This window comes from Streptomyces sp. NPDC059009, from assembly GCF_042740175.1.
Taxonomy (GTDB): Bacteria; Actinomycetota; Actinomycetes; order Streptomycetales; family Streptomycetaceae; genus Streptomyces.
In genome coordinates, this window is sequence record NZ_JBHYJB010000049.1 from 1 (window position 1) to 54,718 (window position 54,718).

A 54,718-nucleotide genomic window follows, 5' to 3' on the forward strand; every position below is an offset into this window, starting at 1 on the left:
GTCCACTGCTGAGCAGTGGACCGGGCCTCGTCATGCCTGCACCGGGCCTCATCTCGCTTGCGCGGCTCCGGGCCGTGCTGCCTGCACGGCCCGGAGCGGGCGCCTAGCGCGGCAGCTGCGGGCCGTCCGGACGGGGCATCGGCGGCTCGTCGTCCCGGATGACCTCGCCCTGGACCACCTTGCCGTCCGGGCGGTGCATACGGGCCTGCTGGAAGGCGTCCCCCAGGCCGCCCGGGGTGGCCTCGCGGACCTTGCGCTCGAAGGTGCGCTCGGCATAGCGGCCGAGGGCCTTCTGGAGCGGCGGGAGCAGCAGCAGGAGCCCCAGGGCGTCGGAGATCAGCCCCGGGAGGATGAGCAGCAGCCCGCCCAGCATCGTGAGCGCGCCGCCGCCCTTGTCGCTCTCGGCGCTCGGCGTGACACCGCTCTGCTGCTGTTGCACCGCCTCGCTGAGCTTGCGGAAGGCACGGCGCCCGGCGCGCTTGATGACGGCCGAGCCGAGCACGAGCCCGGCCACGAGCAGCAGGAAGACCGTCAACCCGCTCGTGGCGCTCGCCACGACCGTGAGCAGCCAGATCTCGAGGACCAGCCACGCGGCGATGCCGAGCGGGAGGTACCTCAGCGGCCCCGAGCGCCGGGGTCGTGCGGTGCGGAGAGGAGGCGGTGCGCCAGTCGTCATGCTCCCAGTGTGCCTGGGCCCGCCTCAGACCGGGATAAGGAGATGATCAAGAAGGGCTGTGAACCGGGCCGTCCCGGCTTCAGGAGGAGGGCTTGCGGCCGAGGGCCTTGCCGACCTTGCCGACGCGCTCCCCCACGCCCCACGCCGTGACCCGCCACAGGGCCTCGACGACGATGTTCTGGCTCATCTTGCTGTCGCCGAGCTCGCGCTCCACGAACGTGATGGGCACCTCGACGACGTGGTAGCCGGCCTTCACCGCGCGACGGGCGAGGTCGACCTGGAAGCAGTAGCCCTGGGACGCGACCTCGTCCAGGCCGAGCCCTTCGAGGGTCTCGCGGCGGAAGGCGCGGAAGCCGCCCGTGACGTCGCGGATCGGCACGTCGAGCAGGAGGCGCGAGTACGTGCTGCCGCCGCGGGAGATGAACTCGCGGTGCTTGGGCCAGTTGACGACCCGTCCGCCCGGCACCCAGCGCGAGCCGAGCACGAGGTCGGCGCCCTTGAGGGCGGTGAGCAGGCGGGGCAGCTCCTCGGGCTGGTGCGAGCCGTCGGCGTCCATCTCGACGAGGACCCCGTAGCCCTTCTCCAGACCCCAGCGGAAGCCCGCCAGGTAGGCGGCGCCGAGCCCTTCCTTGCCCTTGCGGTGCAGTACGTGGATCTGGTCGTCCTCGACGGCCAGTTCGTCGGCGATCTTGCCGGTGCCGTCCGGGCTGTTGTCGTCGGCGACGAGGACGTACGCCTCGGGCACCGCGGCGCGCACGCGGCCGACAATGGACTGGATGTTCTCCGCCTCGTTGTAGGTCGGAATGATCACCAAGACCTTGCCGAGGGAGTCGAACTGTCTCCCCTGGTCCCCTGTTTCCAAGAGCCCGCCGCCGTCGTTCACTACTGCCCCTTCGTTCGTACGCAGGGGACCACCATAGTGGCCGCTTCCTGCAGGGCTGCGGCGGCACGGGGGTTGGGGGTGTCCGACTGTGCTGCGGGTTGGGCCCGGCGCCCTTCGGGCCGACCTGGGACCCGCTGGCTGCGGATCGACCTAGTGCCGTTGTCTACTGAGCGTCCGGGCCCCACCCGGGTCCCACCTTCCCCCGAGCTCCCGAGGAGCAGGGGGGACTCCGATCCCGCTGATACGTTCCCTCGCCTCCGCGGCGCGGGCGCTGGACCTGGCTCCCAGTGGCGGTGCGCCGGTGCGGCACTCCGCCCATGGCCCAGTTGCGTTCGACGTCTGCGTGGAGGTTCACCGGTCGGACGTCCTGTGGTGGACCCGGCCGAACCTACCCGCCGACGGCGGCGGTCTGTCAATAGCCGTTTGACCTGGGCGGTTCTGACGGACCGCCAGGTCAGCGCGGAGGATACGCAGGTCGCGTGCGGCGGCGGCGGGCCCCGATCGGTGCCGCGCCGCCCCGGTACATCACTCGTCCGGCCCCACGAAGACCGTCCGGCCGGCGACCACGGTGCGCAGACAGACGGGCAGTTCGCCGCCGGGCGTCAGGTCGGGCAGGCCGGGGGTGCCGGAGCGCGGGTCGGTGGACCAGCGGGCCACACGGTCGTCGGGGGCCTGGACCACCAGGTCGGAGGTGCGCCACACGGCGTAGTCGGCGGGTGCGCCGGGCACCAGGACGCCCGCGTCGTCCCGGCCGATGGCCCGCCAGCCGCCCCGGGTGTGGGCGGTGAAGGCGGCGCGCACCGAGACCCGGTGCTCGGGCGTCCGGTGGAAGGCGGCCGCGCGGACGGTGCCCCAGGGGTCGAGCGGGGTGACCGGGCTGTCGGAGCCGAAGGCCAGCGGGACGCCGGTGCGCAGCAGGGCCGCGTACGGGTTGAGGGTGCGGGCGCGCTCGGCGCCGAGGCGGTCGGCGTACATGCCGTCCTCGCCGCCCCACAGCGCGTCGAAGGCGGGCTGGACGGAGGCGGTGAGGCCGAGTTCGGCGAAGGCGGCGACCGTCTCGGGGGTGAGCATCTCGGCGTGCTCGACACGGTGCCGGGCGGCGCGGACCCTGGCGAGGCCGACCTGTTCCGCGGCGGCGCGCACGCCCTCCACGACGGCGCTCACGGCCGCGTCCCCGATGGCGTGGAAGCCCGCCTGGAGGCCCGCCTCCGTGCAGGCGGCGACGTGGGAGGCGACGGCCGCCGCGTCCAGGTAGGCGAGGCCGGTGTGCGGCTCGGCCGAATCGGCCGAGTCGGCGTAGGGCTCGTGCAGGCACGCGGTGTGCGAGCCGAGGGCGCCGTCGACGAAGAGGTCCCCGGCGGCGCCGAGCGCGCCCAGCGCACGAATCTTCTCCGCTTCCTTTGCATTCGCGATCTGTTCGCCCCAGTAGCCGACGACGCGCGGGCCGGGCCCGGCGGCGGCGAGGGCGAGCAGGCCGGTGAAGTCGTCCTCGGAGGAGATCTCCGGGCCCGCGCACTCGTGCACCGAGCCGATGCCGAGCGAGGCGGCGTGGCGCAGGGCGGCGCGCTGCGCCTCGGTGCGCTGCCGGGGCGTGACGGCCGCGTGCGCGGCGGCGCGCACCGCGTGGTGGGCGTCGGCGGTCAGCGGGGCGTCGGCGTGGAAGCCGGGGCGGCCCGTGACGCCTGGGACCAGGTCGAGCAGGGCCGTGGTGACGACGGCTGAGTGGACGTCGATGCGGGTGAGGTAGAGCGGGCGGCCGCCGGTGGCCTCGTCGAGCTCCGCGCGCGTGGGCGGTCGGCCGCCGGGCCAGCGGGCGGCGTCCCAGCCGTGCCCGAGCAGGACCCGGTCGTCCGGGCGGGCGGCCGCGAACTCCCGTACGCGCGCGAGCGCTTCGTCGAGGGAGCGGGCCGAGGAGAGGTCGAGGCCGGTCAGGGCGAGACCCGTGGCCGTCGTGTGCACATGTGCGTCCGTGAACGCCGGGGTGACGAGGGCGCCTTCGAGGTCGACGATCTCGTCCGCACCGGCGGCGAAGGCGTCGGCCGCGCCCTCGGAGCCGACCCAGGCGACATGGCCGCGTTCGACGACCATCGCCGTGGCGAAGGGGTCGGCGGGGCTGTGGATGTCGCCGCCGCGCAGCAGCACGGTGCGGTGGTCTTGCCGGTCTTCCCGGGAGGCGGTGGTCTCGCTCATGGGGACCAGTCTCGCCCCTCGGGACGGCGCCCCCGCGCGCGGGGCACCCCGCAGAGCGGGCGGGGCGTCAGATCTGCGGGGGGCGGGCCTCGTACGGCGTGGAGAGCACGACCGTCGTTCGGGTGGAGACGCCGGCGAGGGCGCGCAGCCGGCTGAGCAGGTGCTCCAGCTCCAAGGGCGTGGCGACGCGCACCTTGAGGATGTAGTTCTCGTCGCCCGCGACGCTGTGGCACGCCTCGATCTCGGGGACCCCGGAGAGGCGCTCGGCGATGTCGTCGGGGGCGCTGGGGTCGAACGGCTTCACCGAGATGAAGGCCGTGAGCGGCAGCCCGACCGCCTCGGGGTCGACGACGGCCGCATAGCCGCGGATCACTCCGCGCTGCTCCAGCCGGCGCACCCGCTGGTGCACGGCCGACGTGGACAGGCCCGTGGCCTTGCCCAGGTCGGTGTAGCTCATCCGCCCGTCCTTGACGAGCAGCTGCACGATCTGTCGGTCCAGCTCCTCCATGTGGCGAAACCTACAGGGCCCTTGATCCCCGGGGATACCGGAGTGCCCATCCCGGGCGACCGGATGGGGCCGGATGCGGCTGGATGTGGGCGAACGTCCCGCGCGCGGGGTGCGTCGGTCCCGGCCGGTCGTGACCTCCGACGGCGGGTGCGGGGCGGTGCGCGGGCGGAGCATGAAGGGCGGTGCGGTCCGCCATGGGGGCGGGCGCGCGGATGGGAAGTGACGGTTCATGAGTCGCCTGGTGACGGTCGCCATCGGATCCCTGTTCGTGGGGTGCGTGGGGTTCATCGCGTTCTGCGCGGAGCAGTACGCGGTGACCATGGGAGGTCTGTGAGGCGGGCGGGGGCCGCGGGGCCGCAGCGGCAGGCCGGTCCGCGAGCTCCTGTGCAGGCACCTTCGCTTGGCATGTGACGAACGCCACACGCATCAGGCCGTGTCCGCGGGGAAGCCGCGATTACCTCCGCGACGGGACGGGAAGTGCTTGCTGTGGTCGAGGCCGCAGTGCCTTGTCGGCCCACCCGAGGGGGAGAATCCCATGCAGAACTTGAAGCGCCCCGGTCGGTCTGCCCGCACCAGGCAGCAGTCGCCCGAGACACCCGCACCCGCATCGGAGGGCGTCGATACGGCTCTCGCCGAGCCGGACGCCGACGACACCTTCGAGATGTACCGGGTCATCTGCCCGGACTGCTCCCAGCCCATCGCGCTCCTCGCCGACGAGGACGTCCTGCCGGAGCACGCCCTGTGCCCGACTCCGTGGAACCCGTTCGGGCTCACGGTCTGCACGGGCACCGGCCGCGCGGCCGCCGACGCGCGCCCCGCGGACGACACCCTGGACGTCCAGGAGCAGGACGCCGCCCTCCTGTTGACGCTCCCTCAGGGCCTCGACTGGCGGACCCAGCCGTTCTCGCACGTGGGCGGCCCCGGCTCGGTCCCGATCCAGGTGCCCCGGCAGTCCCGCCGCGCCGCCGCCTGAGCGACCCGGCGGGCCCGCGCGGGCGAACTCACCAGTAGCTGCCCTGCACCATCGCCTCGAGGCTGGCGTGGTGCAGGATCAGCGTGTCCGGGTCCTCGGGCACCGCGGCCTCGCCGAAGTGCACCTGCCGGTAGGCGACCCGCAGCATCACGACGCCGTGCCGCAGCGCCGCGTACAGCGTGTAGAAGTCCATGTGCTGCGGCGTGTGCCCGGTGAGGGACGCATAGCGCTCCTCGATGCGGTCGCGGCGCAGGAAGCCGGGCAGCCCCGGCTGGCCGAAGCTCACGGTCAAGTCCTGGAAGAAGCGGTGCAGATACACGGTCCAGCCGAGGTCGACCTCGCGCGGGGCCAGGGCCGCCATCTCCCAGTCGAGCACGGCGGCGGGGTCGAAGCCGTCGTAGATGACGTTGCCGATGCGGGCGTCGCCCCAGTTGAGCACCGCCGCACCCTCGTCCTCGGGCCACAGCTCCTCGAGGCGCGCGAAGGCGCGCTCGATGAGGGGCGAGCGGGGCAGCTTGTCCACCACCCAGGCGTAGTAGGCGCGTTGGGCCTCGACGTGACGGCGCAGCGGACTGCCGTCGCTCTCAAGAGACAGGAACTCCGCTTCCGCGGGCGGCACTTGGTCGTGCAGGTGCGCGATCAGGCGGACCGAGGCCGCTTCGAGGTGTTCGCGCTCGGCGTCGCTCGCCTCGTACAGCCAATTCCCCTCGTACGTATAGGGCATGACGTCCGGCGGCACGCGGCCCTCGACCCGCTCCATGACGAAGAAGGGCGCCCCGAGCGGCCCGGGGTCCTCCTCCAGCCACAGCACCCTGGGGACCGGCAGGTCGGTGCGGTCGGCGACGAGGCGCATCGTGCGGTACTGCCGCGGCAGGTCGTAGACCGGGAAGATCGTGTACGCGGCCGGGTCGGCGGCGAGCCGCAACGCGCAGGCCCGCACGGGCGGTTCGGGGTGCTCGATGTCGAAGAGCAGCGTCTCGCTGGACATGCCGTTGGACTCGGGCACGGAGACGTTCACCGCCTTCGCGCCCGGCAGGCGGGCGGCGAGCCAGGCGGTCAGGCGCCGGGCCAGCTCCTCGGGGTCGCGGGTGCTGGTGCGCGGGCGGGGTGCTGTGGCCATCGGTGGACTCCTTCCGTACGAACGTCGGGCGAACGTCAGGGCGCGACCGAGTCGAAGCCGGTGAAGCCGCTGGGGTCGTGGCGGCCGAAGCTGCCGTGTTCGAAGATCCCGTATCCCGTCTGCCCGTTGAGAGTGAAGCGGGAGGCGTGGTCGATGACTCCGTAGGCGGCCAGCGGGTGGGCCGAGGGGTCCGAGAGGTCGTAGGTGCGGCGGTCGGTCCAGTCGCGGCCGCGCCAGGTGCCGTGCTGCCAGTCGTCGGCGGGCGGGTATCCGGCGCCCACGGCGAGCGGCAGGGAGGCGAGGACCTCGACGCCGAGCTCCAGGGGCTTGCGGTCCTCGGGGTCGGTGAGGTGGATGACGGCGCGCTCGGGGTGGCGGGTGCCGGAGCGGTAGCCGATGTCGGCCTGGGGCCAGCCGAGTTGGCGGTCGGGGTGGCCGGGGCGCACCAGGGTCGCGTCGTTGAGGGTGCGGTAGCCGTCGGCGTCCTCCTGGGCGATGACCATGAGGAAGCGGTCCTCGAAGCGGACCGGGCACCAGATCCAGTGGAAGCCCTCGGTGGCGAACTCCTCCTCCAGACGCCCGCGTTCCTCGCCCGGGATGGGCCGCACGCCCCAGCTCCGGTCGCGGGTGCCGGTCCACTCCCCCGCGCGCACCGGTATCTCCTCGCCCCCGGCGCGGATCACCCCGGAGCAGCCGCCCGCCTGGACGAAGCGGCGCCCTTCGAGGCTGAGCCGGTCGCCGCGGCGCTGGATGTGGTGGGGCTCCCAGAGGGCCGGGAAGTCGGCGGTCCACGTGACGTCGTACGAGAAGGAGGCGGCGTCCTCGGGGTCGGCGGCGCAGGTGAGGCGGATGCGGCGCAGGGGCTCCTCGACGGTGATGGCCAGGGGGCCCACGGAGAGGTGCATGCGGTCGTCGCCGAGGGCGTCGGAGGCCCGTACGGCGTGGAGCGTGTCGCCGATGCGCAGGGTGGCGTAGGCGTCGATCACCCCGGCGTTGGGGTAAACGCCGAGGCCGAGGATGAGCAGGGCCCGGCCCTCGTGGTCGAAGAGGTGGAAGATGCACCGGTCGTAGGCGTTGCGGTCGCCGGTCGCGACGTGCTTCATGGAGAGCGGCACCTGGTGCACGGGGTACTCGTCGAGCGGGACGGGGCGGTCCTGAGCCACGGCAAACCTCCCTGGCAGTAAGGCAGTTGGGGGCGGCACGGTGGGCCGCCCCCGGCGAGAAGTTGACGGTACGTCAGCTCTCGGCAGGGGGCCATACACGTGTCACGCCGCATTGGCAGGGGCGGGCCTTCGGGCCGGGCCCCGGGCCGTGGCGGCCTCGGACGAGCATGCCGTGAACTGACGCTCGAATCCGGTCGGCGGTGACTTGGGCACCGGGCCGCGCGTTGGCTCGGCATGACCCAGACGCATATCCCCACCGGCCGTCGGCGCCGCGCCCTCCTCACGACGACGGCGGTGGCTCCGAGCTCCGCAGAATCGGTTCCGCAGCCGCCTCCCGCCGCGCACCCCCGCACACATCCGCAGGACCGCACACATCCGCAGGACCGTGCCCACCCACAGGACCGTGCCCACCCGCAGGACCCGCCGATCTACCGCGCCCTGCTCCGCCACTGGGCCGACCGCGGCCGGACCCTGCCCGGGCGCCACGACCCGGAATGGGTCCGGCTCGCGGCGCCGACGGTCAGGGTCGGGCAGTTCAGCGCGATTCCGGACCGGCGAGGTGACGGGCGATGACCATGCGCTGGATCTGATTGGTGCCCTCGACGATCTGGAGCACCTTGGCCTCGCGCATGTACCGCTCGACGGGGAAGTCGACGGTGTAGCCGTAGCCGCCGAGCACCTGCACGGCGTCCGTGGTGACCTTCATGGCGAGGTCCGTGCAGAACAGCTTGGCCATGGCCGCCTGCCGGGAGAAGGGGCGGCCGTTGTCGCGCAGCCGGGCGGCGGCCAGGTAGAGCGCGCGGCCCGCCTCGATCTGGGTCGCCATGTCGGCGAGCATGAAGCGCAGCCCCTGGAAGTCGGCGATCGGGCGCCCGAACTGCTCGCGCCCGGTGGCATAGGAGAGCGCCTCGTCGAGCGCCGCCTGGGCGATGCCGATGGCGCAGGCCGCGATGCCCAGCCGGCCGGAGTCGAGCGCGGACAGGGCGATGGCGAAGCCCTGGCCCTCGTCGCCGATGCGGCGGGCGTCGGGGACGCGGACGCCGTCGAAGTGGAGCTGGGCGGTGGGCGAGCCCTTCATGCCCATCTTCTTCTCGGGCGCCGCCGGGGTCAGGCCCGCCGCGTCGCCGGGCACGAGGAACGCGGTGACACCGTGGGCACCCTCGCCGCCGGTGCGGGCGAGGACGGTGTAGAAGTCGGCGACGCCGCCGTGGGTGATCCACGCCTTCGTCCCCGTGATGACCCAGTCCTCGCCGTCGCGCACGGCCTTGGTGCGCAGCGAGGCGGCGTCGGAGCCGGCGGCGGGTTCGGAGAGGCAGTAGGCGCCGAGGAGTCCGCCGCCGAGCATGGCGGGGAGGTGTTCGGCCCGCTGCTCCTTGGTGCCGTAGTTGGCGAGCGCGTGGCAGGCGAGGGAGTGGACGCTGACGCCGAGGCCGACGGTCAGCCGCGCCGCGGCGAGCTCCTCCAGGACCTGGAGGTAGACCTCGTACGGCTGGTCGCCGCCGCCGAACGCGGAGTCGTAGGGCAGTCCGAGCAGTCCGGTCTCGGAGAGCATGGTGAAGACCTCGCGCGGGAAGCGGCCTTCGTACTCCTCGTCGGACGCCTGGGGAGCGATCTCCCGCTGGACGAGTTCACGGACGAGCGCGAACAGGTCCCGGGCCTCGTCCGTGGGCAGTTGACGGTCCACTGGGGTGCGCTCGCTCATCTCGGCGCTCTCCTCCCTGTCAGGCTCTGCGGTCGCGCTCGGGGTGGGGCGCCGCCGCCGGGTCTCACTGCTCAGCCGATGCTGCCCTCCCGGGTCACGGAAGCGGCTGACCAGCGGCTGTGGCGCGTCGAGTATCTCCGATCCGGGGCCTCGCGTCACTAGTTAACGACCGCTTACTCAAACATTCACACGCGCCTGTTTCGACGCCGGGATTCCGGGTCGGGAATTGGTACGAACCATTGACGCACTGGTCTAGTCCTCCTACAGTCCAGCGCAGCGCCTTTTCGCGTTCATGCCAAGGCGTGCTCCAGGTCAACAGCAGCACTTCCCCCCCCTCGCTCGCCTCCCCCCACGAGGAGACACGATGCTCAGACCGCACCTCCCCCGCACCGCCCGTTCCCGGGCGCTCGTGGCCACCACCTGTTGCGCCGTACTCGGCGCCGGGCTGCTCGCCGGGGCGGGCACCGCGTCCGCCGGACAGAGCTCCGCCCAGGGCAAGGACGCCAAGGCCGCCGCCGGTTCGAAGGTGGTCGGCTACTTCACCGAATGGGGCGTCTACGACCGGAACTACCACGTCAAGAACGTCGAGACGTCCGGCTCCGCCGACAAGCTCACGCACATCAACTACGCCTTCGGCAACGTCCAGGGCGGCAAGTGCACGATGGGCGACTCCTACGCGGCGACCGACAAGGCGTACACCGCCGACCAGTCCGTGGACGGCGTCGCCGACACCTGGGACCAGGAGCTGCGCGGCAACTTCAACCAGCTGCGCAAGCTGAAGAAGAAGCACCCGAACCTCAAGGTGCTCTGGTCGTTCGGCGGCTGGACCTGGTCCGGCGGCTTCACCGAGGCCGCGAAGAACCCGGCGGCCTTCGCGCAGTCCTGCTACGACCTGGTCGAGAACTCCAAGTGGGCCGATGTCTTCGACGGCATCGACATCGACTGGGAGTACCCCAACGCCTGCGGCCTGACCTGCGACACGAGCGGGCGCGCGGCGTACAAGGACCTGATGGGCGCGGTGCGTTCGAAGTTCGGCTCCGACGCGCTCGTCACCTCGGCGATCCCCGCCGACGCGGAGGACGGCGGCAAGATCGACGCCGCCGACTACGCGGGGGCCGCGCAGTACGTCGACTGGTACAACCCCATGACGTACGACTACTTCGGCGCCTGGGACGCAAAGGGCCCGACCGCCCCGCACTCGCCGCTGACCTCGTACAACGGCATCCCGAAGGCGTCGTGGAACTCCGAGTCCACCATCAAGAAGCTCCAGGGGCTCGGCGTTCCCTCGTCGAAGCTGCTGCTCGGCATCGGCTTCTACGGGCGCGGCTGGACCGGCGTCACGCAGAAGGAGCCGGGCGGCACCGCGACCGGGCCCGCGGCGGGCAAGTACGAGCAGGGCATCGACGACTACAAGGAACTGAAGACCAAGTGCCCGGCCAACGGCACGGTCGGCGGGACCGCGTACGCGTTCTGCGGGAACAACTGGTGGAGCTACGACACCCCGGAGACCATCGCCGGAAAGATGAACTACAAGAACCAGGCGGGCCTCGGCGGCACCTTCTTCTGGGAGCTCAGTGGAGACACCTCGAACGGCGAGCTGATCAAGGCCATCAACTGATCATGGCCACCGACTGATCAAGGCTGTCGGCCGATCGAGGCTGTCGGCCGATCAACCAGCGGACTCCGTACGGGACTTCACCCGACCGAGCGGATGCCCGTACGGGAGATGGAGGGGCGGGAACCGGGGTCCGGTTCCCGCCCCTTCCGGCTGTCGTCAGACGTCGTCGCGCGGCGGCGACGGGTAGTCCGGTTCGAATTCCTCGATGACGTTCAGGGTGTCGCGCAGGGTGCGGACCAGGAGGTCGCGGACCGTGTCGCGGGTCAGGGCGGGGGTCTCGACCCAGTCGAGGGTGACGCCCTCGACGCTGCACAGCCAGCCGAGCAGGGCGGTGCGGGCGAGCGGGGGGATCTCCGTACGGCCGTACGCGCCTTCGGCGATCGCGCCGATCAGGGCCTCGCGCACCCCGTCGCGTATGGCGTGCACCTCGGTGTCGAAGCCGACGCCGCCGGTGACGATGGCGCGGTAGGCCGCCTGGTTGTGCTCGGCGTAGCGCAGATAGCCGTCGATGGTGCGGTGCACCCGCTCGGTGCGCGGGAGTTCGGTGTCGCTGCTCGCGCGCGAGATGAGCTCGCTGACGGACTCCTCGATGATCGCCAGGTAGTAGCCGCGCTTGGACTTGAAGTAGTAGTAGATCAACCCCTTGGCGACGCGCGCCTGTTTGGCGATGTCGTCCATCGACAGGGCGTCGTAGGACGTGTCGGCGAACAACTTCCGGCCAATGGTGATGAGTTCGGCCCGGCGCGCGACCGATCGGTCGGTGCCGCGGGCTTGGTGGCGGCGCTTCGGATCCGCGTCGCGCTGTTGACTATTATTCAATATCGGCCCTAGTCTCCAACTGCCTCGGGATGCCCGCAGTATGGCAGACGTCACGACCCCGGCAGGCGCTCCCGCAGGCGCTGACGCACTCCCCTTACGCACGTGGACGACGTACGGGAGGAAGACCGTGAGCGCAGACCGGAAGCCCCTTCGCGAGGGCAGAACCAACTGGAAGAAGACGGCCGTCGTCATGCTGCCCGCCGTGCTCGCGGTGGGCGCGATGGCATCGGTGATGGCCGAGGGCGCGCTCGCCGCGTCCTTCGCCGTCTCGGGCACCAGTTTCCAGGTGTCCTCCGGGAAGTTGACGAGCCAGGGCCTGGCCTCGTACGTGCAGACGGACCGGTCCGTCGACGGCAAGGGCCACCCCGTGGCGCTGCTCGGCATCGGGGATGCCAAGCTCAGCGACATCTGCCAGGCCGCCGAGGTCAAGACCCCGGTGGGCACCGTGGTGTTCAAGCTGACGGCGGGCGGCGACGCGGGCAATGTGACCGCGAGCAACCTCATCATCGACGGCGAGGACCTGGTGGGCGACGCCCGCTTCGGCACCGCGCAGATCGGCCGGGACGCCTCCACGCTCGACGAGGTGGACGGGGTCAAGGGCGAGCGCGGCAAGTTCGGGCTGCAGGCCGGGGACATCGAGGTGGCCAAGGTCCGCTCGCACGCCTGGTCGGCGACGGGCGGGAACTTCCGGCTCAAGGGCATGAAGCTCGACGTCAGCATCGGCGGCAAGAAGTGCTTCTGAGCGGGCCCGGCGCACCCCGCGCGGGCTGGCTCGACGAGCGGCTGCCGCTGCGGGACCTGCGCCGGGGGTTACGCAGATGGCGGCGCACCCGGCCCTTCTGGGGCGGGCTGCTGCTGATCCTCGGCGGCGTCGAGCTGCTCGCCGTGCCGCTGTCGCCGGTGACCGTCCTGGTCAGCCTGGGGCTCGGCGGGATCGCGGCGATCGGCATCGGGCTCGCCCTGATCGCGGCCGGCGGCTTTCTCTGGCTGCTGCCGCACACCCGCCACTATGTGAGCATCAACGCGCTGATCCTGTCGGTGCTCTCGTTCGCCGCGACCAATCTCGGCGGCTTCCTGGTGGGCATGCTGCTCGGCATCGCGGGCAGCGCCATGGGGTTCGGCTGGACCCCGGTGCCGGAGGAGTCCGAGGAGGAGGCGCGGCGGCCCAAGGTGCGCGACGGGCAGGGCACCCGGACCCTCGGGGTGCTGCTTCCGGTGGTGCTCGCCGGGGCGGTGCTGTGGGGAGCGGCCCCGGCGAAGGCGGCGCCCACGGCCGCGGCGGGCGAGATCGTCGCGCCGCGGGTGCCGCCGACCGTCACCACGACGCTGTTCTCGCCGAAGGGCTTCCTCCTCGCGGGGGTGCGCGACATCCCCACCGCCGACGGCCCGTTGAAGGTGATGGTGCTGCGCATGGACGCCGCGTCGCTCACCGACTACCGGCTGAAGACCCGGGACGGCTCGCGCGAACTCTCCCTGGGCGCCGACACGTTGGACCTCAGCGGCAAGGTGACGCTCTACCTCACGAAGTTCAAGGGCTGCCTGGAGGGCGTGCTCTGTCTGACGTTCACGCCGGACAAGCTGCCGGTGCCGCCGGTGGTGCCGCCGTTCGTCTTCATGACGGACGTCAGCGCCGAACAGGCCCTGGTCACCTCGGACTTGATCGTCGCGGGCGGGCTCACGCTGGGGGCGCACCCATGACCGGACCGCAGGAGGCACGGTGATCGAGATCCAGGCCGCCCTCTTCTGGGCGTACGGGGCCGGGGCGACCTTCGCGGTCGCGGCGGGGCGCCAGCTCCAGGTGTGGGAGCGGATCAACGCCGGGGAGGGGCCGCGCACCCGCAGCCGGGCCGCCAACCCGTATCTGGCGCTCACCGTGCTCTTCGCGGCGGTCCTGATGGTGCCCACGGGGCTCTTCCTGCTGTGGCAGAACCCGTCGTGGGCGACCATGCACGTCGCCGCGGATCATGAGGGTGTCTGGGCGGGGTTCGTGCTGTTCTACGCGGGCGGGATCCCGGTCGCGGCGATCCTCGGGTTCCTGGCGGCGCAGACCCTGGTCCTGGTGGGGGCCGGGTACTGGGCGTACCTGCAGTGCGTGGGCGGGTACTTCCTGCTGTTCGGGACGTTGATCCACGGCTGGGACGGCAGCGGCTACGAGCGGTTCCTGTCGCCGGGTGCGAGGGACTTCGCGCACTGGAAGCAGGACAGCGTGGTCAACCACGTCCTGGACTTCCTGACGTCCGGGACGTTCCTGGCGCTGCTGCTGTTCGGCGCCGCCGTGATCGGCACGATGCTGATGACCGAGATCGGCTGGCTCATGGAGGGCTGGTCGCTGCCGGGCGCCGACGAGGACCGGAAGGTGCCGAAGTTCATCGGGATCGCCATCGCGGCGGCGGGGGTGTACGGCCTGCCGTTCCTGGGGGCGCTGGTGGCGAGCGTCCTGGTGCGGCTCGTCGGCGGCTGGATCGGGCTGCCGCTGTTCGCGGTCCTGGCCGGGGTGACGCTGCTGCACCGCCGCTCGCCGGTGCGCTGGCTGTACGGGCTCGTGGGGGTGCCCGACCGGCACTGGCGGGTGGGGCTCGACGCCGGTGACGGGGACGGCGGCGGAGACGGCGGCTATGAGAGCCAGGTCACAGCAGACCGGTCTGCGTGACGAACATCGCGACGACGACGACCAGGGTCCAGCCCATCAGGTGCTCGAGCAGGCGCGGGCCGGTGTCCTTGGGGCCGCCGGTGCGGGTGCGGGCCCGGGGGACGGCGGAGGCGGTGGCGGACGGCGCGGGGGCAGGGGTCGCGGTCATGGCTTCTCGCTGACGTTCGTAAGGCTTCGCGCGGTGGCGCGGCGGTGCGCACGGCGCTGGACTCTCCCCCGCCACTCCCCCGCGGCCCCTCCACCTTGCCACCCGAACCGGCCGTCGCGGGAGAGACCTTGGTCACCCACAACTCGGACGGAATGCTGTGCGTCTAACTACGACGAACGTCCGCGCAGCATCCGTACCGAAAGGTTTCCGATGAGCACGTACGGCATATCCCGCCGCAGAACACGGCTCGCCCTCGCGGCGGCGATCACCGTGGCGGCGGCCCTCACCGGACCGGTCTCGCACGCAGCACCGTCCGGCCCCACCACCGAGGACGGCGGAAAGCCGGCACCCGGCGCCCCCGGCCTCGGCGACCCGATGTTCCCGCTCGACGGGAACGGCGGCTACAAGGTGGACCGCTACACCCTGGACTTCGACTGGCAGGCGCCGAAGACGCCCTTCGAGGCGACCACCACGATCCGGGCGACCGCCACCCAGTCCCTGTCCCGCTTCAACCTCGACTTCGCGGGCAACACCCTGCACCAGGTGACGGTGAACGGCGCCGCCGCGGCCACGTCGCGCGCCGGTGACGAGCTGACCGTCACCCCCAAGTCACCGCTGCCCAAGGGCAGTTCCTTCTCGGTCAAGGTCACCTACACCGCCGACCCGACCCAGACCCGGCACCGCGACGACGCCATCGAGGACTACGGCTGGATACCCACGCCCGACGGCACGGTGGTCTATCCGCAGCCCAACGGCGCCAAGTTGATCTTCCCGGCCAATGACCACCCGAGCCAGCGCGCCCCGATCACCTTCCGCATCACCACCCCCAAGGGCCTCACGGCCGTGGCCAACGGCAAGCTGACCGACCGCACCGACCGCCCCGGCGACCGGGTCCGCTGGACCTACGACTCCGAACAGCCGCTCTCCACCCAGCTGGTCCAGCTCGCGGTCGGCAAGTTCCAGTTCGTCGACGGCAAGGGCCCCGGCGGGCTGCCGCTGCGCGACGTCGTCCCGGACAACCTGGTCGAGCCCACGGCCGCCTACCGCAAGCTCACCCCCGACCACCTCTCCTGGCTCGAACAGCGGCTCGGGCCCTACCCGTTCAACCGGTACGGCCTGCTGGTCGGCGACACCGACCTCGGCGTGGCCCTGGAGACCCAGACGCTCTCGCTCATCCCGAAGGCCGACCTGCTCGGCACCCAGGTCGACGCCGAGCGGAACATGGTGCACGAGCTGACCCACCAGTGGTTCGGCGACAGCGTCGCCCTGAAGTCGTGGTCGGACCTGTGGCTGAGCGAGGGCCACGCCCGGTTCTACGAGCGGCTCTACTCGGAGGCGCACGGCGGCGACAGCTTCGAGACCGCGATGAAGACCGCGTACAAGAACCACGACATCTGGCGCCGCGACTACGGCGCCCCCGCCGAGCCCACCGAGCCGAACCTCTTCAAGCGGATGCGGTACGACGGCTCGGCCCTGGTCCTGTACGCGCTGCGCGAGCAGGTCGGCGACGCCACGTTCCAGAAGATCGAGCGGGCCTGGGTGACCGGCCTCAAGGGCAGGTCGGCGAGCACGCAGCAGTACATCGACCTGGCGTCGAAGATCGCGGGCGAGGACCTCGAAGGGTTCCTGCGCCCCTGGCTGTACGGCGCGAAGACGCCGCCGATGCCGGGCCACCCCGACTGGGTGGTGGACCCGGTACCGGCCGGCTGATCGGGCGGGCGAGGGTCCAGGGGCGGGGGGTTCAGGCGGGGGCTCGTTCGTAGACCACGCCGAAGTCCTCCGCCCAGGTGACGCCGTCCTTGGAGAGCTCCCAGGCCCCGGTCAGCGTGTCGCCGCCCGCGTCGAAGCGGGCGGCGAACCGCTGGTGGAAGCCGGGGGCGGCGCGCCAGATCCGCAACTCCCCCTCGGCGAAACCGAGTCCGTAGACCCGGGAGACGCCGCGCGCGTCGGCGTGCAGCATCGTGAAGCGCTCCTCCGTCTCGTCGTAACCCGTGATCGTGACGGTCGGGAAGGGGTGGTGGTCACGCCACTCCTGCGGCATCTCCACGTCGGGGGCGAGGTCCGCGCGCTGGACCAGGAAACCCCCGTCGTCCGTCCATGCCCACTCGGCGAGGACGGGACCGACCCGGGGGCCGCCGCCCGGCACCGCGTACATGCGCCACCGCCCCACCAGGGGGTCGAGTGCGCGCAGGGCGGGGTGGTTCGTGGGCTGCCGCATGGTGTGCCTCCCGTCTCGGTGCCCGGCTCTCGGTGCTCAGCGCACCCCCACCGCCGCGAGCGCCTTGCGCTGACGCTCCGAGGGGCGTGCCGGGAAGTACAGATAGCAGACGCCGCCCGTGCCCGACACCACCTTGCCCTGGGCGTTCTTGCGCTTGGTGCGCAGCCAGATGTTCTCCCACTCGCGCCTCTTGTAGACGCGCCGCACGGCCGGGTCGCTGGGCGACGCGGGGTCGTTGGCGATCACGTCGCCGGCCGCCGTGAAGCCGATGACCGTCATGAGGTGGCCCGCCGTGCCGTAGCCCGCGCCCGTGAGCTCCTCCTTCAGGAACGACTGTGACGTTATGGCCGGGATGCCCGCGGCGATCAGCGACTCCAGCTCGGTGAGCGAGGCGAGGCGCGTGACGACGCCCTGGAGGTCCTTGTACGTGGCGGCGTAGGCGGCGTTGAAGGGCCAGTTGCCGCAGCCGTTGTACTGGTAGTCGAAGGTGAAGCGGGCCGCGTGGCAGACCTGTGGGTCGGCGTACGAGGGGTCGACCCAGGCGAGGTCCGCGGGGGTGGGCTTCCGGCCCCAGTACTCGATGATCATCTGCGAGGAGGTGGGGCTGCACCACGCCTCGCCGCCGTTGTCGTACTCCGGGTACTGGCCCGCGTGGATCTCCTGGGAGTAGCGCGGGACCTTCAGCTCCTTGGCGAGACCGGGGGCGGACGCGGGCACCGTGAAGCGGTCGGGGACCGCGGAGGCCATCGCGCCGAGCCGCCACACGGTGGGGGTGGCCGTGCTGCCGGGCCTGCGGTACAGGGTGAGACGGAGCCGGTAGGAGACGAGACGCAGTCCGGTGGCGGGGTCGTCGATGGAGAAGGTGTCGGTGTAGATGCTCGACTTCCCGTCCGTCTGGTCGTCCACGGACGTGCGACGGATGTCGGTCTCCTTGTCGTCACCGGAGGTCCAGCGGCCCATGACGTACCAGGGGGTCACGGCCTGGTCGCCGTATGTCCCCTGGAGCTCGACCTGGAGCCAGGTCCCGGCCGGGGTGCGGGCGTTCCAGGAGGCGACGACCTCGGTGGCGGGGACGGTGGAGCGGTGCACGGGCGAGGTCCACCGGGCGTACTCCCAGGTGGCCTTCTTGCCGGTGTGCGGGTCGGTGTAGTCGGTGGTGCCCGCGGGCTCGCCGATCACCACGCCGGGGCGGGCGCCCGCGACGACCCGGGTGCCGGCCGCGGTGCCGGCCGACCAGTCCGGCTGCGAGGTCCAGAAGCGGTTGTCGATGTGCCGGTCCGCGCGGGGGCGGCGGGCCGGGGCGGCGGCGAGGGCCGGGCTCACGGTGACGGCCGCGGCGGCCAGGGCAGCGGCCGTGCCGAGCACGGTTCTGCGGGACATGTCATCAGCTCGGTCCATGAGGGGACCCCCTGTGCGGTGTCGGCTGGTTCGGGGCGGGAGGGGCGGGAGGGGCGTGCAGGTGAGCGGGCGATGCGGGCGTGCGGGTGGGCGTGCGATGCGGGCGTGCGAGTGGGCCAACTATGGCCGCCGGGCCGTCAGTTCTGCCAGCGATTCGACCTTCGCCGGCCGGACCAATATTGGCCTCTACCTGTGGCATCACCTGGGACGGCGCGCTGAATCCTGTGGTGGAGCGACGTACGCTGCCGATCATGAGCACCTGCGACCTCACCCGTCTCGCCGACGCGCTGCTGAAGCTCCCGCCGTCCTGCGGGCCGGTCCGTCTGGTCGCCGTCGACGGGCACGCGGGCTCCGGCAAGTCGACGTTCGCGGGGCGGCTCGCCGCGGCGCTCGGCGGGGCACCCGTGCTGCGCCTCGACGACATCGCGAGCCACGAGGAGCTCTTCGGCTGGGACGGGCGGCTGCTGCGGGACGTCGTCGCACCGCTCGCGCGGGGCGAGGCGGCGCGCTATGCCGCGTACGACTGGACCGCGCGCCGCTTCGGGCCGGTGGACCGGGAGGTGCCGCCCGCCCCGGTCGTCCTCCTGGAGGGCGTCGGCGCCGGACGGCGCGCGGTGCGTCCGTGGCTGGCGCGGCTGCTGTGGATGGAGCTGCCCCGGGAGGAGTCCTGGGCGCGCGGGCGCCGCCGGGACGGAGAGGTGCAGCGCGCGTTCTGGGACGGCTGGGAGCCCGCGGAGCGCCGCCACTTCGCCGAGGACCCGACGGAACCCTTCGCTCAGCTTTTGGTGCGGCAGTGTCAGGAGGGATACGAGGTGCGTGAGAGGTCTCGTGAGGCGTGAGATGCAGCCCCGTCCATCACTCACAGTGACGGATTATCGGCGGTGTGCTGAACCCCCGGAAAACCGCTTCCACTTGGCTTGAAGAGATTCCCGGAGACCTCCAACTCGGCTTGACCCAGGGGCCATACAGGACTTACGTTCTGAAGGAGCGGCCGTAGCGGCCGCCCGCAGTCGCGAAGCCCCCGGTTGTTCCCCCGTGATCGGGGGCTTCGTTCTGCCTTCAAGGGCTCCTGAGCCGACGCCGGATGGCGTGATTCGCTCACCCTGGGTGACCGTCGGCCCGCCCTCTCCGTGCGAGATCCGGCAGCGCGGCACCCTACGGCGGACACCCTCCGCGCAGGTACGATGCCTCTCGGTGCGACTCACGGACGGCTTGCTCTGCGCACCGAGTCAACTCCCGTCCGCAGCACGGCGGTTCAGCGAAGGGCTGCCGCTGGGCACCGGCCCGGCGGCACACCACGGGGGCACGGTTTGTGGGGGACGTGATGGACTTCGACGCGGTGGGCGCACCGGCCCCGGCCGACCTCGCCTGGCTGCGGGGCGTCGACGCCTACACGATGGGCGCCTATCCCCAGGCGGAGGAGGAGTTCCGGGCCGCCGTACGGATGGATCCGGGCATGGCCGACGGCTGGCTCGGCCTGCACGCGCTGCGCATCGACACGACGACGGCGCTGCTGCGGATGTTCCAGCACCGCGACCGCTTCGGCGAGCAGCGCGCCCGGCACTCCCGCACCCTCAACTCCTGGTACTGGCTGGGCTGGTGGGTGCAGCCGGTCCTGGAGAGCGCCCGCGACCTGCTGCTCGCACACGCCTCGCACTGGCTGGACGGACGCCATGTGCCGGAGCTGGACCGGGCGCTCGCGGGGCTGCCGCCGGTGGACGCGGATCCGCAGGTGCGGTTCCTGCACGCCTGCCGGTCCTATCTGGTCAAGGACTGGGAGCAGTTGGTCCGGCACACCGACCCGCTGATCGACGACCCGATGCTCGGCATCGAGGCCGGGCTCTTCGGCGGCATGGCCCGGGTCCGCCTGGAGATGTTCGGGCAGGCCGAGCCGCTGCTCTCCGCCGCCCTGATGCGCTGCCGCAGCGAGCAGCCGCAGCGCAAGGAGCTGCGCTACTGGCTGGCCCGCGCGCACGAGGGCACCGGGCGCACCGCCGCCGCCCTGCCGCTGTACCGCGCGGTGCACCGGGTGGATCCGGCCTTCATGGACACCTCGGCCCGGCTCGCGGCCATCGCCGAGGGCGACGGGTACGACGAGGTGGGCGACCTCGCGGCGATCACCCTGGCCGGGCTCGGCCAGGACGTGACGGAGGCCCCCGAGGGCGGCGACCCGCTCTTCGAGCCGGACGGCCGGGACGTGAAGGTGACCGGCCCCGGGCTGCCCGCCGCCGGCGAGCCCGGACAGCCCCCGGTCGGCGGCCCCGCCGAGACCGACGCGGTGCGCGAGAAGGCGGTCATCCCGGTGCGCCCGGGCCCGAGCCAGCTCCCGCCGGGCCCCGCCGACCCCGCCCTGCTCACGGCGGCGCTCAACGAACTGGAGCGGATGGTCGGCCTGGAGCCGGTGAAGCGGCAGGTCAAGGCGCTCTCGGCGCAGCTGAACATGGCACGTCTGCGGGCCGAGCAGGGCCTGCCCGTCCAGCCGCCGAAACGACACTTCGTCTTCTCCGGCCCCTCGGGCACCGGCAAGACCACCGTGGCCCGCATCCTCGGCCGGGTCTTCTACGCGCTCGGGCTGCTCGGCGGCGACCACCTGGTGGAGGCCCAGCGTGCCGACCTGGTCGGCGAGTACCTGGGCCAGACCGCCGTGAAGGCCAACGAGCTGATCGACTCGGCGATCGGCGGGGTGCTCTTCGTCGACGAGGCGTACTCCCTCTCCAACTCCGGCTACGGCAAGGGCGACGCGTACGGCGACGAGGCGCTCCAGGTCCTGCTCAAGCGCGCCGAGGACAACCGCGACCACCTCGTGGTGATCCTCGCGGGCTACCCGGAGGGCATGGACCGGCTGCTCGCCGCCAACCCCGGGCTCTCCTCCCGCTTCACCTCCCGCGTCGACTTCCCCTCGTACCGCCCCCTCGAACTCACCTCGATCGGCGAGGTCCTCGCCGCCGACAACGGCGACGTGTGGGACGAGGAGGCCCTGGAGGAGCTGCGCTCCATCAGCGGGCACGTCGTCGGCCAGGAGTGGATCGACGAGCTCGGCAACGGCCGCTTCCTGCGCACCCTGTACGAGAAGAGCTGCGCCTACCGGGACTTGCGGCTCTCCGGCTACCCGGGCGCGCCGACCCGCGACGACCTGTCGACGCTGCGGCTGCCCGATCTGATGCAGGCGTACGGGGAGGTCCTGTCGGGGCGCGGACCGAGCGACCCGGGTCTCGCCTGACGCCCCTTCAGTCTCTGCTGACGCCCCCTCGTCATCCGATCGAGGCGTTTCGGGACGAAGCCGTCCGGATGTCTCTTCCCGTCCGCGACCCTGACCCCGAGGATCTTGCCGTGAGGGCGGACGCGGTGGGGGTGCGCAGTGGTGACCACCTGGCTGGCGTGGGGCTTCTTCGCCGTGGTGGCGGGCGCGGTGGGCGTGGGGACCGGGCTGTGGGCCCACTGCGGCCTGAGCTATCAACTGGCCGTCGACAGCTTCCTGGTGACCGATGCCGTGCTCGCGCTCGTCTTCGCGGGCTGCGGGGTCCCGGTGGCCTGGCGGCGGCCCGGCAACCCGGTGGGCTGGCTGCTGCTCGGCGGCGGCGCGGCGCACGCGGGCACGGTCGCGGCGCTCGGGCTGCTCGCGCTCGGCCTCGGCGAGGGCTGGGCGGAGCCGACGCTGCGGGCCCTCGTCACGGTCGCGCTCGCCTGCTGGCCGCTGGGGCTTCGGCTCTTCATCCCGCTCGCGCTGCTGCTGTTCCCGACCGGGCGGCTCCCCGCTCCGCACTGGCGGCCGGTCGCCTGGGGGACGGCCGCGGCCGGTGTGCTCTTCTGGATGTGGTGCGTGACCACGCCGCACCCGTACGCGGTCGGCGGACCCGTCGGCTATCTGCGCGTCCTGTCCTGGCCGCCCCTCGAACCGCACCGCACCCAGATCGACCTGGCGGGCATCTTCGTACCGATGCTCGTCGACCTCGCCGCCCTGGTCCTGCGCTACCGCTCGGGCGGCGAGCGGCTGCGGCGCCAGCTCCTGTGGCTGATGCTCGCGGTGCTCTGCGCGCTGCCGTGGTGGCCGCTCGGGATGAGCGCCGCCGGGCTCCAAGTCCTCGTCGTGACCCAGCCGTTGGCGATGGCCGTGGGCATCCTGCGCCCCGAGCTCTTCGACATCGAGTGGGTGGTGTCGCGCGCCCTGCTCTACCTCGCGCTCTCGCTGGGCGTCATCGGCGTCTACACGGGCGTCGTACTCTTCGTCGACCGGGTGCTCCTCGGCAGCTTCCACCTGGGCGGGGCGGCGCTGGTCGCGGTGGGCGTCGCGGTCGCCTTCCACCCGGTGCGCGGCGTGCTGCAGCGCCTCATCGACCGGCTGCTGTACGGGGACCGGGGCGACCCCGTGCGCGCGCTCGACCGGCTCGGCGCCCGGCTGCGCACGGAGGCGGGCCTGGACGGGCTGCTGCTCGTGGTGCGGGACGCGCTGCGGCTCCCCTACGCGGCGTTCCGCCTCGGCGGCCGTGCGGTGGCCGCGTCGGGCACGGCGGGGTCCGGGTGCGTGGTGGTGCCGCTGCCCGACCCCGGCACGGACCAGGCGGAGCTCGTCGTGGGCACCCGGCGGGGGCAGGCCCGGCTCGGGGCGGAGGACCTGCGCACCCTGAAGGTGCTGGTGGTACCGCTCGCGGTGGCGGTGCGTGCCACGGTCCTGTCCGAGGAACTCCGGGCCAGCCGCGAGCGGTTGGTCTCGGCGCGCGAGGAGGAGCGCCGGCGGCTGCGCCGCGATCTGCACGACGGGCTCGGCCCGACGCTCACCGGCCTCGCCTTCACCGCCGACGCCGCCCGCAATCTCGTCCGGGCCGAACCCGCGTCCGCCGAGCACCTCCTCGACCAGCTGCGCGGCCACGCGACCGGCGCCATCGAGGAGATCCGGCGGCTCGTGGAGGGCCTCAGGCCCCCCGCGCTCGACGAGTCGGGGCTCGTCGTGGCGCTGACCCGGCAGGCGGAGCGGCTCAGCCACCGGGTGGCGGGCGCTCCCCTCGCCATCACCATCGACGCGCCCGCGGCCCTCCCCCGCCTGCCCGCCGCCGTCGAGGTCGCCGCGTACCGGATCGCGGCGGAGGCCCTCACCAACGCCGCCCGGCACTCGCACGCCGACCACGCCCTGGTCCGGCTCCGCGTCGACGACTCACTGCGTCTCGACGTCACCGACAACGGCGGCCCGCCCACCACGCCGTGGCGGCCCGGAGTGGGCCTGACGACGATGGCGGAGCGGGCCGCCGAGCTGGCCGGGTGGTGCCGCGCGGAACCGGGGCCCGAGGGCGGCCGGGTCAGCGCGGAACTCCCGCTGCGGCGGGATGTGCCGGACGCTCAGACCCAGCTGTAGCGCACCCAGAGCGCCCACCGGATGCCGTCCGGAAGGCACTGGTAGGCGACCCAGCTCTGCAGCGCCACGCCTTCCTGTCCCACCTGCTCGCAGGAGGACTGGCTGTATGTGTAGTCGAAGAGGACCCAGTCGCTCTGGACGGCGAGGGACGGAGCCACGGCCGGGGCCTCTGGCGCCGGGGCCGCCGCGGCGGGCCCGGCGGCCGCCACGAGCCCGCCGCAGCAGGCGGCCAGGGCGACCAGCGCGACGCCGACTTCCTTGATCCTGCGATGCATTGTTCTCCTCCTGGGGCGCTACGGGACGAAGACGGGGGCCGGGATGGTCCAGCCCTGACGGCACTCGGACCCGCTCCACGGGTCGTAGTCGCAGCCCTCGACGATCACGTCGTACGTGCCGGGGCCCGGGATGCCGAACGTGTGGCTCCCCGAGGTGGAGCCCCCGCCGGGGAAGACGTCCTGCTGGCCGATGTTCTCGCCGTTGCGGTCCCAGCGGACGATGAACTTGTTGTACTTGAACGGGTTCGTCGGCCCCCAGTCGACCTTGATCGACTGGCCCTGCTGGTAGGCGGCGACCATCATCTTCTCGCCCTGGTCCGGCGACCAGGAGATCCCGCCGTGCAGGAAGGTCTGGTACTTCCCGGCCCGGCCGGGGGTGTCCAGCTCGGGCGAGGTCGGGCAGCCGAGGACGCCGCCCTCCCCGCCGAGGGACCACCACTTGTCGCCGATCAGGCCGCCCACCTGGTAGTTGCTGCACGCCGGGTCCTGCAGCCGGGCCGTCGTGGCGGTGGCCGCCCCGGTGGTCGCCTGCGCGCCCACGGCCGTGGGCAGCGCCAGTGCGGCGCCCAGGGCGAGAGCGGACAGCGCGTACGTGATCCGGTGCCTCATGAGTGACCCCCTCCGGGCGGCGGAGTGGTGCCGCCCCCTGTCGCGGTGATGGTGAAGGTGTTGCTCCACAGCAGCCCCGTGATGTCGCTGCCGGGCCGCCCGTCGTGGGCGGAGACGCTGACCTGCTCGCCGTTGGCGGCGCCCCAGATGACACCGCCGCAGAACGCGCCGGGGGCGATGGTCTTCATGTCGACGGAGGCCGTGAGATTGCCGGCCGGGTCGGAGGTGAACTGGTAGAGCGGGCTGCTCTGCCGGAGGTCGGGTGCGGTGCTGCCGTTGCACGGCAGCACGCCGGAGACGGCGATCCGGACGTAGACCGTGTGGCTGGGCAGGAACCCGCGGCCCTGGATCGCGCCTCCCGGACCGAAGGAGGCGATCACCGGCGGGGTGTCGGCCCTCGCCGGGGGCGCGGCCCCGGCGAGGGCCGCGCAGGCGACGACGGCGGTGGCCGCCGCCAGCGCCGTGCGCCGTCTCGGACATGTCGTTCGCATGGGTGGAACCCTTCGTTCAGGAACTGCTTGACCCCGAGGGTGTCCGCCGGACGCTCCCGCCGGTCAGGGCGCCCGCTCCCCACGGCACCGGGAAGACCTCCCGGCCGCGACGGGTGCCCGCACCCAGGACAAGGGGGTCCCGCGCCCGGACGATGGGTAGTGATCGACGTACGAAACGGCAATCCGCGTACGCAACGACGGACGTACGCAACGGAAAGCGAAACGGCACGCGCCGCGCCGCAGTTGGGAGCCGCGCCTTGACGACGCCCGCGAATCCCCCGAGGTCCTCGCCCCCCGCCGGGCTCACCGTGGTCCTGGCCGACGACCACCCCGTGGTCCGGGACGGGCTGCGGGCGCTGCTCGGCTCCATCGAGGGCATCGTGGTGGTCGGCGAGGCCGCCGACGGGCGCGCGGCGGTGCGCGAGACGCTGCTGCACCGGCCCCGGGTGCTCGTACTGGACCTGGAGATGCCGGAGTTGGACGGGGTCGGCGCGACCCGCGAGGTGATGGCGGCGGCGCCGGAGACGGCCGTGCTCGTGCTCACCATGTTCGAGGACGACGAGTCGGTGTTCGCGGCGATGCGGGCGGGGGCCCTCGGCTACATCCTCAAGGGCGCCGCTCAGGAGGAGATCGTGCGGGCGGTGCGGTGCGTGGCCGCGGGCGAGGCGATCTTCGGGCCGCGGATCGCCCGGCGGGTGGCCGAGTGGATGGCGCGGCCGCCGGGGGCCGGGGAGCGCTCGCCGTTCCCGGAGCTGACGGCACGCGAGCGGGAGGTGCTCGACCTGATCGCCGCGGGCCTGGCCAACCCGGCGATCGCCCGGAAGCTACGGCTCTCCCCCAAGACGATCTGCAACCACGTCTCGTCGATCTTCATGAAGCTCCAGGTCACCGACCGAGCGGCCGCGATCGTCCGGGCACGGGACGCGGGCATGGGACGGGCGCCGTAGTGGTCCACCACGACGCCCGCCCTCGGTGAACGGCTGTCAGCCCACCAACGCCCCGCCCCGCGCCGCCTCTTGGGGCCGGCGCGGGCCCGCCATCCGGTGGGCCGGGTCGCGCACCTCGCCCACGAGGAGTTCCAGGACGTCCTCCAGGGCGACGAGGCCGAGTACGCGGCCGGAGGCGTCCGCCACCTGGGCCAGGTGGGCCGCCGCGTGGCGCATGACCGTCAGGGCGTCGTCCAGGGGGAGTTCGGCGCGCAGCGTCGTCATCGGGTGCCAGACCTGCTGCGGCACCGCGCGGTCCGTCTCCTCCAGGTCGAGCACGTCCTTGACGTGGAGGTAGCCCATGAAGGCACCGGTCTCCGCGCGGACCGGGAAGCGGGAGTAGCCGGTGCGCCCGGTGAGTTCGATGATCTGGTCCGGGGTGACCGAGGGGCCGACCGTGACCAGCGAGGCACCGTCGAGCAGGACGTCCGTGACCGGGCGCGAGCCCAGCTCCAGGGCATCCTCCAGGCGCTCCTGCTCCTCCGGTTCGAGGAGCCCGGCCTGGCCGGAGTCCTCCACCAGGCGGTTCAGCTGCTCGCTGGTGAAGACCGCCTCGACCTCGTCCTTCGGCTCGACCCGGAACAGCTTCAGGACAAGGCGGGCCGAGGCGCCGAGCGCGGCCGTGACCGGGCGGCACAGGCGGGCGAAGGCGACCAGGCCCGGGCTGAACCAGAGCGCGGTCTTCTCGGGCGCCGCCATCGCGAGGTTCTTCGGGACCATCTCGCCGATCACGAGGTGGAGGAAGACGACGACGGCCAGCGCGATCACGTATCCGAGGGGGTGGATCATGCCCTCGGGCAGGTGGACCGCCTCGAAGACGGGCTCCAGGAGGTGCGCCACCGTCGGCTCCGCCACCGCGCCGAGCGTCAACGAGCAGACGGTGATGCCGAATTGGGCGGCCGCCATCATCTGCGGCAGATGCTCCAGGCCGTGCAGCACCTGGCGCGCCCGCTTCGTGCCCAGGGGCTCGATCTGGCTGCGGCGCACGGACACGAGCGCGAACTCGGCGCCCACGAAGAAGCCGTTGGTCAGCACCAGGAGGACGGCGAAGACGAGTTGCAGGACGCTCATCGGGTCGCCTCCAGAGCCGGGGTCTCCAGGACCTGCTCGTCCAGGGCGGGAATGACCGAGGCCGTGGCGGTGGCCGGTCGGGAGCGCTCCGGCGTCGCCTCCCTGGCCGCCGCCGCACCCGCACCCGCACCCGTCCGCACGATCCGCACCCGCTCCGCCCGGTAGTGCACGACCTGGCGCACCGAGAGCCGCCAGCCGGGCAGTTCGGCGCGGTCGCCGGGGGCGGGGATGCGGCCGAGGAGGTCGGCGACGAGTCCGGCCACCGTCTCGTACGGCCCCTCGGGGGCGTCGAGGCCGATGCGCCGGAGGGTGTCGACGCGGCAGCCGCCGTCGGCGTCCCACGCCGGGCGGCCGTCCTCGGCCGAGGCGGGGGCGAGTTCGGGCAGATCGAGCCGGTCGTGCTCGTCGCGGACCTCGCCGACGAGCTCCTCGACGATGTCCTCCAGGGTGACGACGCCCGCCGTGCCGCCGTACTCGTCGACGACGACGGCTATGGGCTGTTCGCTGCGCAGCCGCTCCAGGAGGGGCTGCACGGGCAGCGTCTCCGGGACGAGGAGCGGGGACTGGGCGATGCGGCTCACGGGCGTGCGCAGCCGATCGTGGCCGGGGACCGCGAGGGCGTCCTTGAGGTGCACCATGCCGACGACCTCGTCGATCCGCTCCCGGTAGACAGGGAAGCGGGACAGGCCGGTGGCGCGGGTGAGGTTCACGACGTCCTCGGCGGTGGCGCTGGACTGCAGGGCGCTGACCTTCACGCGGGGCGTCATCACATGCTGTGCGGTGAGCTCGCCGAGGGAGAGGGTGCGCACGAACAGGTCGGCCGTGTCCTGCTCCAGGGCGCCCGCCTGCGCCGAGTGGCGGGCGAGGGAGACCAGTTCGCCCGGGGTGCGGGCGGAGGCCAGCTCGTCGGCCGGTTCGACGCCGAGGGCGCGGACCAGGCGGTTCGCGACGGTGTTCAGGAGGGAGATCACCGGCCGGAAGAGCCGCGCGAACGCGTGCTGCGGGCCCGCGACGAACCGCGCGACCTGCAGCGGCCGCGACACGGCCCAGTTCTTCGGCACCAGCTCGCCGATGACCATCTGCACGGCCGACGCGAGGAGCATCCCGACGACCACCGAGACACCGGAGACGGCGCCTTCGGGGACGCCGATCGCCGTGAAGGGGCCCTTGAGGAGCTGCGCGAGCGCCGGTTCGGCGAGCATGCCGACGACGAGCGAGGTGATGGTGATGCCGAGCTGTGTCCCGGAGAGCTGGAACGACAGCTCCTTGAGGGACTCGACGACGGTACGGGCCCGCCGGTCGCCGTCGGCCGCGGCCTTCTCGGCGTCGGGCCGGTCGACGGTGACGAGGCCGAACTCTGCCGCCACGAAGAAGCCGTTGGCCAGGATCAGCAGGAAGGCAGCTCCAAGAAGGAGCAGAGGGACTGTCATGCCGCCGCCTTTGAGGATGACCCGGTCGTGCTGTGCTTTCCGGGGTTCCCGGTTCCCGTATGTCGGGAGGGGGCGGCGCAGGTACTACAGGACGATCCGTCCATCGCCGGAGGGAGTCACTCCTCATGTAGCAGGAGCCCCTGGGAGCCGGGCGGCCCGTCAGAGGCGGGGCGGCACATCGCGCGTGCCCCGCCCCCCAGATTAATCAAGACCGGGCCCGGGGCGGCAGGGCCCGCGCCCCTGAGCCGACCCCGATGTCCGCCGGGTCAGCCCTGAGGTCCGCCCTCGCGGCCGCCCGCGTGGGCGTCGGCGAGGGCGCGCAGGGCGCGGGCGTCGCTGATGGCGCGCTGCTTGGCGATGCCGGGCTGGATGCCGAGCGCGGGCAGGCTGGTGCCGTCGCTCAGGTTGAGGAACACCCAGGGGTCGCCCGGGCGCAGGTTCACCTGCACGATCTCGGCCCAGTCGAGGCTGCGGCTGGTGGCGATGTTGACGACGCGCACCCCCGAGTCGCTCGCCACGACCTTGGGCCGGGAGAGCAGGAGCAGCACGCCGAGCAGCAGCGCGCCGGTGAAGATGAAGCTGGTGCGCTCCCCCGGGCTGAGCTTGGGGAGGATCAGTGCGATCACCGTGAGGACCACGAAGATCGCGGCCCCGGCGGTCAGCAGCACCGCGCGGGTGCGGCCGGGCCGGAAGGTGACGGGCAGGGTGGGCAGCTCGCTCTGGTCGTACTGTCCGGGCTGGTCGTGCTGGTCGCTCATGGCGCTGGTCTCCTGCCCGGTCAGAGGCGGCAGGCGTGGATGGCGGTGGTGAGGATGGCCCGCGCGCCGATCGCGTACAGGTCGTCCATGACGCGCTGGGCGTCCTTGGTCGGGACCATGGAACGGACGGCGACCCAGCCCTCGTTGTGCAGCGGCGAGATCGTCGGGGACTCCAGGCCCGGGGTGAGGGCGACGGCCTGCTCCAGGTGCTCGGCACGGCAGTCGTAGTCCATCATCACGTACGTGCGGGCGACCAGGACGCCCTGGAGGCGGCGCAGGAACTGCTGGACCTTCGGGTCGTCGGCGGCCGCGCCCCGGGGGCGGATGACGCACGCCTCGGACTTCATGATCGGCTCGCCGAAGACCTCCAGGCCCGCGTTGCGCAGCGAGGTGCCGGTCTCGACGACGTCGGCGATGGCCTCGGCGACGCCGAGCTCGATGGCGGTCTCGACGGCGCCGTCGAGGTGCACCACGTTCGCCTCGACGCCGCGCTCGGCGAGGAACTTGCCGACGATGCCCTCGTACGAGGTGGCGATCGTCTTCCCGGAGAGGTCGGCCAGGTCCTTGACGGCGCCGGGCCGCGAGGCGAAGCGGAAGGTGGAGCGGGCGAAGCCGAGCGGCAGGATCGCCTCGGCGTCGGCGTCCGAGTCGATCAGCAGGTCCTCGCCGGTGATGCCGATGTCGAGCTTGCCGGACGACACGTAGATCGCGATGTCCTTGGGGCGCAGGTAGAAGAACTCGACCTCGTTGTCCGGGTCGACGGTGACGAGTTCCTTGGACTCCTTGCGCTGGCGGTACCCGGCCTCATGGAGCATCGCCGACGCAGGTCCGGACAGTGAACCCTTGTTGGGGACGGCGATGCGCAGCATGAGGGCGAATTCCTTTGTACGGAGGGTGGGTTGGGCTTGCGGAGAAGTGTGGCCCTAGAGGTGGGCGTACACGTCGTCGAGGGAGATGCCGCGGGCGACCATCATCACCTGCACGTGGTACAGGAGCTGCGAGATCTCCTCGGCGGCGGCCTCCTTGCCCTCGTGCTCGGCGGCCATCCAGACCTCGGCGGCCTCTTCGACGACCTTCTTGCCGATGGCATGGACGCCCTTGTCGACCAGCTCGGCGGTGCGGGAGGTCGCGGGGTCGCCGTTGGCGGCCTTCTGCTGGAGCTCGACGAAGAGCTCCTCGAACGTCTTCTTGGACATGATGGTCCCTACTTTACGTGGCCGCCCGGCACCCCTCAGCGCCAGGGCTCGGAGACGGTGCGCAGCGTGGTCGCGGTGGCGACGGCGGCGGTGACCGCTTCGTGCCCCTTGTCCTCGCTCGACCCCTCGATGCCCGCGCGGTCCAGGGCCTGCTCCTCGGTGTCGCAGGTGAGCACGCCGAAGCCGACGGGGACGCCGGTGTCCACGGAGACCTGCGTGAGGCCCTGGGTGACGCCCTGGCACACGTACTCGAAGTGCGGGGTGCCGCCGCGGATGACGACGCCGAGCGCCACGATCGCGTCGTAGCCGCGGCCCGCGAGGACCTTGGCGACGACGGGCAGCTCGAAGCTGCCGGGCACGCGCAGGACGGTCGGCTCGTCGATGCCGAGCTCGTGCAGGGCGCGCAGGGCGCCGTCGACGAGGCCGTCCATGACCTTCTCGTGCCACTGCGCCGCGATGACCGCGACCCGCAGGTCGCCGCAGTTCTTGACGCTCAGTTCGGGTGCACCCTTGCCGCTCACGCGCTTCTCCTCGTCGTACGTGCGTAGGGAAAAATTCGAGGTCTTCCGGGGTGTTACTGGTTGCCGCAGGTGGATGTGGGGGCCGCGTCCAGCCAGGGCAGGTCGTGGCCCATCCGGTCGCGCTTGGTGCGCAGGTACCGGAGATTGTGCTCGCCCGCCTGGATCGGCATCGGCTCGCGGCCGGTCACCGCGATGTCGTGGCGCAGGAGGGCGTCGGTCTTCTCGGGGTTGTTGGTCATGAGGCGGACGCTGTGCACGCCGAGGTCCTGGAGGATCCGGGCGCCCGCTCCGTAGTCGCGGGCGTCGGCGGGCAGGCCGAGTTCGAGGTTGGCGTCCAGGGTGTCGCTGCCGCGCTCCTGGAGCTCGTACGCGCGCAGCTTGGAGACCAGGCCGATGCCGCGCCCCTCGTGGCCGCGGAGGTAGACCACGACGCCGCGGCCCGCGTCGGTGATGCGGCGCATCGACTCCTGGAGCTGGGGGCCGCAGTCGCAGCGCAGCGAGTGGAAGACGTCGCCGGTCAGGCACTCGGAGTGCAGCCGCACCAGGACGTCGGTGCCGTCGCCGAGGTCGCCGTGGACGAGGGCGACGTGCTCGACGCCGTCGACGGTGGAGCGGTAGCCGTACGCGGTGAACTCGCCGTACTCGGTGGGGAGCGTGACCTCGGCGGCGCGCCGGACGGTCGGCTCGGAGCTGCGGCGGTAGGCGATCAGGTCCTCGATGGAGATGACCGTCAGGCCGTGCTTGCGGGCGAAGGGGATCAGCTCGGGCAGGCGCAGCATGGTGCCGTCCTCGCCCGCGATCTCGACGATCGCCCCGGCCGGGCGCAGGCCCGCGAGCCGGGCCAGGTCGACGGCGGCCTCGGTGTGGCCGTCGCGCACCAGGACGCCGCCCTCCTTGGCGCGCAGCGGGAAGATGTGGCCGGGCCGCACGAAGTCGTCGGCGGCCGCCGTGCCGCCCGCCAGGAGCTGGAGCGTGGTGGCGCGGTCGGCGGCCGAGATGCCGGTGGTGACGCCGTGCGCGGCGGTCGCGTCGACGGAGACCGTGAACGCGGTGCGCATCGACTCGGTGTTGTGCTCGACCATCTGCGGGAGCTGGAGGCGGTCCAGCTCGTCGCCCTCCATGGGCGCGCAGATCAGGCCGCGGCACTCGCTCATCATGAAGGCAACGATCTCGGGCGTGGCCTTCTCGGCGGCGATGACGAGGTCGCCCTCGTTCTCCCGGTCCTCGTCGTCGACGACCACGACGGGCCGCCCGGCGGCGATGTCGCGGATGGCCTGCTCGACGGGGTCGAGGGAGAGGTCGGAGGTGTCCTCACCGTGGGCGGTGCGGTACCAGACGGGCTCCGACGTCTCCGTCGGTGCGAGGGGTGCCGTGGTCATGCCGGGGCTCCTTCCATGACGGGCCGGGCCGCCGCCGTGCGGGACCGCAGCCACCAGTCGCGCAGGCCCCACAGGACGAGCGCGAGGTAGATGACGTATACGAAGCCGGAGAAGGCGAGGCCGCTGTTGAACGCCAGCGGCACCCCGACCACGTCGACGAGGAGCCAGGCGAACCAGAACTCGACGAGCCCGCGGGCCTGGGCGACCATCGCGGCGAGCGTGCCGACGAAGATGTAGGCGTCCGGCCAGGGGTTCCAGGACAGGTCGGGCACGGCGGCGAAGAGGGCGCCGACGGCGAGGGTGCCGGCGGCGGTGCCCGCGACGAGGACGCCGCGCTCCTTCCAGGTGGCGAAGCGGATCGCGATGGACCCGTCCTGCGCCTGCTGCCGCCCGCGCGTCCACTGCCGCCAGCCCCACAACGCGACGCCGATGACGAGGAGTTGCTTGCCGACGCCGCCGGACAGGTGCGCCGCCCCGTACGCCGCGACGAGGATCACGCCGGACAGGAACTGGGCGGGCCAGGTCCATATGGAGCGCCGCCAGCCGAGCGCGAGGGCGAGCAGCCCGATGACGTTGCCGATCATGTCGGACCACATGATGTGCTGCCCGAAGGCCGTGAACGCCTCGGAGTTGAGCCAGTTCACTTGCTGCCCCTCTGGGTCTGGGAACGGTCGCCGAGGAGGCGCTCCACGTACTTGGCGATGACGTCGACCTCGAGGTTGACCGGGTCGCCGGGCTGCTTGAAGCCGAGCGTGGTCAGGGCGAGGGTGGTGGGGATGAGGCTGATGGTGAAGAAGTCGGGGCCCGCCTCGACGACCGTGAGGCTCACGCCGTCGACGGTGATGGAGCCCTTCTCCACGACGTAGCGGGCGAGTTCGGCGGGCAGCGAGACCTTGACGATCTCCCAGTTCTCGGACGGCTCGCGCGCGACGATGCTGCCCGTGCCGTCGACGTGCCCCTGCACGATGTGCCCGCCCAGGCGCGCGCCCACGGCGGTGGGCCGCTCCAGGTTGACCCTGGAGCCGACGTCGAGGGCGCCGAGGCTGGAACGCTTGAGCGTCTCGTCCATCACGTCCGCGGTGAACTCGTCGCCGTCGTGCTCGACGACGGTCAGACAGACTCCGTTGACGGCGATGGAGTCGCCGTGCCGGGCGCCCTCGGTGACGACGGGGCCGCGCAGCCGGAAGCGGGAGGCGTCGCCCAGCTTCTCGACGGCGGTGATCTCGCCCAGCTCTTCGACGATTCCGGTGAACACTTCAGTGCTCCTTCGCTGCGGGACGTGCGGGGACTGCGAGCTCTGCGGTGATCCGCAGATCGGGGCCGAGGCGGACGGTCTCGCTCATGTCGAGGCGCAACGCTTCGGCGATGGTCGTGATTCCGCCACCGGTGAGGGCGGCGGGCCCCGCGCCGAGCAGCGCGGGGGCGAGGTAGCAGATGACGCGGTCCACGACGCCCGCGGCGACGAAGGCCCCGGCGAGCGTGGGACCCCCTTCGAGGAGCACGGAACGCACGCCGCGTGCGTGCAGAGAGTCAAGCAGAGCCGTCATGTCCAACCCACCTGCTGCGCGCGGCAGTTGAACGCTGTCGACGCCCTCCGGAGGCCGTACGTCGGCGGCCACCGCGAGGAGGGTCGGGGCCGCGTCGTCGAGGACGCGGGCGCCCGGCTTCACGGCGGTGGCGTCGCTGTCGACGACGACGCGCAGTGGCTGGTTCGCCCCCTCGACGCCGCGCACCGCCAGGTGCGGGTCGTCGGTGCGGGCGGTGCCGGAGCCCACCACGACGGCGTCGCACTCGGCGCGCAGCCGGTGCACGTCGGCGCGGGACTCGGCGGAGGTGATCCAGCGGCTGGTGCCGTCGGCGGCGGCGGTGCGGCCGTCGAGGGTCGCGGCGTACTTCCAGGTGACGTGCGGGCGGCCGAGCCGCGCGGAGGTCAGCCAGGCGCGGTTGCCCGCCTCGGCCTCCGCCTCCAACAGCCCCGATTCCACCTCCACTTGAGCCGTACGCAGGGTCTGCGCGCCGCCCGTCGCGGTGGGGTTCGGGTCGCCGACCGCGTACACGACCCGGGCGATCCCGGCGTCGATGAGGGCCTGGGCGCAGGGGCCGGTGCGGCCGGTGTGGTTGCAGGGTTCGAGGGTGACGAAGGCGGTGGCGCCGCGGGCCTTGCCGCCCGCCGCGCGCAGGGCGTGCACCTCGGCGTGGGGTCCGCCCGCGCGCTGGTGGTAGCCCTCGCCGACGGTCTCCCCGGAGGCGTCGACGATGACGCACCCGACGACCGGGTTGGGGCTTGTGGAGCCGAGCCCGCGCGCGGCGAGTTCGATCGCGCGCCGCATGGCGGCTGCTTCGGCTGCGGTGGCCACCGGGTCCTCCTGCCTCTTCGGGCACGGACTCCGGGGCCTGTCGATGACGACAGAACGTACGGGCAACGGCACCGGGAGCGACGCCGATGAGAGCTCTCCCTGGGAATCCCAGGAATCAAGCCACTACGGCGACGCGCACCTATGTGCCCGCCCGCCGCGCACTGCCTCCCATCCGGACTTTCACCGTCGGTCCAGGAATTTCACCTGGTCAACCGGTCGCTGGAGGCGACCGGGTCGCGGACTGTAACCGCCGGTTCGGAATTACACCGACCCCGGAGTGCGCTGCTTCTGGTACGAGGCCAGTGTGCCACGCCTGATCGAAGGCGTGCCGGTCGATCCCTGTGGCCTGGCTCACAACGAGGTCCGGTGACCGGCGGGCGCGCGGTTTTGGGAGGCTTGCCGGGTGAGCAGCGCTGCGGCCACGGCCGACGAATTCGAGCCCCACCGCCCGCGCCTCTTCGGGCTCGCCTACCGGATGCTGGGCTCCGCCCAGGAGGCGGAGGACGCGGTCCAGGACGCCTATCTGCGCTTCAGCGGCGCCGAGCGCGCGGACATCGAACACGTCGGCGCCTGGCTCGCCAAGGTCACCACCAACCTCTGTCTGAACCGGCTGGCGTCGGCGCGTGCCCGCCGCGAGGAGTACGTGGGTCCCTGGCTGCCGGAGCCGGTGGTCACCTCGGGCGGGGCGCTCGGGCCGCTGGAGTCGGCGGAGCAGCGGGAGGCGGTGTCGATGGCGCTGCTCGTGCTCCTGGAGCGGCTCACCCCGGTGGAGCGGGCGGTGTACGTGCTGCGGGAGGCGTTCGCGTACAGCCATGGGGAGATCGCCGGGGTGCTGGACCTGAGCGAGGCCAACTGCCGTCAGCTGTACGGCAGGGCGGTGCGCCGGGTGGCCGGGGAGCGCCCGCGCTTCGAGGCCACGGAGGAGCGTCGTCGGCAGCTCGTGGAGTCGTTCGTGGCGGCGGCCCGCGAGGGGGATCTCGCGGGCCTGGAGCGGCTGCTCGCCGCCGACGCCGTGTGGTGGAGCGACGGGGGCGGCAAGGTCACCGCGGCCCGGCGCCCCCTCGTGGGCCGGGACCGGATCGCCCGCTTCCTGGTGGGCGGCTGGGAGAAGTACGCGACCGCGGTGGACCTGTCGTACGCGGAGGTCAACGGCGCTCCGGCGCTGGTCGGGCGGTTCGCGGGGGCGCTGGTGGGGCTCGCCGTCCTCGAGTGCGCGGGCGACGGGTCGCTCGTGGCCGTGCGGAACGTGGTCAACCCGGACAAGCTGAGGTTCGTGGGGCGGCAGCTCGCCGACGGCTGAGGGGGGATGTCACATTTCCGGGGGCTGATCATGTCCTGACTGGTGACGGACGTGTTCCCTCGCGTCCCGCACTGTGAAGGAGCCTTGAGATGACCACGATCCTGGTGACCGGCGGCACCGGAACCCTCGGCCGCCTCGTGACCGAGCGGCTGCGCCTCCAGGGGCACGAGGTGCGGGTGCTGAGCCGGCACGCGCAGCCGTACGCCGTGGACCTGCGCGAGGGCACGGGGCTCGACGCGGCGGTGGCGGGTGTCGACACGGTGGTGCACTGCGCGAGTTCGCCGCGCGGGGGCGACGAGCAGGCCGCGCGGAATCTGATCGCGGCGGCCCGCGAGGCGGGGGTGCCGCACCTGCTGTACATCTCGATCGTCGGCGTGGACCGGGTGCCGATGGGCTACTACCGGTCGAAGCTGGCCGTCGAGAAGCTGATCGAGGAGTCCGGGCTCGGCTGGACGGTGCTGCGCACGACCCAGTTCCACGATCTGGTCGCGACGGTGTTCGGTGCGCTCGCCAAGTCGCCGGTGCTGCTGTACCCGGCGGGCGTCAGCGACCAGCCCATCGCGGTGGCCGAAGTCGCCGACCGGCTCGCCGAGTTGGCGGTGGCGGCGCCGGCCGGGCGGGTCGCGGACCTGGGCGGCCCCGAGGTGCGGACGTTCCGCGAGCTGGCCCAGGCGTATCTGCGGGCGACGGGGCGGCGGCGGCCGCTGGTGCCGCTGCGCCTGGCGGGCGCGGCGTACCGGGGGTTCAGGGCGGGCGGCCACCTGACGCCCGAACGGGCCGTGGGCCAAGGGACGTTCGAGGAGTTCCTCGCCGAGCGGTTCGGCAGCAAGGCGGAGGCGACCCGGTGAGCACACCCGGCACCCACCCGCCCCGTGGCTCAACTCCCCGGTGACACCCGGCCGTTCAGGTACCGGGGGCCGAACAGCTCCTCCTGCGCGGCGTCCCGGGCGGTGAGCAGGGCGCCGCGCAGGACGGCGCCGCCGCCCAGGGCGGACGCCCGTATCCCGGTGCGCAGCGGCGACAGGGCGGCGACGCGCTCGGCGACCCGGTCGGCGAGGGCCGCGCCGCCCGCCCGGCCCACCGCGCCGCCGAGGACCACACAGCCCGGGTCGAGGAGCGCGGCCACGGCGGCCGCCCCGACGGCGACCCGGTCGGCGAGCGTGTCGAGGAACGCCCCGTACGCCTTCATGGCCGCGTCCCCTCCGGTCCCGGCATCGCCTTCCGCACCCTGTCCGGTGCCGGTCCCGGCATCCGCGGCGGCGGCATCCGCAGCAGCCGCGTCCCGCAGCAGGCCCGCGGCGTCCGCCCCCGCCGCGCCCGGCACGCCGTGCTCGGCCGCGAGGTCCCGTACGGCGGCGGCGCAGGTCAGCGAGTGGAAGCCGCCGTCGCAGCCGGTGGCCGAGGGCAGCCCGGCGGTGCCCGGCACCGGCAGGAAGCCGATCTCGCCCGCGCCGCCCGAGGCCCCGCGCCGCAGCACCCCGTCCAGGACGACGGCGGCGCCCACACCCTCGTCGAGCCAGAGCAGCACGAAGGTGTCCCGGTCGGCGGCGGCGCCGTCGCGCTGTTCGGCGCGGGCGGCGAGGTTGACCTCGTTCTCGACCAGCACGCGCGCGGGCAGCCGGTCCTGAAGGGCCGCGACGAGGCGGCGGTGCCAGGCGGGCAGCCCGGTGGAGTCGCGGAGTTCACCGCTCGCGGGGTCGATCAGGCCGGGCGCCCCGACGCCGACGCTGTGCAGCCGCGTGGCACCGCCCGCCCGCGCGGTGCGCTCGACGAGGGCGACGGCGCGCTCGACGGCGGGCCCGGTCGCCGCGTCGGAGGTGACCGGCAGGCTGTCCTCGGCGAGGACAGCGCCGAGCAGATCGGTGACGGCGACGGTCACGGAGTGGGTGCGCACATCGAGGGCGGCGAGGTGGGCGCGGTCGGCCACGATCCCGTAGAGCCGGGCGTTCGGCCCGCGCCGCCGGGCACCCGCCTCCCCCACGACGGCGATGATCCCGGCGCCCTGGAGCCGCTCCACGAGGTCGGCGACGGAGGGCCGGGAGAGACCGGTGAGCTCCTTCAACTGGCCGGCCGTCAGGGGGCCTTCCCGCTGCAGGTGGTCGAGGGCGAGCCGGTCGTTGATGGCCCGAGCGGTGCTCGGTGATGCGGGCATGCCGGGATCCTTCCACACGGCCCGGACGGGGCTCCGGGCCCTCCGCAACGGAAACCTCTTATTTATCAGGCAGGGTTCCTGATAGTTTACGGCGGCCGGTTTCGGATCCACCCTGGGGAGGGGCTCACCGCATGAGCGGAACAAGCGAAGTGGCCTACGACAGAAGGCAGTTGACGCGCGCCCGCTACGCCGTGGCGGCGGTCTTCTGCGTGCACGGCGCCGTGACCGGCTCCTTCGCGACCCGGGTGCCCTGGATCCAGGAGCACGCCGGTGTGAGCGCGGGACTGCTCGGCCTCGCCCTCGCCTTCCCCGCGATCGGCGCCTCCGTGGCGATGCCGCTCGCGGGCTGGATCAGCCACCGCTTCGGCGCCCGCACCGCGCTGCGCGGACTGCTCGCGCTCTGGACGCTCTCCCTCACGCTGCCGTCGCTCGCCCCGAACCTGGTCGCGCTCTGCGGCGTCCTGTTCGTGTACGGGGCGACGGCGGGGATGTCGGACGTGGCGATGAACGCCCTGGGCGTGGAGGTCGAGGCCCGGCTCAAGAAGTCGATCATGTCGGGGCTGCACGGCATGTGGAGCGTGGGCGCCCTGATCGGCTCGGCCGCCGGAACCGTCGCCGCCCATGTGGGCGCGGACGCGCGGCTGCACCACCTGTTCGCGGCCCTGGCCCTGACCGTGATCGGCCTGGCCGCCTGCCAGGGCGTGCTCGACCTGCGCAGCGCCCCCGAGGAGGAGGCGCCGCCGCGGTTCGCGCTGCCGCCCAAGTCGGCGCTCCTGATCGGCGCGGTCGGCTTCTGCGCGGTCTTCGCGGAGGGCGCGAGCCTGGACTGGTCGGCGGTGTACCTGCGGGACGTCCTTGACACCTCGGCCGGTCTCGCCGCGGCCTGCACCACCGGGTTCACGCTCACCATGGCGGTCGCCCGGCTCGCCGGGGACGCGGTGGTGGACCGGTTCGGCGCGGTGCGCACCGTGCGGACCGGCGGGGTGCTCGCGGCGCTCGGCGGCCTGCTCGTGGTGGTGGCGGGGCATCCGGCCGTGGCCATGGGCGGCTTCGCCCTGATAGGGCTCGGCATCGCGGTCGTGGTGCCGCTGGCCTTCGCGGCGGCCGGGCGCAGCGGGCCGAACCCGAGCCAGGCCATCGCGGGCGTCGCCACCATCACGTACACCTCCGGCCTGATCGCCCCCTCGGCGATCGGGACGCTCGCCGACGCCACCAGCCTGGTGGTCTCCTTCGGCCTGGTGACGGCGCTGGCCTGCGGGCTCGCGGCGTTCGCGGGCGTCCTGCGCACGGACGTGCGGCCCGCGGTCACCGGCACGGCCAAGGCCGGGGAGCGGGCGCTGTAGGGCGCCGCACGGCGTCGGGAACGGGGCCGGAAGGCCGGGTCCAACGGCCCGCCTTCCGGCGGGAAGCGCTCCTTACGCCGCATTAACATGGCGCTGATCATCACGGCCCGTGCGCTGCCCGGCGCCGCCCAGCGCACAGAAAACGGAACACCCCCATGGATCTCGGAGTCCGCTGGAGACTGCACGGCGACGGGCGGACCCCCGCCCCCGGCGCCGTCGTCCGCCCCGACGAGCGGCTCTCCTGGCCGCGCACCATCGGGCTCGGCGCCCAGCACGTGGTGGCCATGTTCGGGGCGTCTTTCGTGGCGCCCGTTCTGATGGGTCTCGACCCCAATCTCGCCATCATGATGTCCGGCGTCGCGACGGTCATCTTCCTGCTGGCCACGCGTGGGCGGGTGCCGAGCTACCTGGGCTGTTCCCTCTCCTTCGTGGGCGTCGCCGCCGTGATCCGCGCGCAGGGCGGCTCCAGCGCGACGGTCACCGGCGCGGTCTTCGTGGTCGGCATCGCGCTGTTCCTGGTGGGCGTCGCGGTGCAGAAGTTCGGGGCGCGGATCATCCACGCCGCGATGCCGCCGGTCGTCACCGGCGCCGTCGTCATGCTGATCGGCTTCAACCTCGCGCCGGTCACCGCGACGACGTACTGGCCGCAGGACCAGTGGACGGCGCTGTTCGTGATGCTGTTCACCGGATTGGCCGTGGTGTGCCTGCGCGGCTTCTGGTCCCGGGTGGCGATCTTCCTCGGACTGCTCTTCGGGTACGCCCTGTCCTGGGCCCTCGACTCGGTCTTCGGCAAGATCCACTCGGCGGACGGCTCGGGGAAGGTCGTCGACCACTGGCGGCTCGACCTGTCGGCCGTCGGCCATGCCGACTGGATCGGCCTGCCGTCCTTCCACGCGCCGAGCTTCGAGTGGTCGGCGATCCTCGTCGCGCTGCCCGTCGTGATCGCGCTGGTCGCCGAGAACGCCGGGCACGTCAAGGCGGTCGGCGAGATGACCGGCGACGACCTCGACGGCAAACTGGGCACCGCGATCTCCGCGGACGGCGCCGCCTCGATGCTCTCCACCGCGGTCGGCGGCCCGCCCAACACCACGTACTCGGAGAACATCGGCGTGATGGCCGCGACCCGCGTCTACTCGACGGCGGCGTACTGGGCGGCGGCGGGCTTCGCGCTCCTCTTCGGCCTGTGCCCCAAGTTCGGCGCGATCGTGGCCGCGATCCCCGGCGGCGTCCTCGGCGGCATCACCGTGATCCTCTACGGCATGATCGGCCTGCTCGGCGCGCAGATCTGGATCAACGCCAAGGTGGACCTGCGCAATCCGCTGAACCTGGTCCCGGCCGCCGCGGGCATCATCATCGGCGTCGGCAACGTCTCGCTGAAGTTCACCGACAACTTCCAGCTCAGCGGCATCGCGCTCGGCACGATCGTGGTCATCACCGGCTACCACGTGCTGCGCGCCTTCGCCCCGCCGCACCTCAAGTCCCAGGAACCGCTGCTCGACTCGGGCACATCGACGTACGACGCCGACTCCGATGCCGCCCCGGACGACGAGGCTCAGCCCCGCGCCAAGTCGTAGGCGTACTGCGGCGCGAACGTGCCCGGCTCCCCCGCGCAGCCGTCCGACTCCCCCGGCAGCTTGATCCACAGGTAGGCGTCGATCCGGGCCCGGCCTGTGCTGAGCGTGGGGGCCCGGCCGATCTTGCGGCCGTCCGGGTCGCACCACTCGCCGTCGGGCGGGGCGCCGTTGCCGTTGCGGCTCGTGTCGATGACCGCGCCGAGCGAGGCCGGGCCGCCCAGGGCCGCCAACACCCTGCGGGCGTACGCCACTTCGGCCTCCGTGCGGTGGAAGTTGGACACGTTCGTGAAGATGCCGTCGGAGGAGGCGGGCGAGGCCGCGCCCGCCTTCCGCAGCCGCTCCGCCTGGGCGGCCGTCGGGTGCCAGCCGGAGTGCCCGGCGTCGAAGTAGACCCGGGCCCGGGGATCGGCGGCCTTCAGCACCCGGCCCGCGCGGGCCGGCGAGGCGTACCGCTCCGCGCGCCCGGCCCGCGAGAGGCACTCGGTCCGGGCCAGGGCGTCGGGCTCCAGGATCACGATGACCTCGCCGGAGCCGAGCCCCGCCGCGAACCTCTCGATCCACGCGTCGTACGCCGCGAGGTCCGGCGCCCCGCCCCGCGACGCGCCCCCGCAGTCCCGGTCCGGTATCGCGTACGGCACGAGCACCGGGACCCGCCCCGAGGCCGCCGAGGTCACCGCGCGCACCCGGGCCGTGATGGTCCCGGGCCGGTGGTCCGTGAACCACACGGCGGCGGGCCGCGCGGCGATGCGGGACTCGACGAGCGGGCGGCGCGGGTCGCCGCGGTGGGCCCGCACCCAGTCCAGGACCTGGGAGTCGCCGTGCCGGTAGAGCCCCCCCCCGCAACGCCCCTCCTCCGCAACACCCTTTCCCGGCCGTCGATTTCCCGTGTTATCCCTCGTTATGGGGAATCGCCCGGTGCGCTGACACTCCGGCCAGCCTAGGACTGGGACGCTGCCCCCATGGCGCAGTTGGAACAGTTCACGGCCCCCGCGCGCGGCAGCGGAGGCGTCGACGCGGTGGTGGCGCGGATGCGTGCGATCGGCGACGACCTGCCGCCGCGCGACGGCCTGGCCGTCTTCAACCGGGTGTATCTGTCGGTCACGGAGGAGGTCGACCGGCACCTCGGCGCCGGCCGGTTCGCGGACGCCCGGGCCGCCACCACCCTGGATCTCCAGTTCGCCGTGCGCTACTTGGCGGCCGTGGACGCGGCGGCGGGCCCGGGCCGCCCGCCCGCCTGCTGGCGGCCCCTCTTCCAGTACCGGCGCCATCCCGGCGTACGCCCGCTGCAGTTCGCGCTCGCGGGCATCAACGCACACATCGGCCACGACCTGGCGCTGGCCGTCGTGGACACCTGCCGCACGCTCGGCTGCGAACCCGCCGCGGTGGAGGACGAGTTCGACCGCGTGGGCGACATCCTCGTATCGCTGGAGGAGCGGATCCGCGAAGAGCTGATGCCGGGCCCCGACCTGCTCCAGATCGCCGACCCGCTGACCCACCTGTTCGGCTCCTGGAGCCTGGAGCGGGCCCGCGACGGCGCCTGGGCGGCGGCCCGCGCCCTGTGGGCCCTGCGCGAACACCCGGGTCTGGCCGGGGAGTTCCGCGAGCGCCTGGACGGGGCGGTGGGACTGGTGAGCCGGATGCTGCTCACGCCGCTGCCGGACTGACCCGCCCGGCCACCGGACCGGCCGCGCACCCCACCCGGAACCTGCACCACCCCGGAACTCCCTTGCCCCTTCGGCACGTTGAACCCTCTTGAGCCCTCGACCGCGAAGGAGCACCTGGATGGCGACGCGACTCGGACTCGGCCTGCCCCAGATGAAGCAGTACACCCTCGGGCGCGACGTCCCCGAAGTGGCCCGCGCCGCCGAGGAGATCGGTTACGAGAGCCTGTGGGTCTTCGAGCGCGTCCTGTTCCCCGACCCGCCCACCCAGGGCCTGTACGGGATCGAGGGCCTGCCCTGGCCCGATCAGTACCGCTCGGTGGCCGACCCCCTGGTGACGCTCACGCTCGCCGCGGCGGTCACGGAGCGCGCCCGGCTCGGCACCAGCGTGCTGGTGGCGCCGCTGCACGTCCCCTTCCAACTCGCGCGCTCGCTCGCCACGTTGGACGCGGCCAGCGGCGGCCGGGTCGTCGCGGGCCTGGGCACGGGCTGGTCCCTGGACGAGTACGCGGCGGCGTCCATCGCCCCCTTCGAGCGGCGCGGCCAGGTCCTGGACGAGCTGATCGACGTCTGCCACGCGGTCTGGGGCCCGGACCCGGTGACGTACGAGGGCGGACTCACCACGATCGCGTCCGCCGAGGTCGGCCCCAAGCCCGCCCGGCCCATCCCCGTCCTGCTCCCCGCCCACAGCCCGAAGGCGGCCCGGCGCCTCGTCGACCGGGCGGACGGCTGGATGCCGGCCGCCCAGGGCGCGGAGGCGCTCGCCAAGTCCTGGCGGGACCTGCAGAACCTGGCCTCCGAGCGGAGCCGCGAGGCACCGATCCAGAGCGTGCTGCGGGTCAACACCCTGTACACGCGCACCCCGTTCGAGGGTGCGGACCGCCGCCCCTTCCAGGGGAGCGTCGCGCAGATCGTGGAGGATCTGGTGGCGCATGCGGAGGTGGGCCTGGAGGAGATGCTGCTGGATCTCCAGGGCGGGGTCCGGGACGCGGAGGAGTTGAAGGACCTGGCGGCCGAGGTGTACGCGGAGGCGAGGTCCGCCGGGGTGTGAGAGGTCACGCCCCGCCCGCCCCCGCGCGACGCAAGGGCCTCAGTCCTCCGGAAGCTCCACCGGCGCGATCTCGTCGAACACATCGCCCGGTCCCGGATTCACCGGATCCGTCGCCCCGCCGAGCTGGTGCATGACCCCCCACACCGCGTTCAGCGCCGTCTGCACCGCGCCCTCGGCCCACCCGGCCGTCCAGGAGATGTCGTCGCCCGCGAGGAACAGCCCCCGCTTGTCCGCCGGCAGCCGGTCCTGCATGAAGTGCGTGAACAGGCGCCGCTGGTAGCGGTAGTGGCCCGGCAGGTTCGCCTTGAACGCGCCCATGAAGTAGGGCTCGTTCTCCCAGGAGACGGTCACCGGGTTGCCGATGATGTGCTTGCGGATGTCGACCTTGGGATAGATCTCGCCGAGCGACTTGAGCATGACCTCCATGCGCTCGTTCGCCGACAGCGGCAGCCACTTCAGGCTGTCGTCGCACCAGGTGTAGGAGAGGCAGATGACGGCGGGCTTGTCCGGGCCGTCGTCCAGGAGGTACGTGCCGCGCGTCATGCGGTCGGTGAGCGTCATCGACATGACGTCCCGGCCGGTGTCCTCGTCCTTGTCCAGCCAGAAGGGACGGTCCACCGGCACGAAGAGCTTCGAGCTCTCCATGTAGTGGGTGCGCTCCATCGCCGTCCAGTGGTCGATGGGGAAGAGCGAGTCGTCGCAGTCGACCTTGCTGAGCAGCATCCAGGACTGGCCCGTGAAGATCGCCGCCGGGAAGGTGCGGATGTCGCCGGAGGCGTCCGTCACGGTGATGCGGTTGCCCGCCGTGCGGTGCAGCCGGGTCACGGCGGGACGGGGCTCGCCGGACGCGTGCAGGGACTTCAGCGAGGTGCCGAGGTCCCAGTGCACGATCTTCTGCGGCTCGCGCTCCCACAGGCGCAGCGGCAGCTGCTGGCTGCCGCCGACGATGCCGCGGTGGTGGTCGTCGGCCTCGGTGTAGACGACGCGCAGGATCTCCAGGATGGAGTTGGGGAAGTCGGTGTCCCAGCCGCCGGTGCCGAAGCCGACCTGGCCGAATATCTCGCGGTGGCGGAAGGACTTGAACGCCTCGGAGGCGCACAGGAAGCCGTAGAAGGTCTGGTTGTCGAGCTGCTCGACGAGGCGCGACCAGATCTCCCGGATCTTCGGCACGTCGCGCTCGCGCAGCGCGCGGTTCATCTCGGCGAAGTCCGCGCCCTCCTCCAGGCAGGCGTTCCACGCGTTCATGACGTCGCGGTAGACCTGCGGGAGATCGTCGACCGAGGTGGCGTAGTGCGACTCGCCCTTGAGGTCCACGACCGTCGAAGGGGTCGACTCCGCAAGGGGGTTGGGGAACGGCTTGGTCTCAAGCCCCACCAGGTCGATGTAGTACTGCAGGGCCGTCGAGGACGGCGGGAAGCGCATCGCGCCCATCTCGGCGGTGAGCGCCGGATCGCAGCCCTCGAAGCCGACGGTGCGCAGCCGGCCGCCGATCTGGTCCGCCTCGTAGACGACGGGCTTGAGGCCCATCTTCATGAGCTCGTACGCCGCGACGATGCCGGAGAGGCCACCGCCGATGACGGCCACTTCCGTGCCGTGCCCGGTCGCGGGTATCCGGCCCAGGCCCGCGGCGTGGTGGAGATAGTCGTCGTACGCGTAGGGGAAGTCCGGGCCGAACATCGTGATGGGCGGCTGGCCGTCGTCGTGATGCTGGGCGGCGTTGGGCACCGTGGACGTCATGGGGTACGGACTCCTTGCGGGAAAGCGGGGCGAGGCAGGGGCAGCGGGGTGGGCGGGGCGAGGGCCGTGGCTCAGGTGAGGGACCCGTACAGGCCGGGCCTGCGGTCGCGCAGATACGGGTTGGCCTCGCGGGAGGCGGCGAGGAAGTCGGGGTCGGCGTCGGCGACGACCAGCTCCTCCCCCCGGCCCGCGCGGGCGCGGGCGATCCCGTCGGGACCGGCGAGCGTGGAGAGCCCGACGAACTCGAACTCGCCCTCCGGACCGACCCGGTTGACGTAGGCCACGTACAGCTGACTCTCGAAGGCGCGCACCGGGACGACGGACTCGGCGACGAACTGGAACGGGTGCATCTGGGCGGTGGGCACCAGGAGCAGATCGGTGCCCGCGAGGGCGTGCGCCCGGACGTTCTCGGGGAACTCCACGTCGTAGCAGATCATCAGCCCGACCCGGAGGCCGCCCAACTCCGCCTGGACCACGGGCTGTTCACCCGGCGTGAACCAGCCCTGCTCGAAGTCTCCGAAGAGATGGGTCTTACGGTAGTTCGCCACACGCGCACCGTCTGCACCGATCAACTGCGCGGAGTTGAAGAGCACGTCGCCGTCGCGCTCCGGATAGCCGTAGGCGACCGCGATCCCGTGGCGCACGGCGATCTCGGCCACCCGCGTCGCGGAGGGGCCGTCGGCGGGCTCGGCGAGGCGCGGCACGTCCTCGCCGATCGCGTACCCGGTCAGGAACATCTCCGGCGCGACGAGCAGCCCGGCCCCCGTGGCGGCGGCCCGGGCGGCGGCCTCGTCGAGCACCTTCAGATTGGCGGCGACGGATCCGGGACGGCCGGAGCTCTGGAGCAGGGCGGTGCGCAGCGGCGGCATGACGGACCTCGGGCAGGAGTGGGTGGAGGGGTCGGATAGACGGTACGTTCGCCGCCCTTGTCCGGACAAGATTGGTCCGTTGTGGGCAAGTGCTCGATCTGTTGCGCCTGGGGTGCAGGGCACGGCGATTCGTTGCGCGCCCTCCGGTTCCGCTCGTCCCGCAGGGGCGCCCTTTCCTCCCCCGCGCGGCGGAAGTGGGGTCCCTCCCCTGGGCCGACGTGCCGGGGCCCCGTTCCGGGAGATCGTGATCTCGCCCGGAAGGACCGGGTGCAGGGCCTCGCAGAGGAGGGCTCCCGTGAGCCGCACCGTCTTCACCCCCACCACCGTCCGTGTCGTCGCCGTCGGCGCCGCGATCCTGGCCCTCGCGGGGGTGGCGGGCGTGGCCGTCGCCTCGGACGACGAGAGCCCCCGCCCGGCGGTCACGGCGGCCACCGGCAAGCCCCATGGAACGGCCGCGGACAAGCCCCGCGAGGCGGCCGCGCTCACCGGCTCGGCGAAGCTGTTCCGCAAGACCACGGAGGACGTGACGTTCACGTTCGACGCGCACCTGGCAGCAAAGAACAACACCCGTCCCGACAAGGCGACCGGCACCTTCAGGTTCGTGCACCTGGAGAAGCCGGGCGGCAAGGGCGGCTGGGCGAAGGGCCGCATCGACTGCCTGGTGACGGGCGGCAAGGTGGCGACGGCGACCGGGATCATCACCGGGACCAACATCAAGGAGATGAAGGGCAGCCGCGTCGGCTTCAGCGTCAACGACCGGGGCGCCCACGACCGGCTCGGCTACAGCTGGGCGGCGACGGGCGGCCCCGACGGCACCAAGAAGCTGACCAAGTGCAACAGCGCGGCGCCCTTCGAGCGGGTCAAGCAGGGCACCGGCGACTTCCACGTGCTGCCGTGGCAGGTCCCGTACCCGACGAACTGACCCGCACCGGATCGACCGGGCCGGGGGCCGCCCCGACGGGGGTGGGGCGGCCCCTACGCCGGGGAGCCGGAGGTGTACCGCCGCAGCAGCGGCGACAGCACGAGCACCGACTTCGTCCGCTCCACGAACGGCTCCCCGGCGATCCGCTCCAGGACCCGCTCGAAGTGGCGCATGTCGGAGGCGAAGACCTGGACGACCGCGTCCGCCTCACCGGTGACGGTGGAGGCGGCCGCGACCTCCTGGTAGCGCTCCAGGCCCTTCTGGATGGCCTCGGGCGAGGTGTTGCGGCGGCAGTAGATCTCGATGAACCCCTCGGTCTCCCAGCCGAGCGCGGCCGGGTCGACGCGGACCGTGAACCCGGTGATGGCGCCGGTGGCCCGCAGCCGGTCCACGCGCCGCTTCACGGCGGGCGCGGACAGGCCGACGAGCTGCCCGATGTCGGCGTAGGAGCGGCGGGCGTCCTCGGCGAGGGCGTGCACGATGCGTTCGTCGAGTTCGTTCAGCACAGGGGGTCGATCACTTCTCTGCGGTGCGGCGCGCCGCTGCGGGGCGGCGCGCCACGGTCACTTCTCCACGGAGACGGGCCCGGTCGGCTCGGTCTCCAGACGGGAGCGGCGCATCCCGTACACGAAGTAGATCACGAGGCCGACGGCCATCCAGCCGATGAACCACTGCCAGGTCACCATCGGCAGGTTCCACATCAGATAGCCGCAGCTCGCGAAGCCGAGGAGCGGGATGAGCCAGCCGAGCGGCACCCGGAAGGTGCGGTTCATGTCGGGGCGCCGGTGGCGCAGCACCACGACGGCGATGTTGACCAGGGCGAAGGCGAAGAGCGTGCCGATGCTGGTGGCGTTGGCGAGCTCGCCGAGCGGAACGGCGGCGGCGAGCACGCCGCAGAACAGCGAGACGATCAGGGTGTTCGCGACCGGGGTTCCGGTGCGGGGGCTGACCTTGGCGAAGACCTTGGGGACCAGGCCGTCGCGGGACATCGCGAACAGGATGCGGGTCTGGCCGTAGAGCACGGTCAGGACGACGCTCGCGATGGCGACGACGGCGCAGGCGGCGAGCACGGTGGCCCAGAGCGACTGGCCGGTGACGTCCTTCATGATCCCGGCGAGCGCGGCCTCGGAGCCCTCGAAGTCCTTCCAGGGGCGGGCGCCGACGGCGACGACCGCGACCAGGACGTAGAGCGCGGTGACGATGACCAGCGAGAGCATGATCGCGCGGGGCAGGTCGCGCTGCGGGTTCTTGGCCTCCTCGCCCGCGGTGGAGGCGGCGTCGAAGCCGATGTAGGAGAAGAAGAGCGACGAGGCGGCGGCGCTGACGCCCGCCGTGCCGAGCGGCATGAAGTTCTCGTAGTTGCCGGACTTGAAGCCCTGGAAGCCGATCACGCAGAAGAGCACGAGTGCCGCGATCTTCACGCACACCATGATCGTGTTGGCGCGTGCCGACTCCCGGGCGCCGCCGAGCAGCAGGAACATCGCGAGCACGACCACGATCAGCGCGGGCAGGTTGAAGTACCCGCCGTCACCGGGCGGCGCGGCGATCGCGTCGGGGATGGTGACGCCGATGGTGCCGTCGAGGAACTCGTTGAGGTACTGCCCCCAGCCGACGGCGACGGCCGCGACCGAGACGCCGTACTCGAGGATCAGACACCAGCCGCAGACCCAGGCGATGAACTCACCGAGTGTTGCGTACGCATACGAGTACGAGGAGCCGGCGACCGGGATGGTGCCCGCGAGCTCGGCGTACGAGAGCGCGGAGAAGAGCGCCGTGAGGCCGGCGATCACGAAGGAGAGCGTGACGGCGGGTCCGGCCTTGGGGACGGCCTCGCCGAGCACCACGAAGATGCCGGTGCCGAGGGTGGCACCGATGCTGATCATGGTGAGCTGCCACATGCCGAGCGAGCGGCGCAGCGAGCCGCCCTCGCCCTGGCCGCCCTCCGCGACCAGGCGTTCCACCGGCTTGCGGCGCATCAGTCGGAGGCCGAGGCCGGGGGCAGAGGGTCCACCGGAACTGCTGGGTTGCGGTGGTGCGCCGTGGTCGAGCACGCGCTGGCTCCTTCATCGCTGCCGGTCAGGGCGGCGCGGACCGATGGCAGCCCGGCCAGAAGGGGGACCACCGAGCAGGCAGTCCGCCACGCCAGTTACAGCGGGCACTCTACGAGTTTTCGCTTCACGGGCGTAATGCAGCAACCTTGCGTGCTTGCGCATGATCGTTGCGTACATCCCGTTCCGGCGTGTCTTCATTGCGCCGCCCGTTTCGTCCGTTGCGTTTGCCCGTTTCGCGCCGTGACCTCGGCCACGCTGTTGACTCTTCGTCAGATCTGCCTCATCGTGCACGCCGACCGGCACCATCCGCCGCCGCCCCAGGCGAACAGGAGCCCCGGCATGGACCTCGACGTCCTGTACGAGATCGACGTACCGAAGCCCTGGAACGCCCCGCATCCACACGGCCAGCGCGCCGCCGAGCAGCGCGCCTACCGCGAGGCCGTCGAGCAGATCCGCCTCGCGGACCGGATGGGCTTCCGCACCCTGTGGGCGGTGGAGCACCACTTCCGCGAGGGCCGCTCGCACTGCCCGGCGCCCGAGGTGCTGCTCGGCCACCTCGCGGCCCTCACCGAGCGCATCCGGCTCGGCTTCGGCGTGACCCTCACCCCCTTCGGCTTCACGCCGCCGCAGCGGATCGCGGAGAAAGTGGCGACGGTGGACGTCCTCTCCGGCGGCCGCGTGGAATGGGGCACGGGACGTTCGACTCCCATGGAACAGACGGCCTTCGGCGTCGACCGCGAGCAGTCGCGGGCGGACTGGCGGGAGGCGATCGAGATCGTCACGGGGATGTGGCGCGAGGAGTACTTCGCGTACGAGTCGGAGCGCTTCTCCTTCCCCCGCCGCATGGTCACCCCGAAGCCGGTGCAGGACCCGCACCCGCCCTGCTGGATGGCGGCCACCTCGCCCGGCTCGGCGGAGGTGGCGGGCGCGGCCGGGCTCGGCCTGCTCTCCTTCTCGATCATGCAGCCCCTGGAGACGATGGCCCGGCAGGTCGCGGCCTACCGCGAGGCCGCCCGCGCCCCGGAGCCGATCACGGGGGTCACGACGGACCGCGTCAGCGCGTACACCCTCGTCCACGCGACGGACCGGCCCTCGCGCCGGGTCTGGGACTCGGTCGCCTGGTGGTACCGCAACCTCGCGCAGTTCACCCTCGACTGGGAGCTGCCGCACCTGCCGCCCGAGGACCGCGAGCGCGCCTTCCCGCTCCTCTCCCCCATCCTCCAAGGCGACGTCCCCGTACGGGAGTTCAACGACGGCGGCATGATCCTCATCGGCGACGCGGCCACCATCGTGCGCAAGGCGAAGCACTACGCCGACCTCGGGGTGGACCAGCTGATCTGCTACGTCCAGTGGGGCTACCTGGAGCACCAGGAGATCCTGCGCACCATTGAGATCCTCGGCAAGGAAGTCATCCCGGAGCTGGCGGCGTACCGCCCGATCGGCACCCGGCCATGACGGGCGACCCGACCGCCGACGCCGCCGTCGGCGAGCCGCTGGACACCACGCTCGTGCCCGACTACGCGGCCCGCCACCGCCTGGACGGCCGCGGCTTCGTGCTGCTCGGCGCGGGCAACGGCATCGGACGGCAGACCGCGCACGCGCTCACCGCGGCGGGCGCGCGGGTCCTGTGTGTGGACCTGGACGAGGGGCGCGCGGCGGCGGTCGCGGCGGAGACGGGCGGGATCCCGTACGTGGCGGACGTGACGGACCGCGCGGCGGTGCGCGAGCTGTTCGCCCACGCCCGCAAGGAGTTCGCGGACCTCGGCGGCGTGGGCGGGGTCGTCGACATCGTCGGCATGGCGCGGTACGCGGGCCTGGACGAGCTCGACGACGCCGCCTGGGACTGGCACTTCGACATCGTCCTGCGGCACGCCTGGCACGCGGTGCGCCACGGCGGCGCGGCCCTCGCCGAGCGCGGCGGCGGCCCGCTGGTCTTCGTCGCCTCGGTCTCCGGCCTCACCGCGGCGACGCTGCACGCGGCGTACGGGGCGGCCAAGGCGGGCCTGATCTCCCTCGTGCGCACGGCGGCGGTGGAGTACGGGCCGCGCGGGGTGCGGGTCAACGCGGTGGCCCCCGGCGTCGTCTGGACCCCGCGCGTGGCGGGCCTCCTGGGTCCGGAGGGCCGCGCCCGCAACGCCGAGAACGCCCCGCTCGCCCGCGTCGCCGAACCCGCCGACATCGCCTCGGCCCTGCTCTTCTTCGCCTCGCCCCTGTCCGCGTACGTCACCGGGCAGACCCTGGTGGTGGACGGCGGGGTCGGCGTGAAGTTCCCGTACCCGACCATCGGGCGGCCGTGATGCGGGAGTTGGGGGAGTTCGTACGTGGCGCGCCCTGGTGGTCCGACGACGGCCGCCCGCTGCGCGCGGACCCGGCGGAGCGCGAGCTGCTGCCCGGGGACACCTGGGAGCGGGCGACGGTCCCGGCGGGGGTCCGGCTCGCGTTCGCGGCACGCGGCGTACGGGAGGTGGAGATCGCGTACGAGGGGAGGGAGCCCTGGGAGACGGACGGCTACCGCGACGTGCCCCCGGTCTTCACGCTGCTGTCCGGCGACGCGGTGGCGGGCGAGACCCCCGCAGCCCCCGGCACCCACGTGGCCCGCCTCGAACTCCCCCACCCCGAGGGCGAGTTCACGCTCCATCTGCCCGAGGCGCTGCGCCCCGCGCTACGGGAGGTACGCCCGGTCGGCGGCGGCACCCTGACGCCCGCCCCGCCGCGCCCCCGCTGGCTGGTCTACGGCGACTCGATCACGGAGGGCTGGTCGGCGTCCCGCCCGCACCTGGCCTGGCCCGCCCTGGCCGGGCGCGCTCTCGGCCTCGACACCGTGAACCTCGGCTACGCGGGGGCCGCCCGGGGCGAGCTGGCCTCGGCCCGCCAGCTCGGCTCGCTGAGGGGCGACTTCATCACGCTGGCCTTCGGCACCAACTGCTGGTCGCGGACGCCGAGTTCGGCGCCGCTCCTGTACGAGACGACGCGGGCGTTCCTGACCCTCGTGCGCCAGGGAAACCCGCACGCGCCGGTCCTGGTGGTCTCCCCGGTCGTGCGCCCGGAGGCCGAGGTGACGCCGAACGAGCTCGGCGCGACCTTGGGGGACCTGAGAGCGGCGGTGGAACGGGCGGCACGGGACGCGGACGTCCCCGTACTGCCCGGCGCGGAACTCGTGCGCGCCGACCAGCTCGTGGACGGCGTGCACCCGTCCGACGCAGGCCACGCCGCCCTCGCCGCGGCGGTGACGGCCACGGCGAGGGAGGCGGGCTGGACGGGTTAGCTCCAGCTGGCGTGCAGCGGCTTGCCCTCGGCGTAGCCCGCGGCGCTCTGGATGCCGACGGTCGCCTTCTCCGCGAACTCCTCCAGGGAGGCCGCGCCCGCGTACGTGCAGGAGGAGCGGACGCCCGCGATGATCGAGTCGATCAGGTCCTCGACGCCCGGGCGGGCCGTGTCGAGGAACATGCGGGAGGTCGAGATGCCCTCCTCGAAGAGCGCCTTGCGGGCGCGGTCGTACGCCGACTCGTCGGACGTGCGGTTGCGCACGGCACGCGCCGAGGCCATGCCGAACGACTCCTTGTACGGACGGCCGTTGGCGTCGTGCTGGAGGTCGCCCGGGGACTCGTAGGTGCCCGCGAACCAGGAGCCGATCATCACGTTCGACGCACCGGCGGCCAGCGCCATGGCGACGTCGCGCGGGTGGCGGACACCGCCGTCGGCCCAGACGTGCTTGCCGAACTTCTTGGCCTCGGCGGCGCACTCCAGGACGGCGGAGAACTGCGGGCGCCCGACGCCGGTCATCATGCGGGTCGTGCACATCGCACCCGGGCCGACGCCGACCTTGATGATGTCGGCACCGGCCTCGATCAGGTCGCGCACGCCCTCGGCGGCGACGATGTTGCCCGCGACGATCGGGACCTGCGGGTCGAGGGCGCGCACGGCCTTGACCGCGGCGATCATCGACTCTTGGTGGCCGTGCGCGGTGTCCACGACGAGCGTGTCGACGCCCGCGTCGAGCAGCTGCTTGGCCTTGCCCGCCACGTCGCCGTTGATGCCGACGGCGGCGGCGATGCGCAGCTTGCCGTTCACGTCCACGGCCGGGGTGTAGAGCGTCGCGCGCAGGGCGCCCGTGCGGGTGAGGATGCCCGCGAGGCGGCCGTCCTTGTCCACGGCGGGGGCGTAGCGGCGGTTGGCGCCGTCGAGCTTGTTGAAGGCGTCGCGCGGGTCGATGTCCGCGTCCAGCAGCACCAGGTCCTTGGACATGACCTCGGAGAGCTGCGTGAAGCGGTCGACGCCGGAGAGGTCCGCGTCGGTGACGACACCGATCGGCTTCTGGTCGCCGTCGACGACCACACCGGCGTTGTGGGCGCGCTTGGGCAGCAGGGCGAGCGCGTCCGCGACGGTCTGGGTCGGGGCCAGGACGATCGGGGTGTCCAGGACGTGGTGGCGCGTCTTGACCCAGGAGATGACCTCGGTGACGACCTCGATCGGGATGTCCTGGGGGATGACGACGAGGCCGCCGCGGCGGGCGACGGTCTCGGCCATGCGGCGCCCGGCGATCGCGGTCATGTTGGCGACGACCAGCGGGATCGTCGTGCCGGTGCCGTCGGGGGCGGAGAGGTCCACGCCCTGTCGGGAGCCGACGGCCGAACGCCTCGGCACCATGAAGACGTCGTCGTACGTCAGGTCGTACGCAGGCTGAATGTCATTGAGGAAGCGCACGTGCTGCTCATCCCAGTCGATCAGAGGTGGCCCCCGAACAGGACAGCCGGGGGAAAAGCACGTACTTCAGTGTCCCATGCCCGCGAGAATGCGCCGCCCGGGACGATCGCCCAGGCGGGGGCCGAAAGCCCTGGTCCGATCCTCCAAGAGGGACCCCGCCCGGTGATCGTCCGTGGCCGTCACGCCACCGTGCGTGGCCACCAGTCCAGGACCGGGTCGAGCGACTTCAGGAACGCCTCCGCAGGCGCCCGGCGCAGCGCGAGGTTCCGCAGCCCGGCGGCGAGGGGGTCCCGCCACTGCGCGACCTGCCCGATGCGCCGCGCCCGCGCGGAGATCATCTGGACCCGGGGGCGGCGGATCCGGTCGTACGCGGTGAGGGCGCCCTCCACGGACCCGCCCCGGGCGAGTGCGTCGGCGAGCTCGACGGCGTCCTCCAGGGCCTGACAGGCGCCCTGGCCGAGGTTGGGCGTCATGGCGTGGGCGGCGTCGCCGAGCAGCGCGGCCCGGCCGGTGACGAAGGTGGGCAGGGGCGGCAGCTCGTAGATGCCGTGGTGCAGCAGGGCGCCGGGCTCGACGGCGGCGAGCAGGTCGGGGACCGGCGCGTGCCAGCTCCCGAAGCGGCGCCGCAGCAGGGCCAGGGCGCGGTCGGCCGGGATCCGCTCGGCGAGGCCCTCGGGGGCGGTCAGGACGGCGAAGGCGTACACCCGGCCGTCCGGCAGCGGCGCGTACCCGAAGCGCTCGCCGCGCCCCCAGGACTCGGCGCCCTCGGTCACCGGCACCGGCTCGGTCACCATGCGCCAGGTCGTGTAGCCCGCGTACCGGGCCGTGGGCGCGTTAGGCCACAGGGAGCTGCGGACCCGGCTGCCGA

General features: G+C 72.7%; 52 protein-coding genes, 1 pseudogene and 1 riboswitch (1 of these 54 cut by a window edge). Of the genes and pseudogenes, 21 read left to right on the plus strand and 32 right to left on the minus strand.

Annotated elements, in window-relative coordinates; genetic code table 11:
- Positions 1 to 103: 103 nt before the first annotated feature.
- The 4 genes from fxsA to ACFWYM_RS37125 form a co-directional block, all read right to left on the minus strand.
- Entirely contained in the window at positions 104 to 676 is a 573-nt protein-coding gene (gene fxsA / locus ACFWYM_RS37110) for an FxsA family membrane protein (RefSeq protein ID WP_384847322.1), read from the minus strand.
- Between the two features lie 79 nt (positions 677 to 755).
- On the minus strand, positions 756 to 1,559 hold the full coding sequence (locus ACFWYM_RS37115) for a polyprenol monophosphomannose synthase (RefSeq protein WP_384847324.1): 804 nt from the start codon (positions 1,557 to 1,559) through the stop codon (positions 756 to 758).
- A 525-nt stretch (positions 1,560 to 2,084) separates the two neighbouring features.
- Positions 2,085 to 3,749, minus strand: coding sequence for an amidohydrolase (locus tag ACFWYM_RS37120; RefSeq protein ID WP_384847326.1), 1,665 nt, complete (start codon positions 3,747 to 3,749; stop codon positions 2,085 to 2,087).
- A 67-nt stretch (positions 3,750 to 3,816) separates the two neighbouring features.
- Positions 3,817 to 4,257, minus strand: coding sequence for an Lrp/AsnC family transcriptional regulator (locus ACFWYM_RS37125; RefSeq protein ID WP_384847328.1), 441 nt, complete (start codon positions 4,255 to 4,257; stop codon positions 3,817 to 3,819).
- Positions 4,258 to 4,792: 535 nt separating this feature from the next.
- Here ACFWYM_RS37125 and ACFWYM_RS37130 point away from each other — a divergent pair.
- A complete protein-coding gene (locus tag ACFWYM_RS37130) occupies positions 4,793 to 5,230 on the plus strand; it encodes a hypothetical protein (RefSeq protein ID WP_384847330.1) in 438 nt (145 codons plus the stop codon).
- 28 nt (positions 5,231 to 5,258) lie between these two features.
- Here the strand turns inward: ACFWYM_RS37130 and ACFWYM_RS37135 are convergent, their stop codons facing one another.
- Both ACFWYM_RS37135 and ACFWYM_RS37140 read right to left on the minus strand, forming a co-directional pair.
- Positions 5,259 to 6,350 carry a phosphotransferase family protein gene (locus ACFWYM_RS37135; RefSeq protein ID WP_384847332.1) on the minus strand — a complete coding sequence of 364 codons (1,092 nt, stop codon included), beginning with the start codon at positions 6,348 to 6,350 and terminating at the stop codon, positions 5,259 to 5,261.
- A gap of 35 nt (positions 6,351 to 6,385) precedes the next feature.
- On the minus strand, positions 6,386 to 7,513 hold the full coding sequence (locus ACFWYM_RS37140) for a hypothetical protein (protein WP_384847334.1): 1,128 nt from the start codon (positions 7,511 to 7,513) through the stop codon (positions 6,386 to 6,388).
- A 234-nt stretch (positions 7,514 to 7,747) separates the two neighbouring features.
- Here ACFWYM_RS37140 and ACFWYM_RS37145 point away from each other — a divergent pair, with 234 nt between their 5' ends.
- On the plus strand, positions 7,748 to 8,086 hold the full coding sequence (locus ACFWYM_RS37145) for a hypothetical protein (protein ID WP_384847336.1): 339 nt from the start codon (positions 7,748 to 7,750) through the stop codon (positions 8,084 to 8,086).
- Here the strand turns inward: ACFWYM_RS37145 and ACFWYM_RS37150 are convergent.
- Positions 8,049 to 9,215, minus strand: coding sequence for an acyl-CoA dehydrogenase family protein (locus ACFWYM_RS37150; protein WP_384847338.1), 1,167 nt, complete (start codon positions 9,213 to 9,215; stop codon positions 8,049 to 8,051). The genes ACFWYM_RS37145 and ACFWYM_RS37150 overlap by 38 nt on opposite strands.
- Positions 9,216 to 9,579: 364 nt before the next feature.
- On the opposite strand from ACFWYM_RS37150, the gene ACFWYM_RS37155 reads away from it, so the two are divergent.
- Positions 9,580 to 10,833, plus strand: a complete 1,254-nt coding sequence (locus ACFWYM_RS37155; protein ID WP_384847340.1) for a glycoside hydrolase family 18 protein — start codon at positions 9,580 to 9,582, stop codon at positions 10,831 to 10,833.
- Positions 10,834 to 10,989: 156 nt separating this feature from the next.
- Here the strand turns inward: ACFWYM_RS37155 and ACFWYM_RS37160 are convergent, their stop codons facing one another.
- A complete protein-coding gene (locus tag ACFWYM_RS37160; protein WP_384847342.1) occupies positions 10,990 to 11,652 on the minus strand; it encodes a TetR/AcrR family transcriptional regulator in 663 nt (220 codons plus the stop codon).
- A gap of 190 nt (positions 11,653 to 11,842) precedes the next feature.
- On the opposite strand from ACFWYM_RS37160, the gene ACFWYM_RS37165 reads away from it, so the two are divergent.
- The 3 genes from ACFWYM_RS37165 to ACFWYM_RS37175 are packed head-to-tail and all read left to right on the plus strand — an operon-like array spanning position 11,843 to position 14,302.
- The gene (locus ACFWYM_RS37165) at positions 11,843 to 12,394 is read left to right on the plus strand and encodes a DUF6230 family protein (RefSeq protein ID WP_384847512.1); all 552 of its coding nucleotides are present in this window, start codon (positions 11,843 to 11,845) and stop codon (positions 12,392 to 12,394) included.
- Positions 12,385 to 13,350, plus strand: coding sequence for a DUF6114 domain-containing protein (locus ACFWYM_RS37170; RefSeq protein WP_384847344.1), 966 nt, complete (start codon positions 12,385 to 12,387; stop codon positions 13,348 to 13,350). Before ACFWYM_RS37165 ends, ACFWYM_RS37170 begins: the two co-directional genes overlap by 10 nt.
- Positions 13,351 to 13,369: 19 nt before the next feature.
- Complete coding sequence (locus tag ACFWYM_RS37175; RefSeq protein WP_384847346.1) at positions 13,370 to 14,302, plus strand: hypothetical protein; 933 nt, start codon at positions 13,370 to 13,372, stop codon at positions 14,300 to 14,302.
- Here the strand turns inward: ACFWYM_RS37175 and ACFWYM_RS37180 are convergent.
- On the minus strand, positions 14,280 to 14,450 hold the full coding sequence (locus ACFWYM_RS37180; RefSeq protein ID WP_384847348.1) for an SCO1431 family membrane protein: 171 nt from the start codon (positions 14,448 to 14,450) through the stop codon (positions 14,280 to 14,282). The two genes, ACFWYM_RS37175 and ACFWYM_RS37180, sit on opposite strands and share 23 nt — an antisense overlap.
- 210 nt (positions 14,451 to 14,660) lie before the next feature.
- Between ACFWYM_RS37180 and ACFWYM_RS37185 the strand changes: the two genes are divergently transcribed.
- Positions 14,661 to 16,160, plus strand: a complete 1,500-nt coding sequence (locus tag ACFWYM_RS37185) for a M1 family metallopeptidase (RefSeq protein WP_384847350.1) — start codon at positions 14,661 to 14,663, stop codon at positions 16,158 to 16,160.
- Positions 16,161 to 16,191: 31 nt separating this feature from the next.
- Here ACFWYM_RS37185 and ACFWYM_RS37190 read toward each other — a convergent pair whose 3' ends face one another.
- Positions 16,192 to 16,668 carry a hypothetical protein gene (locus ACFWYM_RS37190; RefSeq protein ID WP_384847352.1) on the minus strand — a complete coding sequence of 159 codons (477 nt, stop codon included), beginning with the start codon at positions 16,666 to 16,668 and terminating at the stop codon, positions 16,192 to 16,194.
- Between the two features lie 36 nt (positions 16,669 to 16,704).
- On the minus strand, positions 16,705 to 18,066 hold the full coding sequence (locus ACFWYM_RS37195; RefSeq protein WP_384847354.1) for a peptidase C39 family protein: 1,362 nt from the start codon (positions 18,064 to 18,066) through the stop codon (positions 16,705 to 16,707).
- Positions 18,067 to 18,317: 251 nt separating this feature from the next.
- Here ACFWYM_RS37195 and ACFWYM_RS37200 point away from each other — a divergent pair, with 251 nt between their 5' ends.
- From ACFWYM_RS37200 to ACFWYM_RS37210, 3 genes are all read left to right on the plus strand, one after another.
- Positions 18,318 to 18,905, plus strand: coding sequence for a uridine kinase (locus ACFWYM_RS37200; protein ID WP_384847356.1), 588 nt, complete (start codon positions 18,318 to 18,320; stop codon positions 18,903 to 18,905).
- 485 nt (positions 18,906 to 19,390) lie between these two features.
- The gene (locus tag ACFWYM_RS37205; protein ID WP_384847358.1) at positions 19,391 to 21,286 is read left to right on the plus strand and encodes an AAA family ATPase; all 1,896 of its coding nucleotides are present in this window, start codon (positions 19,391 to 19,393) and stop codon (positions 21,284 to 21,286) included.
- A 141-nt stretch (positions 21,287 to 21,427) separates the two neighbouring features.
- Positions 21,428 to 23,413, plus strand: coding sequence for a sensor histidine kinase (locus ACFWYM_RS37210; protein ID WP_384847360.1), 1,986 nt, complete (start codon positions 21,428 to 21,430; stop codon positions 23,411 to 23,413).
- Here ACFWYM_RS37210 and ACFWYM_RS37215 read toward each other — a convergent pair.
- Genes ACFWYM_RS37215 through ACFWYM_RS37225 form a run of 3 tightly spaced genes read right to left on the minus strand, consistent with a single transcriptional unit; the run spans position 23,398 to position 24,788 of the window.
- Positions 23,398 to 23,688, minus strand: a complete 291-nt coding sequence (locus tag ACFWYM_RS37215; RefSeq protein WP_384847362.1) for a hypothetical protein — start codon at positions 23,686 to 23,688, stop codon at positions 23,398 to 23,400. The two genes, ACFWYM_RS37210 and ACFWYM_RS37215, sit on opposite strands and share 16 nt — an antisense overlap.
- An 18-nt stretch (positions 23,689 to 23,706) precedes the next feature.
- Positions 23,707 to 24,297, minus strand: a complete 591-nt coding sequence (locus tag ACFWYM_RS37220; RefSeq protein WP_384847364.1) for an LGFP repeat-containing protein — start codon at positions 24,295 to 24,297, stop codon at positions 23,707 to 23,709.
- Positions 24,294 to 24,788 (minus strand): hypothetical protein, encoded by a 495-nt coding sequence (locus ACFWYM_RS37225; RefSeq protein WP_384847366.1) that lies wholly within the window; start codon positions 24,786 to 24,788, stop codon positions 24,294 to 24,296. Before ACFWYM_RS37225 ends, ACFWYM_RS37220 begins: the two co-directional genes overlap by 4 nt.
- Positions 24,789 to 25,045: 257 nt before the next feature.
- Here ACFWYM_RS37225 and ACFWYM_RS37230 point away from each other — a divergent pair, with 257 nt between their 5' ends.
- Positions 25,046 to 25,735: a response regulator gene (locus ACFWYM_RS37230; RefSeq protein WP_384847368.1), complete on the plus strand. Its 690-nt coding sequence runs from the start codon at positions 25,046 to 25,048 to the stop codon at positions 25,733 to 25,735.
- Positions 25,736 to 25,771: 36 nt separating this feature from the next.
- On the opposite strand, the gene ACFWYM_RS37235 is transcribed toward ACFWYM_RS37230, so the two are convergent.
- From ACFWYM_RS37235 to ribD, 10 genes are all read right to left on the minus strand, one after another.
- Positions 25,772 to 26,845: a hemolysin family protein gene (locus tag ACFWYM_RS37235; protein ID WP_384847370.1), complete on the minus strand. Its 1,074-nt coding sequence runs from the start codon at positions 26,843 to 26,845 to the stop codon at positions 25,772 to 25,774.
- The gene (locus ACFWYM_RS37240) at positions 26,842 to 28,275 is read right to left on the minus strand and encodes a hemolysin family protein (protein ID WP_384847372.1); all 1,434 of its coding nucleotides are present in this window, start codon (positions 28,273 to 28,275) and stop codon (positions 26,842 to 26,844) included. The genes ACFWYM_RS37235 and ACFWYM_RS37240 overlap by 4 nt, the downstream gene beginning before the upstream one ends.
- A gap of 266 nt (positions 28,276 to 28,541) precedes the next feature.
- Positions 28,542 to 29,033 (minus strand): PH domain-containing protein, encoded by a 492-nt coding sequence (locus tag ACFWYM_RS37245; protein ID WP_384847374.1) that lies wholly within the window; start codon positions 29,031 to 29,033, stop codon positions 28,542 to 28,544.
- A 20-nt stretch (positions 29,034 to 29,053) separates the two neighbouring features.
- A complete protein-coding gene (gene hisG, locus ACFWYM_RS37250) occupies positions 29,054 to 29,902 on the minus strand; it encodes an ATP phosphoribosyltransferase (RefSeq protein ID WP_384847376.1) in 849 nt (282 codons plus the stop codon).
- 54 nt (positions 29,903 to 29,956) lie between these two features.
- Positions 29,957 to 30,229: a phosphoribosyl-ATP diphosphatase gene (locus tag ACFWYM_RS37255; RefSeq protein WP_384847378.1), complete on the minus strand. Its 273-nt coding sequence runs from the start codon at positions 30,227 to 30,229 to the stop codon at positions 29,957 to 29,959.
- A 35-nt stretch (positions 30,230 to 30,264) separates the two neighbouring features.
- Positions 30,265 to 30,750: a 6,7-dimethyl-8-ribityllumazine synthase gene (ribH, locus tag ACFWYM_RS37260; protein ID WP_384847380.1), complete on the minus strand. Its 486-nt coding sequence runs from the start codon at positions 30,748 to 30,750 to the stop codon at positions 30,265 to 30,267.
- A 53-nt stretch (positions 30,751 to 30,803) separates the two neighbouring features.
- Entirely contained in the window at positions 30,804 to 32,129 is a 1,326-nt protein-coding gene (locus ACFWYM_RS37265) for a bifunctional 3,4-dihydroxy-2-butanone-4-phosphate synthase/GTP cyclohydrolase II (protein WP_384847382.1), read from the minus strand.
- Positions 32,126 to 32,725 (minus strand): nicotinamide riboside transporter PnuC, encoded by a 600-nt coding sequence (locus ACFWYM_RS37270; RefSeq protein ID WP_384847515.1) that lies wholly within the window; start codon positions 32,723 to 32,725, stop codon positions 32,126 to 32,128. The genes ACFWYM_RS37265 and ACFWYM_RS37270 overlap by 4 nt, the downstream gene beginning before the upstream one ends.
- A 44-nt stretch (positions 32,726 to 32,769) precedes the next feature.
- Entirely contained in the window at positions 32,770 to 33,384 is a 615-nt protein-coding gene (locus tag ACFWYM_RS37275) for a riboflavin synthase (RefSeq protein WP_384847384.1), read from the minus strand.
- 1 nt (position 33,385) lies between these two features.
- The gene (ribD, locus tag ACFWYM_RS37280; RefSeq protein ID WP_384847386.1) at positions 33,386 to 34,486 is read right to left on the minus strand and encodes a bifunctional diaminohydroxyphosphoribosylaminopyrimidine deaminase/5-amino-6-(5-phosphoribosylamino)uracil reductase RibD; all 1,101 of its coding nucleotides are present in this window, start codon (positions 34,484 to 34,486) and stop codon (positions 33,386 to 33,388) included.
- Between the two features lie 154 nt (positions 34,487 to 34,640).
- A riboswitch (FMN riboswitch) is annotated at positions 34,641 to 34,771 on the minus strand.
- Positions 34,772 to 34,889: 118 nt separating this feature from the next.
- Between ribD and ACFWYM_RS37285 the strand changes: the two genes are divergently transcribed.
- Both ACFWYM_RS37285 and ACFWYM_RS37290 read left to right on the plus strand, forming a co-directional pair.
- On the plus strand, positions 34,890 to 35,786 hold the full coding sequence (locus ACFWYM_RS37285) for an RNA polymerase sigma-70 factor (protein ID WP_384847389.1): 897 nt from the start codon (positions 34,890 to 34,892) through the stop codon (positions 35,784 to 35,786).
- 89 nt (positions 35,787 to 35,875) lie between these two features.
- The gene (locus ACFWYM_RS37290) at positions 35,876 to 36,634 is read left to right on the plus strand and encodes an SDR family oxidoreductase (RefSeq protein ID WP_384847391.1); all 759 of its coding nucleotides are present in this window, start codon (positions 35,876 to 35,878) and stop codon (positions 36,632 to 36,634) included.
- 29 nt (positions 36,635 to 36,663) lie between these two features.
- On the opposite strand, the gene ACFWYM_RS37295 is transcribed toward ACFWYM_RS37290, so the two are convergent.
- Complete coding sequence (locus tag ACFWYM_RS37295; RefSeq protein ID WP_384847394.1) at positions 36,664 to 37,938, minus strand: ROK family transcriptional regulator; 1,275 nt, start codon at positions 37,936 to 37,938, stop codon at positions 36,664 to 36,666.
- Positions 37,939 to 38,069: 131 nt separating this feature from the next.
- Between ACFWYM_RS37295 and ACFWYM_RS37300 the strand changes: the two genes are divergently transcribed.
- Positions 38,070 to 39,281: an MFS transporter gene (locus tag ACFWYM_RS37300; protein ID WP_384847397.1), complete on the plus strand. Its 1,212-nt coding sequence runs from the start codon at positions 38,070 to 38,072 to the stop codon at positions 39,279 to 39,281.
- Between the two features lie 155 nt (positions 39,282 to 39,436).
- Positions 39,437 to 40,855: a uracil-xanthine permease family protein gene (locus ACFWYM_RS37305; RefSeq protein WP_384847400.1), complete on the plus strand. Its 1,419-nt coding sequence runs from the start codon at positions 39,437 to 39,439 to the stop codon at positions 40,853 to 40,855.
- On the opposite strand, the pseudogene ACFWYM_RS37310 reads toward ACFWYM_RS37305, so the two are convergent.
- Positions 40,834 to 41,688 (minus strand): annotated as a pseudogene (locus ACFWYM_RS37310) (glycoside hydrolase family 6 protein); the annotation flags it as partial. The gene ACFWYM_RS37305 and the pseudogene ACFWYM_RS37310 sit on opposite strands and share 22 nt — an antisense overlap.
- Before the next feature lie 126 nt (positions 41,689 to 41,814).
- Here ACFWYM_RS37310 and ACFWYM_RS37315 point away from each other — a divergent pair.
- On the plus strand, positions 41,815 to 42,519 hold the full coding sequence (locus ACFWYM_RS37315) for a DUF5995 family protein (RefSeq protein ID WP_384847403.1): 705 nt from the start codon (positions 41,815 to 41,817) through the stop codon (positions 42,517 to 42,519).
- Positions 42,520 to 42,637: 118 nt separating this feature from the next.
- A complete protein-coding gene (locus ACFWYM_RS37320; protein ID WP_384847405.1) occupies positions 42,638 to 43,567 on the plus strand; it encodes an LLM class F420-dependent oxidoreductase in 930 nt (309 codons plus the stop codon).
- 39 nt (positions 43,568 to 43,606) lie between these two features.
- On the opposite strand, the gene ACFWYM_RS37325 is transcribed toward ACFWYM_RS37320, so the two are convergent.
- Positions 43,607 to 45,304: a flavin monoamine oxidase family protein gene (locus tag ACFWYM_RS37325; RefSeq protein WP_384847408.1), complete on the minus strand. Its 1,698-nt coding sequence runs from the start codon at positions 45,302 to 45,304 to the stop codon at positions 43,607 to 43,609.
- Between the two features lie 71 nt (positions 45,305 to 45,375).
- Positions 45,376 to 46,173 carry a carbon-nitrogen hydrolase family protein gene (locus ACFWYM_RS37330; RefSeq protein WP_384847411.1) on the minus strand — a complete coding sequence of 266 codons (798 nt, stop codon included), beginning with the start codon at positions 46,171 to 46,173 and terminating at the stop codon, positions 45,376 to 45,378.
- A 295-nt stretch (positions 46,174 to 46,468) separates the two neighbouring features.
- Between ACFWYM_RS37330 and ACFWYM_RS37335 the strand changes: the two genes are divergently transcribed.
- On the plus strand, positions 46,469 to 47,095 hold the full coding sequence (locus tag ACFWYM_RS37335) for a Repetin (protein WP_384847414.1): 627 nt from the start codon (positions 46,469 to 46,471) through the stop codon (positions 47,093 to 47,095).
- Positions 47,096 to 47,148: 53 nt separating this feature from the next.
- On the opposite strand, the gene ACFWYM_RS37340 is transcribed toward ACFWYM_RS37335, so the two are convergent.
- Both ACFWYM_RS37340 and ACFWYM_RS37345 read right to left on the minus strand, forming a co-directional pair.
- The gene (locus ACFWYM_RS37340) at positions 47,149 to 47,601 is read right to left on the minus strand and encodes an Lrp/AsnC family transcriptional regulator (RefSeq protein WP_384847417.1); all 453 of its coding nucleotides are present in this window, start codon (positions 47,599 to 47,601) and stop codon (positions 47,149 to 47,151) included.
- Between the two features lie 57 nt (positions 47,602 to 47,658).
- Complete coding sequence (locus tag ACFWYM_RS37345; RefSeq protein ID WP_384847420.1) at positions 47,659 to 49,146, minus strand: amino acid permease; 1,488 nt, start codon at positions 49,144 to 49,146, stop codon at positions 47,659 to 47,661.
- A 339-nt stretch (positions 49,147 to 49,485) separates the two neighbouring features.
- Here ACFWYM_RS37345 and ACFWYM_RS37350 point away from each other — a divergent pair, with 339 nt between their 5' ends.
- The 3 genes from ACFWYM_RS37350 to ACFWYM_RS37360 are packed head-to-tail and all read left to right on the plus strand — an operon-like array spanning position 49,486 to position 52,411.
- Positions 49,486 to 50,601, plus strand: coding sequence for an LLM class flavin-dependent oxidoreductase (locus ACFWYM_RS37350; RefSeq protein WP_384847423.1), 1,116 nt, complete (start codon positions 49,486 to 49,488; stop codon positions 50,599 to 50,601).
- Positions 50,598 to 51,443, plus strand: a complete 846-nt coding sequence (locus tag ACFWYM_RS37355; protein ID WP_384847425.1) for an SDR family NAD(P)-dependent oxidoreductase — start codon at positions 50,598 to 50,600, stop codon at positions 51,441 to 51,443. The genes ACFWYM_RS37350 and ACFWYM_RS37355 overlap by 4 nt, the downstream gene beginning before the upstream one ends.
- Positions 51,443 to 52,411, plus strand: coding sequence for a GDSL-type esterase/lipase family protein (locus ACFWYM_RS37360; RefSeq protein ID WP_384847428.1), 969 nt, complete (start codon positions 51,443 to 51,445; stop codon positions 52,409 to 52,411). Before ACFWYM_RS37355 ends, ACFWYM_RS37360 begins: the two co-directional genes overlap by 1 nt.
- Here the strand turns inward: ACFWYM_RS37360 and ACFWYM_RS37365 are convergent.
- Positions 52,408 to 53,850 (minus strand): GuaB1 family IMP dehydrogenase-related protein, encoded by a 1,443-nt coding sequence (locus tag ACFWYM_RS37365; protein WP_384847431.1) that lies wholly within the window; start codon positions 53,848 to 53,850, stop codon positions 52,408 to 52,410. The two genes, ACFWYM_RS37360 and ACFWYM_RS37365, sit on opposite strands and share 4 nt — an antisense overlap.
- Before the next feature lie 179 nt (positions 53,851 to 54,029).
- Positions 54,030 to 54,718: the 3' portion of an FAD-dependent oxidoreductase gene (locus ACFWYM_RS37370; RefSeq protein WP_384847434.1), read on the minus strand. 457 nt of this gene lie beyond the right edge of the window; the window shows 689 of its 1,146 coding nt (coding positions 458–1,146); its start codon lies off the right edge, out of view; its stop codon occupies positions 54,030 to 54,032.

What these genes read in the sequence shown, in the direction of transcription:
- fxsA (WP_384847322.1), bottom strand. Translation starts at nt 676, where the DNA reads ATGACGACTGGCGCACCGCCTCCTCTCCGCACCGCACGACCCCGGCGC.
- ACFWYM_RS37120 (WP_384847326.1), bottom strand. Translation starts at nt 3,749, where the DNA reads ATGAGCGAGACCACCGCCTCCCGGGAAGACCGGCAAGACCACCGCACC.
- ACFWYM_RS37125 (WP_384847328.1), bottom strand. Translation starts at nt 4,257, where the DNA reads ATGGAGGAGCTGGACCGACAGATCGTGCAGCTGCTCGTCAAGGACGGG.
- ACFWYM_RS37130 (WP_384847330.1), top strand. Translation starts at nt 4,793, where the DNA reads ATGCAGAACTTGAAGCGCCCCGGTCGGTCTGCCCGCACCAGGCAGCAG.
- ACFWYM_RS37135 (WP_384847332.1), bottom strand. Translation starts at nt 6,350, where the DNA reads ATGGCCACAGCACCCCGCCCGCGCACCAGCACCCGCGACCCCGAGGAG.
- ACFWYM_RS37145 (WP_384847336.1), top strand. Translation starts at nt 7,748, where the DNA reads ATGACCCAGACGCATATCCCCACCGGCCGTCGGCGCCGCGCCCTCCTC.
- ACFWYM_RS37150 (WP_384847338.1), bottom strand. Translation starts at nt 9,215, where the DNA reads ATGAGCGAGCGCACCCCAGTGGACCGTCAACTGCCCACGGACGAGGCC.
- ACFWYM_RS37155 (WP_384847340.1), top strand. Translation starts at nt 9,580, where the DNA reads ATGCTCAGACCGCACCTCCCCCGCACCGCCCGTTCCCGGGCGCTCGTG.
- ACFWYM_RS37165 (WP_384847512.1), top strand. Translation starts at nt 11,843, where the DNA reads ATGCTGCCCGCCGTGCTCGCGGTGGGCGCGATGGCATCGGTGATGGCC.
- ACFWYM_RS37180 (WP_384847348.1), bottom strand. Translation starts at nt 14,450, where the DNA reads ATGACCGCGACCCCTGCCCCCGCGCCGTCCGCCACCGCCTCCGCCGTC.
- ACFWYM_RS37185 (WP_384847350.1), top strand. Translation starts at nt 14,661, where the DNA reads ATGAGCACGTACGGCATATCCCGCCGCAGAACACGGCTCGCCCTCGCG.
- ACFWYM_RS37190 (WP_384847352.1), bottom strand. Translation starts at nt 16,668, where the DNA reads ATGCGGCAGCCCACGAACCACCCCGCCCTGCGCGCACTCGACCCCCTG.
- ACFWYM_RS37195 (WP_384847354.1), bottom strand. Translation starts at nt 18,066, where the DNA reads ATGGACCGAGCTGATGACATGTCCCGCAGAACCGTGCTCGGCACGGCC.
- ACFWYM_RS37200 (WP_384847356.1), top strand. Translation starts at nt 18,318, where the DNA reads ATGAGCACCTGCGACCTCACCCGTCTCGCCGACGCGCTGCTGAAGCTC.
- ACFWYM_RS37205 (WP_384847358.1), top strand. Translation starts at nt 19,391, where the DNA reads ATGGACTTCGACGCGGTGGGCGCACCGGCCCCGGCCGACCTCGCCTGG.
- ACFWYM_RS37215 (WP_384847362.1), bottom strand. Translation starts at nt 23,688, where the DNA reads ATGCATCGCAGGATCAAGGAAGTCGGCGTCGCGCTGGTCGCCCTGGCC.
- ACFWYM_RS37220 (WP_384847364.1), bottom strand. Translation starts at nt 24,297, where the DNA reads ATGAGGCACCGGATCACGTACGCGCTGTCCGCTCTCGCCCTGGGCGCC.
- ACFWYM_RS37225 (WP_384847366.1), bottom strand. Translation starts at nt 24,788, where the DNA reads ATGCGAACGACATGTCCGAGACGGCGCACGGCGCTGGCGGCGGCCACC.
- ACFWYM_RS37235 (WP_384847370.1), bottom strand. Translation starts at nt 26,845, where the DNA reads ATGAGCGTCCTGCAACTCGTCTTCGCCGTCCTCCTGGTGCTGACCAAC.
- ACFWYM_RS37240 (WP_384847372.1), bottom strand. Translation starts at nt 28,275, where the DNA reads ATGACAGTCCCTCTGCTCCTTCTTGGAGCTGCCTTCCTGCTGATCCTG.
- ACFWYM_RS37245 (WP_384847374.1), bottom strand. Translation starts at nt 29,033, where the DNA reads ATGAGCGACCAGCACGACCAGCCCGGACAGTACGACCAGAGCGAGCTG.
- hisG (WP_384847376.1), bottom strand. Translation starts at nt 29,902, where the DNA reads ATGCTGCGCATCGCCGTCCCCAACAAGGGTTCACTGTCCGGACCTGCG.
- ACFWYM_RS37255 (WP_384847378.1), bottom strand. Translation starts at nt 30,229, where the DNA reads ATGTCCAAGAAGACGTTCGAGGAGCTCTTCGTCGAGCTCCAGCAGAAG.
- ACFWYM_RS37265 (WP_384847382.1), bottom strand. Translation starts at nt 32,129, where the DNA reads ATGACCACGGCACCCCTCGCACCGACGGAGACGTCGGAGCCCGTCTGG.
- ACFWYM_RS37270 (WP_384847515.1), bottom strand. Translation starts at nt 32,725, where the DNA reads ATGTGGTCCGACATGATCGGCAACGTCATCGGGCTGCTCGCCCTCGCG.
- ACFWYM_RS37290 (WP_384847391.1), top strand. Translation starts at nt 35,876, where the DNA reads ATGACCACGATCCTGGTGACCGGCGGCACCGGAACCCTCGGCCGCCTC.
- ACFWYM_RS37295 (WP_384847394.1), bottom strand. Translation starts at nt 37,938, where the DNA reads ATGCCCGCATCACCGAGCACCGCTCGGGCCATCAACGACCGGCTCGCC.
- ACFWYM_RS37300 (WP_384847397.1), top strand. Translation starts at nt 38,070, where the DNA reads ATGAGCGGAACAAGCGAAGTGGCCTACGACAGAAGGCAGTTGACGCGC.
- ACFWYM_RS37305 (WP_384847400.1), top strand. Translation starts at nt 39,437, where the DNA reads ATGGATCTCGGAGTCCGCTGGAGACTGCACGGCGACGGGCGGACCCCC.
- ACFWYM_RS37315 (WP_384847403.1), top strand. Translation starts at nt 41,815, where the DNA reads ATGGCGCAGTTGGAACAGTTCACGGCCCCCGCGCGCGGCAGCGGAGGC.
- ACFWYM_RS37320 (WP_384847405.1), top strand. Translation starts at nt 42,638, where the DNA reads ATGGCGACGCGACTCGGACTCGGCCTGCCCCAGATGAAGCAGTACACC.
- ACFWYM_RS37325 (WP_384847408.1), bottom strand. Translation starts at nt 45,304, where the DNA reads ATGACGTCCACGGTGCCCAACGCCGCCCAGCATCACGACGACGGCCAG.
- ACFWYM_RS37330 (WP_384847411.1), bottom strand. Translation starts at nt 46,173, where the DNA reads ATGCCGCCGCTGCGCACCGCCCTGCTCCAGAGCTCCGGCCGTCCCGGA.
- ACFWYM_RS37350 (WP_384847423.1), top strand. Translation starts at nt 49,486, where the DNA reads ATGGACCTCGACGTCCTGTACGAGATCGACGTACCGAAGCCCTGGAAC.
- ACFWYM_RS37355 (WP_384847425.1), top strand. Translation starts at nt 50,598, where the DNA reads ATGACGGGCGACCCGACCGCCGACGCCGCCGTCGGCGAGCCGCTGGAC.
- ACFWYM_RS37360 (WP_384847428.1), top strand. Translation starts at nt 51,443, where the DNA reads ATGCGGGAGTTGGGGGAGTTCGTACGTGGCGCGCCCTGGTGGTCCGAC.